Source organism: Streptomyces sp. NPDC059166, from assembly GCF_042755185.1.
Taxonomy (GTDB): Bacteria; Actinomycetota; Actinomycetes; order Streptomycetales; family Streptomycetaceae; genus Streptomyces.
The window spans coordinates 1-53,659 of record NZ_JBHZCI010000047.1; the positions used below are offsets into that span (position 1 = coordinate 1).

At 70.8% G+C, this 53,659-nt stretch carries 48 protein-coding genes, 4 pseudogenes and 2 riboswitches; of the genes and pseudogenes, 29 read left to right on the plus strand and 23 right to left on the minus strand.

Annotated elements, in window-relative coordinates; all coding sequences use genetic code 11:
* Positions 1 to 78: 78 nt before the first annotated feature.
* From fxlA to ACFXOA_RS27820, 6 genes are all read right to left on the minus strand, one after another.
* The gene (gene fxlA, locus ACFXOA_RS27795) at positions 79 to 276 is read right to left on the minus strand and encodes an FxLD family lanthipeptide (protein ID WP_047471421.1); all 198 of its coding nucleotides are present in this window, start codon (positions 274 to 276) and stop codon (positions 79 to 81) included.
* A gap of 51 nt (positions 277 to 327) precedes the next feature.
* Positions 328 to 1,566 (minus strand): methyltransferase, FxLD system, encoded by a 1,239-nt coding sequence (gene fxlM / locus ACFXOA_RS27800; protein ID WP_385034144.1) that lies wholly within the window; start codon positions 1,564 to 1,566, stop codon positions 328 to 330.
* Positions 1,567 to 1,771: 205 nt separating this feature from the next.
* Positions 1,772 to 2,431 carry a hypothetical protein gene (locus ACFXOA_RS27805; RefSeq protein WP_385034147.1) on the minus strand — a complete coding sequence of 220 codons (660 nt, stop codon included), beginning with the start codon at positions 2,429 to 2,431 and terminating at the stop codon, positions 1,772 to 1,774.
* A complete protein-coding gene (locus ACFXOA_RS27810; RefSeq protein WP_328902995.1) occupies positions 2,428 to 2,628 on the minus strand; it encodes a DUF5999 family protein in 201 nt (66 codons plus the stop codon). Before ACFXOA_RS27810 ends, ACFXOA_RS27805 begins: the two co-directional genes overlap by 4 nt.
* A gap of 74 nt (positions 2,629 to 2,702) precedes the next feature.
* Positions 2,703 to 3,122, minus strand: a complete 420-nt coding sequence (locus ACFXOA_RS27815) for a DUF6415 family natural product biosynthesis protein (protein WP_385034150.1) — start codon at positions 3,120 to 3,122, stop codon at positions 2,703 to 2,705.
* 90 nt (positions 3,123 to 3,212) lie between these two features.
* Entirely contained in the window at positions 3,213 to 3,608 is a 396-nt protein-coding gene (locus ACFXOA_RS27820) for an ATP-binding protein (RefSeq protein WP_385034153.1), read from the minus strand.
* Between the two features lie 253 nt (positions 3,609 to 3,861).
* Here ACFXOA_RS27820 and ACFXOA_RS27825 point away from each other — a divergent pair.
* The 11 genes and pseudogenes from ACFXOA_RS27825 to ACFXOA_RS27875 all read left to right on the plus strand — a co-directional run.
* Positions 3,862 to 4,011, plus strand: a pseudogene (locus tag ACFXOA_RS27825) (helix-turn-helix domain-containing protein); the annotation flags it as partial.
* Between the two features lie 228 nt (positions 4,012 to 4,239).
* Positions 4,240 to 5,253 (plus strand): XRE family transcriptional regulator, encoded by a 1,014-nt coding sequence (locus tag ACFXOA_RS27830; protein ID WP_385034250.1) that lies wholly within the window; start codon positions 4,240 to 4,242, stop codon positions 5,251 to 5,253.
* Entirely contained in the window at positions 5,250 to 6,137 is an 888-nt protein-coding gene (locus ACFXOA_RS27835) for an aminoglycoside phosphotransferase family protein (protein WP_385034156.1), read from the plus strand. The genes ACFXOA_RS27830 and ACFXOA_RS27835 overlap by 4 nt, the downstream gene beginning before the upstream one ends.
* A 376-nt stretch (positions 6,138 to 6,513) precedes the next feature.
* Positions 6,514 to 7,512 (plus strand): hypothetical protein, encoded by a 999-nt coding sequence (locus ACFXOA_RS27840; protein ID WP_385034158.1) that lies wholly within the window; start codon positions 6,514 to 6,516, stop codon positions 7,510 to 7,512.
* Positions 7,509 to 8,126: a hypothetical protein gene (locus ACFXOA_RS27845; protein ID WP_385034161.1), complete on the plus strand. Its 618-nt coding sequence runs from the start codon at positions 7,509 to 7,511 to the stop codon at positions 8,124 to 8,126. The genes ACFXOA_RS27840 and ACFXOA_RS27845 overlap by 4 nt, the downstream gene beginning before the upstream one ends.
* Complete coding sequence (locus tag ACFXOA_RS27850; RefSeq protein ID WP_385034164.1) at positions 8,120 to 9,397, plus strand: HesA/MoeB/ThiF family protein; 1,278 nt, start codon at positions 8,120 to 8,122, stop codon at positions 9,395 to 9,397. The genes ACFXOA_RS27845 and ACFXOA_RS27850 overlap by 7 nt, the downstream gene beginning before the upstream one ends.
* Positions 9,373 to 9,879 carry a Mov34/MPN/PAD-1 family protein gene (locus ACFXOA_RS27855; protein ID WP_385034167.1) on the plus strand — a complete coding sequence of 169 codons (507 nt, stop codon included), beginning with the start codon at positions 9,373 to 9,375 and terminating at the stop codon, positions 9,877 to 9,879. Before ACFXOA_RS27850 ends, ACFXOA_RS27855 begins: the two co-directional genes overlap by 25 nt.
* Positions 9,880 to 9,944: 65 nt before the next feature.
* A complete protein-coding gene (locus tag ACFXOA_RS27860; RefSeq protein ID WP_385034170.1) occupies positions 9,945 to 11,420 on the plus strand; it encodes an SAVED domain-containing protein in 1,476 nt (491 codons plus the stop codon).
* Positions 11,421 to 11,790: 370 nt separating this feature from the next.
* Positions 11,791 to 12,317: pseudogene (locus ACFXOA_RS27865) on the plus strand (transposase family protein); the annotation flags it as partial.
* Positions 12,318 to 12,438: 121 nt separating this feature from the next.
* A pseudogene (locus ACFXOA_RS27870) lies at positions 12,439 to 12,636 on the plus strand (transposase); the annotation flags it as partial.
* A 25-nt stretch (positions 12,637 to 12,661) separates the two neighbouring features.
* A pseudogene (locus ACFXOA_RS27875) lies at positions 12,662 to 12,850 on the plus strand (integrase core domain-containing protein); the annotation flags it as partial.
* Between the two features lie 127 nt (positions 12,851 to 12,977).
* Here ACFXOA_RS27875 and ACFXOA_RS27880 read toward each other — a convergent pair.
* From ACFXOA_RS27880 to ACFXOA_RS27890, 3 genes are all read right to left on the minus strand, one after another.
* Entirely contained in the window at positions 12,978 to 14,114 is a 1,137-nt protein-coding gene (locus ACFXOA_RS27880; RefSeq protein ID WP_385034172.1) for a tyrosine-type recombinase/integrase, read from the minus strand.
* A gap of 644 nt (positions 14,115 to 14,758) precedes the next feature.
* Positions 14,759 to 15,151 (minus strand): (2Fe-2S) ferredoxin domain-containing protein, encoded by a 393-nt coding sequence (locus tag ACFXOA_RS27885; RefSeq protein WP_385034175.1) that lies wholly within the window; start codon positions 15,149 to 15,151, stop codon positions 14,759 to 14,761.
* A gap of 61 nt (positions 15,152 to 15,212) precedes the next feature.
* Positions 15,213 to 15,338: riboswitch (cobalamin riboswitch) on the minus strand.
* A 100-nt stretch (positions 15,339 to 15,438) separates the two neighbouring features.
* Complete coding sequence (locus ACFXOA_RS27890) at positions 15,439 to 16,104, minus strand: deoxynucleoside kinase (RefSeq protein WP_385034178.1); 666 nt, start codon at positions 16,102 to 16,104, stop codon at positions 15,439 to 15,441.
* Positions 16,105 to 16,573: 469 nt separating this feature from the next.
* Here ACFXOA_RS27890 and ACFXOA_RS27895 point away from each other — a divergent pair, with 469 nt between their 5' ends.
* A complete protein-coding gene (locus ACFXOA_RS27895; protein WP_385034180.1) occupies positions 16,574 to 17,794 on the plus strand; it encodes a metallophosphoesterase in 1,221 nt (406 codons plus the stop codon).
* A 51-nt stretch (positions 17,795 to 17,845) separates the two neighbouring features.
* Here ACFXOA_RS27895 and ACFXOA_RS27900 read toward each other — a convergent pair whose 3' ends face one another.
* From ACFXOA_RS27900 to ACFXOA_RS27910, 3 genes are all read right to left on the minus strand, one after another.
* Positions 17,846 to 18,469 (minus strand): GPP34 family phosphoprotein, encoded by a 624-nt coding sequence (locus ACFXOA_RS27900; RefSeq protein ID WP_385034183.1) that lies wholly within the window; start codon positions 18,467 to 18,469, stop codon positions 17,846 to 17,848.
* Positions 18,470 to 18,647: 178 nt separating this feature from the next.
* Complete coding sequence (locus tag ACFXOA_RS27905) at positions 18,648 to 19,916, minus strand: MFS transporter (protein WP_385034186.1); 1,269 nt, start codon at positions 19,914 to 19,916, stop codon at positions 18,648 to 18,650.
* Positions 19,917 to 19,951: 35 nt separating this feature from the next.
* Positions 19,952 to 20,545: an ArsR/SmtB family transcription factor gene (locus ACFXOA_RS27910; RefSeq protein ID WP_385034189.1), complete on the minus strand. Its 594-nt coding sequence runs from the start codon at positions 20,543 to 20,545 to the stop codon at positions 19,952 to 19,954.
* 267 nt (positions 20,546 to 20,812) lie between these two features.
* On the opposite strand from ACFXOA_RS27910, the gene ACFXOA_RS27915 reads away from it, so the two are divergent.
* Positions 20,813 to 21,694 (plus strand): alpha/beta fold hydrolase, encoded by an 882-nt coding sequence (locus tag ACFXOA_RS27915; RefSeq protein ID WP_385034192.1) that lies wholly within the window; start codon positions 20,813 to 20,815, stop codon positions 21,692 to 21,694.
* Positions 21,695 to 22,030: 336 nt separating this feature from the next.
* Here the strand turns inward: ACFXOA_RS27915 and ACFXOA_RS27920 are convergent, their stop codons facing one another.
* Complete coding sequence (locus ACFXOA_RS27920) at positions 22,031 to 22,882, minus strand: phosphotransferase enzyme family protein (RefSeq protein ID WP_385034252.1); 852 nt, start codon at positions 22,880 to 22,882, stop codon at positions 22,031 to 22,033.
* Positions 22,883 to 23,114: 232 nt separating this feature from the next.
* Between ACFXOA_RS27920 and ACFXOA_RS27925 the strand changes: the two genes are divergently transcribed.
* The 9 genes from ACFXOA_RS27925 to ACFXOA_RS27965 all read left to right on the plus strand — a co-directional run bounded on the left by ACFXOA_RS27925 (position 23,115) and on the right by ACFXOA_RS27965 (position 33,945).
* Positions 23,115 to 23,732 carry a TOPRIM nucleotidyl transferase/hydrolase domain-containing protein gene (locus ACFXOA_RS27925; RefSeq protein WP_385034195.1) on the plus strand — a complete coding sequence of 206 codons (618 nt, stop codon included), beginning with the start codon at positions 23,115 to 23,117 and terminating at the stop codon, positions 23,730 to 23,732.
* A gap of 222 nt (positions 23,733 to 23,954) precedes the next feature.
* The gene (locus ACFXOA_RS27930) at positions 23,955 to 26,396 is read left to right on the plus strand and encodes a polysaccharide lyase 8 family protein (protein WP_385034198.1); all 2,442 of its coding nucleotides are present in this window, start codon (positions 23,955 to 23,957) and stop codon (positions 26,394 to 26,396) included.
* 153 nt (positions 26,397 to 26,549) lie between these two features.
* Positions 26,550 to 28,325 (plus strand): beta-galactosidase family protein, encoded by a 1,776-nt coding sequence (locus ACFXOA_RS27935; RefSeq protein WP_385034200.1) that lies wholly within the window; start codon positions 26,550 to 26,552, stop codon positions 28,323 to 28,325.
* Positions 28,326 to 28,589: 264 nt separating this feature from the next.
* Positions 28,590 to 28,775, plus strand: a riboswitch (cobalamin riboswitch).
* A 28-nt stretch (positions 28,776 to 28,803) separates the two neighbouring features.
* Complete coding sequence (locus ACFXOA_RS27940) at positions 28,804 to 29,514, plus strand: energy-coupling factor ABC transporter permease (protein ID WP_385034203.1); 711 nt, start codon at positions 28,804 to 28,806, stop codon at positions 29,512 to 29,514.
* Positions 29,514 to 29,882, plus strand: a complete 369-nt coding sequence (locus ACFXOA_RS27945; RefSeq protein WP_385034206.1) for an energy-coupling factor ABC transporter substrate-binding protein — start codon at positions 29,514 to 29,516, stop codon at positions 29,880 to 29,882. Before ACFXOA_RS27940 ends, ACFXOA_RS27945 begins: the two co-directional genes overlap by 1 nt.
* 6 nt (positions 29,883 to 29,888) lie before the next feature.
* Positions 29,889 to 30,638, plus strand: coding sequence for a cobalt ECF transporter T component CbiQ (cbiQ, locus tag ACFXOA_RS27950; protein ID WP_385034209.1), 750 nt, complete (start codon positions 29,889 to 29,891; stop codon positions 30,636 to 30,638).
* A complete protein-coding gene (locus ACFXOA_RS27955; RefSeq protein WP_385034212.1) occupies positions 30,635 to 31,498 on the plus strand; it encodes an energy-coupling factor ABC transporter ATP-binding protein in 864 nt (287 codons plus the stop codon). Before cbiQ ends, ACFXOA_RS27955 begins: the two co-directional genes overlap by 4 nt.
* Before the next feature lie 308 nt (positions 31,499 to 31,806).
* The gene (locus ACFXOA_RS27960) at positions 31,807 to 32,208 is read left to right on the plus strand and encodes a hypothetical protein (protein WP_385034215.1); all 402 of its coding nucleotides are present in this window, start codon (positions 31,807 to 31,809) and stop codon (positions 32,206 to 32,208) included.
* 252 nt (positions 32,209 to 32,460) lie between these two features.
* Positions 32,461 to 33,945: a SulP family inorganic anion transporter gene (locus ACFXOA_RS27965; protein ID WP_385034217.1), complete on the plus strand. Its 1,485-nt coding sequence runs from the start codon at positions 32,461 to 32,463 to the stop codon at positions 33,943 to 33,945.
* 93 nt (positions 33,946 to 34,038) lie between these two features.
* On the opposite strand, the gene ACFXOA_RS27970 is transcribed toward ACFXOA_RS27965, so the two are convergent.
* The 5 genes from ACFXOA_RS27970 to ACFXOA_RS27990 all read right to left on the minus strand — a co-directional run bounded on the left by ACFXOA_RS27970 (position 34,039) and on the right by ACFXOA_RS27990 (position 39,441).
* Entirely contained in the window at positions 34,039 to 35,079 is a 1,041-nt protein-coding gene (locus ACFXOA_RS27970; RefSeq protein ID WP_385034220.1) for an NAD(P)-dependent alcohol dehydrogenase, read from the minus strand.
* Positions 35,080 to 35,144: 65 nt separating this feature from the next.
* Positions 35,145 to 35,921: an SDR family NAD(P)-dependent oxidoreductase gene (locus ACFXOA_RS27975; protein ID WP_385034222.1), complete on the minus strand. Its 777-nt coding sequence runs from the start codon at positions 35,919 to 35,921 to the stop codon at positions 35,145 to 35,147.
* 47 nt (positions 35,922 to 35,968) lie between these two features.
* On the minus strand, positions 35,969 to 36,586 hold the full coding sequence (locus tag ACFXOA_RS27980) for a TetR family transcriptional regulator (RefSeq protein WP_385034224.1): 618 nt from the start codon (positions 36,584 to 36,586) through the stop codon (positions 35,969 to 35,971).
* Positions 36,587 to 36,730: 144 nt separating this feature from the next.
* Positions 36,731 to 38,851: an MMPL family transporter gene (locus ACFXOA_RS27985; protein ID WP_385034226.1), complete on the minus strand. Its 2,121-nt coding sequence runs from the start codon at positions 38,849 to 38,851 to the stop codon at positions 36,731 to 36,733.
* Positions 38,852 to 38,946: 95 nt separating this feature from the next.
* The gene (locus ACFXOA_RS27990) at positions 38,947 to 39,441 is read right to left on the minus strand and encodes a MarR family winged helix-turn-helix transcriptional regulator (RefSeq protein ID WP_385034227.1); all 495 of its coding nucleotides are present in this window, start codon (positions 39,439 to 39,441) and stop codon (positions 38,947 to 38,949) included.
* Positions 39,442 to 39,586: 145 nt separating this feature from the next.
* Between ACFXOA_RS27990 and ACFXOA_RS27995 the strand changes: the two genes are divergently transcribed.
* Together ACFXOA_RS27995 and ACFXOA_RS28000 are read left to right on the plus strand one after the other, a co-directional pair.
* The gene (locus ACFXOA_RS27995) at positions 39,587 to 41,098 is read left to right on the plus strand and encodes an SDR family oxidoreductase (RefSeq protein ID WP_385034229.1); all 1,512 of its coding nucleotides are present in this window, start codon (positions 39,587 to 39,589) and stop codon (positions 41,096 to 41,098) included.
* Complete coding sequence (locus ACFXOA_RS28000; RefSeq protein WP_385034231.1) at positions 41,095 to 42,474, plus strand: cryptochrome/photolyase family protein; 1,380 nt, start codon at positions 41,095 to 41,097, stop codon at positions 42,472 to 42,474. Before ACFXOA_RS27995 ends, ACFXOA_RS28000 begins: the two co-directional genes overlap by 4 nt.
* An 18-nt stretch (positions 42,475 to 42,492) precedes the next feature.
* Here the strand turns inward: ACFXOA_RS28000 and ACFXOA_RS28005 are convergent, their stop codons facing one another.
* Entirely contained in the window at positions 42,493 to 43,596 is a 1,104-nt protein-coding gene (locus tag ACFXOA_RS28005; protein WP_385034234.1) for an Lrp/AsnC family transcriptional regulator, read from the minus strand.
* A 157-nt stretch (positions 43,597 to 43,753) separates the two neighbouring features.
* On the opposite strand from ACFXOA_RS28005, the gene ACFXOA_RS28010 reads away from it, so the two are divergent.
* Together ACFXOA_RS28010 and ACFXOA_RS28015 are read left to right on the plus strand one after the other, a co-directional pair.
* Entirely contained in the window at positions 43,754 to 45,043 is a 1,290-nt protein-coding gene (locus ACFXOA_RS28010) for an MFS transporter (RefSeq protein ID WP_385034236.1), read from the plus strand.
* A 46-nt stretch (positions 45,044 to 45,089) separates the two neighbouring features.
* Complete coding sequence (locus ACFXOA_RS28015; protein WP_385034238.1) at positions 45,090 to 46,409, plus strand: amidohydrolase; 1,320 nt, start codon at positions 45,090 to 45,092, stop codon at positions 46,407 to 46,409.
* A gap of 86 nt (positions 46,410 to 46,495) precedes the next feature.
* On the opposite strand, the gene ACFXOA_RS28020 is transcribed toward ACFXOA_RS28015, so the two are convergent.
* Together ACFXOA_RS28020 and ACFXOA_RS28025 are read right to left on the minus strand one after the other, a co-directional pair.
* Entirely contained in the window at positions 46,496 to 47,338 is an 843-nt protein-coding gene (locus tag ACFXOA_RS28020; protein ID WP_385034240.1) for a DUF1206 domain-containing protein, read from the minus strand.
* 53 nt (positions 47,339 to 47,391) lie between these two features.
* On the minus strand, positions 47,392 to 47,931 hold the full coding sequence (locus ACFXOA_RS28025) for a DoxX family protein (protein WP_385034242.1): 540 nt from the start codon (positions 47,929 to 47,931) through the stop codon (positions 47,392 to 47,394).
* A gap of 203 nt (positions 47,932 to 48,134) precedes the next feature.
* On the opposite strand from ACFXOA_RS28025, the gene ACFXOA_RS28030 reads away from it, so the two are divergent.
* Positions 48,135 to 50,150: an FAD-dependent oxidoreductase gene (locus ACFXOA_RS28030; protein WP_385034253.1), complete on the plus strand. Its 2,016-nt coding sequence runs from the start codon at positions 48,135 to 48,137 to the stop codon at positions 50,148 to 50,150.
* 32 nt (positions 50,151 to 50,182) lie between these two features.
* The gene (locus tag ACFXOA_RS28035) at positions 50,183 to 50,722 is read left to right on the plus strand and encodes a PadR family transcriptional regulator (RefSeq protein WP_385034244.1); all 540 of its coding nucleotides are present in this window, start codon (positions 50,183 to 50,185) and stop codon (positions 50,720 to 50,722) included.
* Between the two features lie 120 nt (positions 50,723 to 50,842).
* Here ACFXOA_RS28035 and ACFXOA_RS28040 read toward each other — a convergent pair whose 3' ends face one another.
* Both ACFXOA_RS28040 and ACFXOA_RS28045 read right to left on the minus strand, forming a co-directional pair.
* Positions 50,843 to 51,853 carry a DMT family transporter gene (locus tag ACFXOA_RS28040; RefSeq protein WP_385034246.1) on the minus strand — a complete coding sequence of 337 codons (1,011 nt, stop codon included), beginning with the start codon at positions 51,851 to 51,853 and terminating at the stop codon, positions 50,843 to 50,845.
* On the minus strand, positions 51,850 to 52,665 hold the full coding sequence (locus ACFXOA_RS28045; protein WP_385034255.1) for a phosphatase PAP2 family protein: 816 nt from the start codon (positions 52,663 to 52,665) through the stop codon (positions 51,850 to 51,852). The genes ACFXOA_RS28040 and ACFXOA_RS28045 overlap by 4 nt, the downstream gene beginning before the upstream one ends.
* 165 nt (positions 52,666 to 52,830) lie before the next feature.
* On the opposite strand from ACFXOA_RS28045, the gene ACFXOA_RS28050 reads away from it, so the two are divergent.
* The gene (locus tag ACFXOA_RS28050; protein WP_385034248.1) at positions 52,831 to 53,475 is read left to right on the plus strand and encodes a TetR/AcrR family transcriptional regulator; all 645 of its coding nucleotides are present in this window, start codon (positions 52,831 to 52,833) and stop codon (positions 53,473 to 53,475) included.
* Positions 53,476 to 53,659: the final 184 nt, after the last annotated feature.

Here is a 53,659-nt window from a genome sequence, read left to right on the forward strand (position 1 = left end):
GGGGCGGGGGGTGGGGTGGGGGCCCGGTGGGCGGGGCGAAGCGCTTCGCCCGGCCCACGGGTGCGGGGTGGGCCTGGATCAGGCCGGGTCCTCGGTGAAGGAGCCGCAGGCGGAGGCACCGGTCGCGCAGGTGGTGCCGCAGCCGTCGCCCGTCTGGCACATGAGGTGGCCGTAGGAGTGCTCGGCGATGACGACCTTCACGTCCAGGGGCGCGAAGTCGTCGTCCAGGTCCGCCGACGGCGTGACCGGGGGCGGGGCGAGAGTGGCGCTCGTCATGATGTGTGCCTTCTTCCTGTTGGGTGGTGCGGGATGACCTGGCCTTCGGGCTTACGCCGAGGGCCAGGAGAGCGAGATCCGGCTGTGCACCTTGTCGATGACCCGGTCGGCCGGGATCCGCTCATCAGGGGTACCGGCCGGATAAGCCCGGATGACCGGGCTGGGGCCGCCGCGCCGGTCGGCCTCCCAGTCGCGGAGCACGCCGGCGATCTTGTCGGCGAACTGCTCCGCGTGCGGGCCGAGGGCGTGCACCCCGTACTCCAGGTGCTTGTTGTCCGCGGTGCGGCGGGTGACGAGGTAGGCGAAGGTGTCGTCCTCGACGGCCGCGAGCGCGAACCGCTTGTTCACGGGGTCGACCACGCCCGTGTCCGCGTTCTCGTCGACGGCCATCGTGCAGAAGCCCGGCAGGCTGATCGCCATCGCCATCTGGAGGGTGTCGATGAGCTCCTGGATGCGGACGGTGACCCCGGTCCACAGTTCGTGGCGCGGGTACGTGACGGCGTTGTCCAGCCGGTGCGGGTCGACGGGCAGTCCGTCATCGAACTTGAGCCCGATCTCCGGGGTGCCGTTGACGAGGAGGAGTTCCTCCCGGTGGGCGGTGGAGCCCTGCATCGGGACGAAGCCGCAGATCCTCGCCGACTCGCTCTCCAGGTAGGGACCGTGCTCGCCCTTGACCTGGACGAAGGCGATCGAGCGGGTCAGGCCGCGCATCCGCAGCGGAACGACGAGCCGGCCGCCCTCCTTGAGCTGGGCGGTCCAGGCCGGGGAAACGTCCCAGGCCCCGGCGGTCACCATCACTACGTCGACCTCGCCGAGATCCGGGACGGGTTCGGCGGCGTCCGCGGTGACGACGTGCACCCGTCCGTAGCCGTGCTCGTCCAGGAGCCGGCGCGCACGACCGGTCACGACGGGGTCGATGTCCACGGTGACGACTTCACCGCCCTCACCGACGAGCTCGGCGAGGTAGGCCGCGTTCAGCCCGCCCGAGCCGATCTCCAGCACCCGCATCCCGGGCTCCACCCGGGCCTGCTCCAGCATCATGGCCTGGATCTGCGGCGCGGAGACGGAGCTGAGCTGCACACCGTGCTCGTCGGTCTTGGTGATCACGGCGGCGTACGTGTCGTACGCCTTGTCCAGCGGCGTGTCCGCGGGGGTGAACTCGTGCCGGGGCACCTTGCGCATCACCGCTTCGATCTCCGGAGAGGAGATGTTGCCGTCCGCGCACAGCTCGTCCACCACCTGGTTCCGCAGGCGGGTCGCCTCGTCGGGCTCGACGGTCGTGTTCGTCATGGACTTCCTTCGGTCGTTCGTGTTCAGGGGGTTGAACCGGTGGCGCGTGCCGGCGGGCCGGGAGGCTGTCGGCGCACACACTCTGTTCCGGGCTGGACCGCCGCAGTTCGGCGGTTTCGTGCTGGCCGGCGCACAAGGTCTCTGGCGCCGGTGGTGAGCCGCCCGGCGGTCCTGTCCGTACCGCTCAGGACCGCCGGGCGGCCGTCTAGGCGGCGGACACGAGATCGTCCAGATCGACGACCTCGTAGTCCCCGAGTTCGCGTATGAGTTGGCTCGCCAGGAACCAGCCCAGTTGGGGGTGCCCGTAGGCCATGGGTGTATCGTCGGCGGGTAGCGGTGCCAGGCCCGTAGCGGTGAGGTGGTACCGGGTGCCGATGACTCCCCACGGCGAGGTCGTCCGTGCGCGGAAGGCGACGTGCCCCTTCCGCAGGTGCGGGCAGAGCTCCACGGCCGACCTCAGGTGCTTCAGGCACACCGGCGGCTGGGCCGTCCTCACCGGTTCTCCGACACCGTGGGACGCGTCTTCCGCTCGCCCGGAGAGGAAGACGTATCCCTGGTCGGTCTCGGCCGGGCAGAAGCCGACCTGGCACCGGAGCTGCTCCATCGCCTCCCGCTGCCTGCTGGAGTTGACCAAGCGCCACTGCGGCCTGCCCGCCGGCCTCCCGGCGGTGTTCAGCGACTGGGAGCATCGCGCCCACAGTTCACCGCGCGGCCCACGGTCGGCAGCGGTCTCCTCCCGGTAGGCGAGCCGTACGGCGCCGAAGGCGTTCACGCTCAGCGCGAGTTCCGACTCCAACCCGCCGTATTCACCCTCTCGCTGGGTGATGTACGGGACGAGCCGAGGCGCGGCGCTGGTCCGCTTCATGCGGCTGCCCTCGCCAGGCCGACGGCCCGCAGCGGGGCGACGACCCGGCCGTCGGGGAGGAGTTCGCCGGTGTCCTCAAAGAGAAGCACGCCGTTGCACAGCAGGCTCCAGCCCTGCTCGGGCCGATGCGCGCGGAGCCGCGCGGCCTCCCTGTCGGGAGCCTCAGCCGTGGGGCACGGCGGGTTGTGCGCACACATGGTGCTCGTCCTCTCGGGTGGGATGTTGGGCCCTCTTCGGCTGGCCCGGTGCCGAACGGAGCTGGGGTTGTGCGTCACTCCGCCTCTTTGATGTAGCGGGCCTCGATCAACTCTTCGACGAGGTCGGAGGCGACGAAGGCCAGACGACGAGCGAGGCCGACGGCTTGTCGGTAGTCGGCCGGTGTCCGCTCTTCCCGCAGGGGGACCCCACGGGAAACGAGCCGGACCATCTCCACGGTGGGCGGGTACTGATCGTCCGCGAGGGCGATGTCGCTGAGCTGCTTCAGGTGGCCGCGGAGTCGGTCGACCAGGGCGCCGGTCGTCGCGACGGGCGGCGGCTGGTCGCCGATCGCCGTGTCGAGGTCGTCGAAGACCTCCTCCACATCGAACGGCTTCCAGTCCTTCATCCGTTCCAGGACGAACCGCAAGCACTCCGCGTCGAGCGGAGGTATCCACTGCGGGGTGCGGGACGCGTCGGCTGACGGAGGAACCACGTCGTCTCCGGAACAAGAACGGTGAGGGACATCGGAACTCCGTAAGTTGTTGGGTGGCCCGGGAGGGCCGCGTGCCGACCGCAGAGGGGGCTAGAAATGCTCGGTGGGTTCCGGGGTCCCCATGAAGACCCATACGTCCTTGCCCACGGGGGTGACGGATACGGACGTGTCGTCGGCCAGGGCGCGCAGCAGCATCAGGCCGCGTCCCTCTTCGGCCAAGAGGTCCGCAGAGGCGTGCACAGGCGGGCGAGGGTCCTGGTCGCGGACGACGGCGGTGACGCCGTCCGGCACCTTCTGGAGAAGCAGGCCGGCCATCCGGCACCCGCTGGCGTCCGCGGTGGTGTGCTGCAGGACGTTGGTGAGCAGCTCGTTGACCACGGTCAGCATGCGGAACGCGGTGCCGACGTCGATGCGCCACCAGCGCAGGTGCACCGCGACGATGTCCCGCACGGTTCCCAGGTCTTCCGCCCGGACATTGAAACTCATATCGAGCTGACCGTCCACACTCCTGGACATGGCCCGCGCAGGAGCATCACGCTCGCGGGTGTCGACGAGTAGTCCCATCGCTGCTGCCTCCGTTCTGCCAGAACCCCTTCGACAAGGGTCGGTTGCGGTGTGTACTGGAATGGAACCGATCAGCAACCATTTAGACAGAGCACACCGCGAACGAGCAGAGCCTGATGCCGAGAGGTGAAGAGTTCGGCATCAACGACGTCAGGGGCAGAACATGCCGCAGCCAATGAAGAAGCTCGACCCAGGGGCTTCTCCTCAAGAGTGGTTCGGGAACGAGCTGCGCGGACTGCGCCTGGAACAAGGGCTATCGGCCAAGGAGCTGGGCCGGTTAGTGCAGGTCAGCGACGACATGATCTTGGCGATCGAGAAGGGAAAGTACCCGAGCTGTCGTCGCGACGTGGCTCAGCGGCTCGATGACGTCCTCCGCACGGGAGGGCTCCTCGACCGGGCGTGGCCGATGGTCTTCGGCAACCGTGATGCCGATAAAAAGCAGGCTGATGCCGATAGGGCCTCCAGGCGCGGAGGGGAGAAACCGCTTCAGGAGCCGGCGGGCCGCATCCTGGGTAGCGACGAACCAACTCTTCGCTCTGGGAGCCATGAGTCCGTGATCCGACGCTCGTTCCTCCAGATCGGTGGCCTCGCCGCCATAGCCCCTCTCGACTTCACCGACGTCTTCGCACCCGCCGAACTGTCTCTCCCCGCACGCGTCAACCCGGCCCACATCGACCAGGTCCTGGCCGTGGCCACCGCCATCAGCGGCATGGACAACGAGCTGGGCGGCGGTGGCGTGGTGCGTGACGTGGCCGCACGCGCCATGCAGTGGTCAGCCGGCCTGCTGCAAGCCCAGTTCCCCGAGCACCTGCGAACCGACCTGTTCGCCGCCGTATCGCGACTCGGCATCGTGGTCGGTGCCTCCGCCTTCGACGCCTACCACCACAATGAGGCCACCCACACGTTCCGGTTCGCAGCGGACTGCGCGGAGGAGGCCGGCGACTGGCATCTGCGGGCCAAGACGTACTCCTTCCTCGCCCGGCAAGCTGTGTGGATCGGATCCCCCGACGACGGCCTCACCTACGCCGAGAAGGGGCTGGTGCGCTCCGACCGCCTGACGGCGACCGAGCAGGCGATGCTTCACACGGCAAGGGCCAGGGCCTTCGGGAAGATGGGCAACGTACGGGACACCATGGCCGCCGTCGGCGCCGCGGACGAAGCGTTCACCCGGGCCCGGCCCGCCGGAGAGCCGCCATGGATGGCCTACTACGACGAGGCACAGCACAACGGCGACACAGCACACGCCCTGTTCGACCTCGCCATCCTCGCCGGACAGGACCCGGGCCGGGCAGCACGCCGATTCCACACAGCGGTGAACGGACACACGGACGCCTACAAACGGTCCCGTGCGATCTCACGGACCAAGCTGGCCTCCCTGCTCATGGCCAAGGGTGACCCCCGCCAGGCCGCCGCGCTCGGCCACGAAGCCCTGAATGAGGTAGGCCGACTCACCTCCCGGCGAGCAGCCGACGACTTGCGGCAGCTCGGCGGTTTCGCCTCGAAGCATGGGACCGTCCAAGAGGCTTCGGCGCTCCGAGACCGGATCGCAGCTACGGTCACCGTATGAGTTCATCGGCAGCCGCACCTGCGCACCACGTCCTGAAGCAGGCATGTTCTGCGGTGGGGTTGAACGCCGACGGAGCAGAACCTCTACGGCTGGCCGAGAACCAGATATGGCGGCTGCCGGGCAGGCGGGTGATCGTACGGATATCACGGGCGGGCCAGAGCGACGCGGCGGCCCGCGAGGTCCGCGTTGCGCACTGGCTCGCTCAGGAGAACTTCGCGGCTGTTCGGCTGGTCGACGTGGAGCAGCCGGTCGAGATCGACGGCAGACCCGTGACCTTCTGGGTGGAACTGCCGCCTCAACAGCACGGATCCGTTGAGGACGTCGCTCAACTTCTCTCCCAACTACACTCCTTGCCTGCGCCGACGATCGATCTGGGGTACGTCGACCCCTTCGTCCGGGTCGACGAACGGCTGCACGCGGCCACCACGATTCCCGACGACGACAAGCAGTGGTTGCACGCTCTTCACCGCGACCTCATGGCGGCCTGGGCCGACCTGCCGGCCGGTCTCCCCGTTCGGGCCGTGCACGGCGACGCCTGGCCCGGCAACATCGTCCGCACGGCCGACGGAGTCCTGATGATGGACCTGGAGCGCTTTTCTGTCGGACCCCCGGAGTGGGACCTCGTCTCCACCGCCGTACGCGCGAAGACCACGGGCGCCATCACCATCCGCGAATACGACCGCTTCTGCGCGGCCTACGGGCATGACGTGACGGCGTGGGAGGGCTATCCCGTCCTCGCGCGCGCCCGCGAGCTGCGCATGGTGACGTACGCGGCACAGCACGCAGCCACTCACACGGAGTGGAAGAGCCAGGCGCAGCACCGAATCGACTGTCTCCGCGGTCGATCCGGCCCGCGGCCGTGGTCGTGGACGGGGATCCTCTGACCCCTGATTTACCCACGGGAATCTCCACCCAACTCAACTGCGAACGTCACGATCCCCGGGAGCATTCGCAGGCAGTCGACGGATCCGACGGCTCAAATCAGACGCACATCTCCCGCCAAGATCAGCTAGACCACTCCGCAGGACGCCATCAAGGGCGGCCTCTTCCTCGCCCGTGTGACTTTCCGTGTGATGGATATCCCGCACACCCCGAGGACGTCACCTCCCGCGAGAGCTTCTCCGCGGGGTGCTGTCAGTGGCGGCGTCTACGCTGGCTGACAGCTGCCCGATGCCTCCCGAACACGGACGAAGCCTGCCCCACCAGGCGGCCGAACTCGGTGTGGAATCAGGGCCAAACACGCAAGATCGAGGAGGCAGCATGCGGATCGACGAAGCGTTTGACGAGTTCCAGAGAAGTGTCAACGAGGACGTGGGCCAGACCCGGCTCGCCCGGGAACGGCGCGATCTGTTCAAGAGGGCGCTGATCAGCGAACCCGATGTCACCGAGGCGCTCGGCTCGGGTTCGCTCCGCCGCAGCACTCAGCTCAAGCCCATCAACGACGTCGACATCATCGCCGTCTATGACTCCGCCCAGCACCCCGACTGGGGCACTGCCGGTCTCAGCGCCGAGGACGCCCTGGACCACGCCCGTGGTCAGGTCAACCGGCTGCTGGGCAAGACCAACGGCAGCCACGGCAACGAAGTCTGGCGAGCGCTGCCAAGGAACCACGCGGTCAAGTGCTTCCTTGACGACCCCGACGACGAGAACGGTTTCACCGTCGACGTGATGCCAGCTCTCCGCCAGGCCGACGGCACCCTGCTCATCCCCGAGAAACTCGCCCAGAACTGGGTGCCCGCCGATCCCGAGCACCTGATCAACCTCGTGGCCGACCGCCAGCGAGACTGGGAGCACTTCCGCCCGCTGGTCCGCGTCCTGAAGCAGTGGCGCCACGGCGTCCCCGTCACGGGACGGATCAAGTCGCTCGTCATCGAAGTCCTCGCTCTCGACTGCATTCCATCATCCGGTAACCGGCCCAGCGCACTGTGCGCCTTCTTCACCGCCGCAGCAGCACGCGTGAACGAGGGCGTGAAGGACCCGGCCGAGCTGTGCGGTGAGATCCAACCCGGCCTCGACTACGACGGTCTGCAGGCCGCCCTTGCCGACGCCGCCGAGCTCGCCGACCGGGCGTGCGCGGCCGCCGCAGCTGGCGAGACGGATCAGGCCCTGCGACTGTGGCAGGAGATTCTGGGCGATTCCTTCCCCGCTCCCGCCACGCCGACCAAGCCCGCGAACCCGGTGACCGGGGCCCCGGCCCTGATCACCGGCACGCCCGCGCTCATCACTCCTCGGCCGATCAAAGACGCCCCCCAGGGATGACGACCGCCCCCGGCCCTCAGCGGTCCTCTCTGCCGGCCCCCCTCACGTGGTGGGCTTGTGAACCACACCGTTTCGAGCTGGACCAGCGCGAGATCACCACCGCCTTCCCCGACCTGGTCTACGACGGCGATGGTGCTGGGAGCTGGCACGGCACGCTGCCTCTGTGGCCGTTCAACCGGCCCCAGCCCGCACACCTCACGGAGTGGACAGGAAGCACAGGGCTCCATGTAGTGATGGCCTACGGGCAGGCTTATCCCATGGTGCCCCCTCAGATCTGGCCTCTCGACCCGGTTCCCGAGCCAGCCGAGTGGACGCAGTCTCGCTGGCATGTCAACGGTGACCGCACCCTGTGTCTCCTGCGCGCTGACGCACTGTGGACAGGCCGCGAGTCCGTCGTCGATCTCCTCCTGAAGGCCGCAGGGTGGAAAGTGGAGTACGCGCTGATGAAGCACGAGGCCATCACGCAGATGTCCGACTGCGGCATCGTCGAGGACGACCGCTTCGACCACCTCCTCACCCGGCCCCCCGCCGCTGGGCGCGCCCCCGCCAGCCTGACGGCCCCGCCTGACAGAGCACAGGACCACTCGGACGCCGGGGGTGAACCCTCGTGCTGATCCTTGTACCTCACCACGCCGCAGCGACCATCGGCCAGGCCGGCCCCTGGGGCGGGATGACGCTGCGCGGCAACCACGAGGACCTGGCCGTCATCCGGGGAGTCTCCACTCGCGACGGCGCGATCCTCCCCGTCAACACCTCGCCAGGCCAGAACCTGATCGCGGCCACCGGCGACGTACGCGCTTCCGGATACTGGTACCGCGTGGCACCTGTACTGCATGTCTACTGGCGCCAGCTGAGCGGTCGACTCGGTACAGGGATACCTCTGTCCGCATTCCAGAAGCACCTCACCAGCGGCTACAAGAGGCCCGGCCCCATCCCGTACCTCGCTCTGACCTACGCGCCCAACCTCACAGAGGCCTTTCCCGACCACGACGTGCCCAACATCGTCGCCTGGCGTGTCGGGCACGACGGCGCGTACCCCCTCAACTGTCTCGTCGAGCCATCGGCCACCGGCATCAGCCAGATCCAGGACCACTGGCCCGTCAAGGACCTCCAGACAGCACATGTCGTGCTCGTTGGCGCCGGCAGTATTGGATCCGCCACCGCGCACGCTCTCGCCGGCTACGGCATCGGACACCTCACCCTCGTCGACCCCGACCGGCTTTCCTGGCACAACCTCGTGCGCCACACCACCAGCCGCCGCCACGTCGGCCGCCCCAAGGCCACAGCTCTCGCCGAGGAACTCACCGAACTTCGCCCGGACACCACAGCCACCCCTTTGGTCCTCGACGTCGTCAACGAAGCCGACAGGGTCAGAACGCTGCTTCCCCAAAGCGACCTTGTTCTGTGCACAGCCGACGGCGTCGCCGCCCGCCGTGTCACCGGACACCTCGCACGCCGCGCAGGAATACCCGCTGTCATGGCCTGCGTCCTGCAGGACGGCGCCTTGGGCGAAGTCCTGCGGCTGAGGCCGTGGCCCCAACACGGATGCCTCACTTGCAGGCGCCAGGCACTCGCCGAGCACGGCGGCATCGACCCCGAACCCGCTCTCGACGCCGGATACGGCACGGGCACACGACACCGGCCGATGACCGCGGTCGGTCCCGACCTCCACCTCGTCGCCCATCTAGCAGCCAAAACCGCCATCGCCACGCTCCTGGAACGCCTCGGGCACCCCGACCAGCGGCTGCCCGGCGAACTCGGCCTCATCAGCCTGCGTCGGCAGCCCGACTGCGCACCACCCTTCGACCTCAACCGAACCGGCGAAACCCGATGGCTCCCCGCCACACCACCACGCCCCGGATGCCCCACCTGCGAAACCCCGTGACACCGCGCCCCGTCACCGCTGTGCACCTCACCCAGGAGGCCCTGCGCGTCATCACCGACGAACTTCGAACCGCCGACAGAAACAGGGAAACCGGAGGCATCCTGCTGGGACACCACGTCCACGACACGGTGACCGTCCAGCATGCCGGAACCCCCGGACCCGAAGCGATTCAAACCCCCACCTACTTCCTTCGCGACCTGGCCCACGCCCAGACCCTGGCCGACGAGGCATACGTCCAGGACCACAGCGTCTGGATCGGCGAATGGCACACCCACCCCACCAGCCGCCCCGTCCCCAGCCCTCGCGACGCAACTACCTACCACCAACTCCTCAACGACCCTGAACTTGCCTTCCACAGCTTCATCGCCGTCATCCTCGGCCCCCGCGCACCGCATCAGGACATGGCCGCCTGGACCTGCCACAACAACACGATCACCCAGGTCCCCGTGCACGACCTGCCGCATCAGCCGCGGCATCGGTAACGGCCGAACGACAGCGGCCCGATTCTCAGAGCAGCCTCCACACCCCTCGCTCCCGGAGAGTGACCATGAAACCCCTGCCCGCGCCGAGCCCCACCAGCGTCAGAATCACCGGCGACCACTACCAGTGGCTCATCGCCTGGACCGGCTGCCTCACTCTCCTGCGCGAAAACGCCATTCACACCGCCAACCCCGTCGTCTCCGTCGGCGTCGAAGCCGACGACGCAGGCAACCTCGACGACGTCGTCCTGCTACGCCGTACCCCGCCCCACACATACGCCCAGGTCAAATACACCGTCAGCAGCACCACACCCGTCAACGAGGACTACCTCACTAAACCGAGCCCCACCGGAGGCCCATCGATCCTGAAGAAGATCACCACGACATGGCGCACTCTCACCGCCGAAGGCACCGATGCCGACCTTGCGATCATCACCAATCGGGCCCCAGACCCCAACGACCCCCTCATCGCCGTGCGGGACGCCCGCACTCAGCTCCTCCTGCCCAAGGCGGCTCAAGGAACCGCACGCGCGGAAACCGGCAAGGCACGAACTCGCTGGGCCAAGAACGCCGGCCTGAGCGAGAGCGAACTCCACGATCTCCTCTCTCGGCTACGCTTCGACCTGTCCCGAGAACTACAGCACGTACACGAGCAGTTGCAGCTCCTGATGGCCGTCTGCGGTCTCCGCAACGACACCCACGCCGTCGACGAGGGCGCCAACTGGGTCGCCCAGCAGGTCCGCGACGGCCACCGCACCCTCACCCTCGACATGGTCAAGACAGCCGTAGAAAGTCTCGCCCTCAGGACGGGGCCCGCTTACGCGATCCTCTCGATCGCCACCCTCAAACCCGACCCGATCGCAGCCGAAGCCGACCACACCATCAACTGGATCGACCGGTTCGAAACCGACTCCGCATACACCAAACGCCGCCCGCTCGCACCAGCCACCTGGGCACAACTTCAGGACGACATCGAGGCAGCCCCCGCTCGCCTGCCCGGCCGCACCAACATCTCCGTGTCAGGAAGCCTCCGCCTCGCCCCCGCCTTCCTGACCGGCACGGCCTTCCGCATGGTCACCGGAGCAGACCTCGCCGTTCTCCAGCGCGGAGACCTATGGTCCACTCGGGACACCTACGACACCGAATGCGACCCCGCCGTCAAGGAATACGACATTGGCCAAGGCGAAGACCTCGCCGTCGGCATCAATGTCACGGTCAAAGAACAACACTTCAGCCAGGACGTCCTCGAATACCTCGAAGGACAGAACATCCCCGCATCCAGACTTCTCATCCTCACACCACCAGCCGGACCCAAGGACCGCTCGGTCCTCGATAGCCCAGCCGCCAACGCCCTCGCTGTCGGAGTCCGCGATGCCCTGCGCCGCCCCAGCCACGCAACTTCCCGGATCCACCTCTTCCTTGCCTGCCCCATGGGACTCGCTCTCCTCCTCGGCCACCGCTGGAACCGGCTGCGCCCCACCGTGGTGTACGAAGACGTCAGCACGGCACAGGTATATGAGCCAGCCTTCTTCATTCAAGCCTGACTGCACGATGGGGCAGCAAGGCGGCACCAGCCCCACTGCCGGACGCCCGGGTGTTGATCATCGGTAGTTACAGCAGTTCATGACGTCGTCGGGGCTCGGTGTCCTGGCAACTGTTCCTGCCTGATGGCTGGGACGGACCAAAGCCGCCGACAGTCGGGCCCGGTGCCGCGGCTCCGATCAATGGCATCACCGGTCGAAGTAGCAGCTCACGCTGGACATGCTCGACGAACTCGGGGCGGGCGGCCTGCGGCACACGGAGCCCTTTCCAACCTGACGGCGTGGCCTGGCGGTTGGCGGGCTGTACGAACCGACGAAGCTCCTGGTAGACGGGTTCACGACCAAGATCACCCGTGCCGACCAGGAGCTTCGTGTGCTTGTCTATCCATCGGCGATCGATCTGTCCAGTGCCCACCTGCGCCGCCTCGCGGGGCATCTCACGGTTCGCCGCCGCCAGATCGGCACCCGGTGGCGCCGTGTCACGCCGGGCCGTCAGGCTTTGCTGGTCCTGGCCCATCTGCGGTGCGGCGACACCTATGCCCAGCTCGCCGCCGGGTTCGGCATCGGGATCGCGACGGTCTACCGCTACGTCCGCGAGGCGATAGAGGTCCTGGCCGCGCTGGCTCCCAGCCTGGCCGAGGCGATGCGGACCGCGAGCCGCCTGGCCTTCGTGATCCTCGACGGGACGCTGCTGCCGATCGACCGGATCGCCGCCGACACCCGTACTACTCCGGCAAACACAAGCGGCACGGCATGAACGTCCAGGTCCTCACCGATCCCTTCGGGCGGCTGCTGTGGGCCTCGCCCGCGCTGCCCGGCTCAACCCATGACCTGACCGCCGCCCGCACCCACGGCATCGTCGACGCGCTCGCCGAAGCCGGCCTCAAGTGCTGGGCCGACAGTGATGATGGCTGATGGCGTCACCGACAGATCTGTCCCTTGGGCTGACGGGCCTTGACCCCTGATGTTGGACACACGAGACACTGGATCCTGAGGATCTGAGAACGGACATCTCGTGGTCATGAAGAACTATCCGCCGCAGTTCAAGGTGGACGCGGTCGCGCTGTACGAGTCGCGGCCGGAAGCGACGATCAGGTCGGTCGCAGCCGATCTGGGGATCAACCCGGAGACGCTGCGGAACTGGGTTCGGGCAGCCGGGGTGAGCCGTCCCCGGGGACGGCGGACGCAGGAACCACCAGCCCTGCCGCCGGCCCCGCTGGAGGCGGAGAACGTCCTTCAACGCGACCTTCAAACGCGAGACCCTGCAAGGACGAAAGAGCTGGTCGACCGAGCGCGAGGCCCGCCTCGACGCCTTCCGATGGCTCCACCGCTACAACACCCGACGCCGACACTCCCACCTCGGACAACGATCACCGATCACCTTCGAGAACGCCCTCCACCGCACACCAACTACGCTGGCGCAAGCCGCATAACCCGTGTTCAGGATTCGGGGTCAAGGCCCCTGAGTCTGGACTTTCAACCGCATGTTCGTGCCGGTCAGAGTCGTGTGGGAAGGTGTACCACCAGCAGACGATGAATCTGCTGTCAGCCGCAGTCCTTTCAGGCGGCTTCCCACAGACCGGCATCCAGGATGCGGGCGGCCTTGGTGATGCTGCCCGGCATCAGATGCCGGTACGTGCGATATGTCTCCTCGATCGACTTGTGGCCCATCCACTCGGCCACGTCCGTGATCGGAATGCCCCGGCCGAGGGCGTTGGACGCGAAGTAGTGTCGGAAGCCGTACATGCCGAGTCCGTCGACCGGAGGAAGGCTCGCGAAGAGGCTTCGAATCCGCCGACGCTCCATAGGTTCCGTGTAGTAGCCGCTGGGACCGCGCAGCAAGTAGCCCTCGCGCGTCGAGCCGTACTTCTTCTCGTGTCGCTCGATAGCCTCACGTACCGAGCGGGGCATCGGCACCTCGCGGAACTCCCCCGCCCTGCGGTGCTTTAGCTTGGCGGGGCGGTGCGTACTGGAATGGATCTGGTCGTGCACGCGGTACACGTCGTCGGCTACGCAGTTGTTGACGTTCACCGCTCGTGCTTCGCCGTTGCGGAGGCCGCATCCGGCCATCATGACGATCTCCAGTGCCAGGTCGTCACCCGCAGCATCGAGGGCTTTCCTCATATAGGCGAGAGTCGGGACTACGACCTTCTGCCGAACGTACTCCGGCTCCTGGACGCCCTTGACCGGGTCGTGCGCCATCGCGCCCTTGTCGAAGGAATCCCTGAGGATGGCCTTCAGGGTGCGGAAAATGTTGGCCTGGTTCCCGCGGCCGACACCATCAGCCTCCAACTCGACCAGGAAGCGCTCCACCACCATCGGCGTGACAGTGGCCATCTTTCGGGATCCGAGACGCGGGACTATATGAGCGTTGATGGAGCTGTTGACGTGCTCACCGGTCGAGTACTCCGTCAGCCTCCGCTGCCGCGTTCGCCACTCCTGCGCGTACTCGGCGACCGTCTTCTGACCAAGCTCGCGGCGAGCTTCCGCGATGGACGGCGCGGTGGTCCTCTTCTCCGCGTAGATGCGTGTCAGGCGCTCGATTGCGTCGTCCTGGGTGCGAAAGCCCGCCTCCTGGCGCTGCCTTCCCGTCGCGTCCCGGAAGCGGACAGCGTACGGATGAGGGCAGCGGGTCGGCTTCGCGCAGCCGCACTCCTTGAAGAACGAGCCCATACCGTGAGCGAGCCGACGAGCCATGAAACGAACCTTCCGAGGAACCGGGCATCTGCACCCAAGAACCGGGCGTGGCGGTCACCATGCCAGGGAATCACGGCCGCGCTTCGGGCAATGCTGACCGATTGCTGACCTAGGGAGCCCCGACATGCCGCTGACCTGCGCCGATACTCAAGCGCGAGATCTTGGACTTGAACATGGTGCGTATCATCAGGACACTCCCACAGTAGGCTCCCCGCCTGCGTTATTGCAGGTCAAGTGCTGTTTCCATACTTTACAACGATCCGCACGTCCGGGCAGCTGTCCCCAGGTGTTTCAGGACTCACGCTGACCGGTCGCCGACTCTGCTGACGCATCGTCGGGCACCGAGGATGCCTCGGCCCCGGCCGTCCACAGGCCTGCGGCTCGACGCTCCTCAGGGACCTGAGACGCCGCTCCCCCTGCCCTCGCGGTGACGCTTCTCGGTGTTGTCCGGGGCGTCCTCTCGATCTTCTGGGAGGGCGCCGCCGCTCCTCCGTGCCCGGGCGGCGTTCCCTCGTGGTTGCCGGGCCTCATCCCCGTCCCGGAACTCCGAGAGACCGGCCCGGGCACTTCGCGGCTTCGGCCGGAGGCGGACGACCAGGGCCCGCGGCACGGCGTACGGGAAGCAACACCCGGGCAAGCACCGGTCACAAGGCCGCAGTCCCCACCCGGCGCGGGGGATCGATCACGTAGAGGTCGAGGATCTCGGGACGGTCCGCGACACCAGGCCCGCCTGCCCGCACCCAGGCCGATATGTCCTCGGTGGCGTCCGGGTCGTTGACGAGGCCGAGCCAGACCGGCCGGGCCCCGGCAGCCCTTCCGGCGGCCGAGGGTTGTACGACGATGACGTTGGCCTGCTCGCAGACGTCCAGGCATCCGGAGATCCGTACCGGGGCGATCTCCCGCAACCGTGCGGTCTGCGCCGCATGGTCGCCCCGCACCTTGACCGTGCCGCAGCAGCAGTCGCGGCACACCACCACCCGGCACGGGACCGCCCGGTCCGCTGTCGTCACGTCCTCGTCGGCGAGCCGCTCAGGCATGCCTCATCCTTCCTCCGGCCGGGGAGTTCCGCCCCGGGCTGCTTCGAGGAGGCGACAGCGTGAGTCTCCTGGCTCTCGGGTCCTTGCTCGCCCCGGCCTTCCCAACCCCTGGCGGGGCAGTGGCTCGTCGGGATCCGCTCTCCGATCACAGTGGCGGTACCGCACCGGATTCACACCGGTTTCCTCTGGCCGCCGTCGCCCGTTTCCGCGGACCATCATGTCACCCGTGCCGCGGCGGCTGGGCCGGGGACGGTCCACGTCCCCCGGCTTCCGGCCGCCGGGAGGAATCAGCCGCGCCGTGACCGCGCCACGGCCAGGGCGTCCGCGACCTCTCGGACCACGCGCTCCGCGTCCTCGGGGCGGTTGACCACGTCGGTGTCGTTCATGTCGACCACCAGGACGTCACTGGCGGAGTAGTGCTCGCCGACCCAGTCGTCGTATCCCGACCACAGCTCTCGGTAGTACTCGACGAGGCTCCGGTCCTGCTCGAATGCGCGGCCTCGCAGCCCGATCCGGTGCAGCACCGTCTCGAAGTCCGCTCTGAGGTACACCATGAGATCAGGGGCCTTGCGGTACGGCAGGCCGTCGATCTCGCGCATCATCTCCGCCAGCAGCCCCTCGTAGATCCGCATCTCCAGGGAGCTGATCCTGCCGAGGTCGTGGTTGACCTTCGCGAAGTACCAGTCCTCGTAGATCGACCGGTCGAGGACGTTGTCGTTCTCCTTGTAGGCCTCCTTGATCGCGGCGAAACGCGTCTGCAGGAAGTAGAGCTGGAGAAGGAAGGGGTAGCGCCTCGCCTCTATCTCCTCGGGACCGGCCGTGTAGAAGAGGGGCAGGATCGGGTTGTCGTCCACGCTCTCGTAGAAGACCTTGCTCCCCAGTTCCTTGGCGATCAGCTCGGCCACGCTCGTCTTGCCGATCCCGATCATGCCGCCGACGCAGATCACTGCCATACCTCGCTTCTTTCCCAGAACAGTTCTCGGGGCGTGAATCCCACGGCCCTCTCGTGTCGGGCGACCGGACGGAAATCATATCGGCAGGTGGCAGCCGCCGAATCCACGCTTCCTTCCCCGGTCAGGGGCTGTGGACAGGCGTGTTCGGGCCTGTACGCACGGTTGGCCTCGCGACGGCGGCGGCCGGTCGACCGCACGGGCACCGCACAGCCGCTCCCGGGTCCGGCCCGTGACGAGCGGCCTGAACGGAACGAGGAAGTTCCGGCATCGGCGGAGCCAGGTCCTGTCGGCGTCGTGTCCGTGGACGGTCTCGGCCCACCTCTCCTTCCTGGTCCCGACGACGGAGCTGCCCGGCGTAGCGTGGAGCCGGGACATCAGGGGAAGCCGAGGCCCGCGCAGGGAGGGCCGTCGGGACAGCCCTGCCGGGACGGAGTGAGTGGCGGCCATCGGCCGCCCGAGGAGGCGAAGCGTGACCGACACCAGCGAGACCCGATCCACGGACGGTGCGGAGGGGCGGGCCGAACCGACCGTGCTTCACCGGGTGATGCGTTTCCTCCCCCTGGTCGCGCCGGTCCTGCTGTGGGCCCTGCCCTGCTGGGTCCTCCTGCACACCGGTCAGCGCTGGCCGGAACCCGTCGCGTGGGGCGGTACCGCACTGTTCGCCCTCGGTCTGGTCGGTATGCCGCTCGCGATGGCGCGCGGTCACGGCCGTCGCCAGCAGGACCGGGCGGCCGTGGTCGGTGACTCGCTTCTCGGCGCCGTCTGGGTCCTGTTCACCTGGTCCGTCCTGCTGGGAGCGCTGCTGCGCCTCGCGCTGTTCGCCGCCGGCGTGGGCGACGGGCAGACCCGGGCGCGCATCGTCACCTGGGCCGTTCTCGGCGTCAGCGCCGTGCTGCTCGCGTGGGGGTACGCGGAGGCCCGCCGTCTGCCGCGGGTGCGCCGCCTCGACGTACGGCTCCCGCGGCTGGGAGCCGGGCTGGACGGCACGCGGGTCGTCCTGATCACCGACACCCACTACGGACCGCTCGACCGGGCGGACTGGTCGGCCCGGGTCTGCGAGACGGTCAACACGCTTGAGGCGGATCTGGTCTGCCACACCGGCGACATCGCGGACGGCACGGCCGAGCGCCGCCGTGCCCAGGCGGCCCCTCTCGGCACCGTGCAGGCGACCCGGGCCCGTGTCTACGTGACGGGCAACCACGAGTACTACAGCGAGGCCCAGGGCTGGGTGGACCTGATGGACGAGCTGGGCTGGGAGCCGCTGCGCAACCGTCATGTGCTGCTCGAACGCGGGGGTGACACCCTCGTGGTGGCCGGTGTGGACGATGTCACCGCCGAGTCCTCCGGTCTGGCCGGCCACCGTGCCCACCTCGCCGGCGCCCTGGAGGGAGCCGACCCCGACCTGCCGGTCCTGCTCCTCGCCCACCAGCCCAAGTTCGTCGACCGTGCGGCGGCCGGCGGTGTCGACCTCCAGCTGTCGGGCCACACCCACGGCGGGCAGATCTGGCCGTTCCACCACCTGGTCAAGCTGGATCAGCCCGCCCTCGCCGGCCTGAGCCGCCACGGCGAGCGCACCCTTCTCTACACCAGCCGTGGGACGGGTTTCTGGGGCCCGCCGTTCCGCGTCTTCGCGCCCAGCGAGATCACCCTGCTCGTGCTCCGCTCGCCGGAGCGGTCCACGTCGCCGTGACAGAGGTGCCCGGGCGACCGGGCGGCCTGCGGCAGGGGCCTTCCGTACGGATCAGTACCCGCGCCAGATGTTGTCGAAGGCGGCCCCCTCGATGGACCTGCGCTGCCGTTCGGCCGCCAGCTCGGTGATGGCCTGGTGGACTGCGGTCAGCACGACGGCGTGGTCGTCGGCGAGACCGGTGAGCGTCGTCTCCGGGACCTCTCCGATACCGGCCGCGGCCGCGAGCGCGGTGAGCAGGGGGTCGCCCGTGTCCTGGCGCTCCCGCGCCCTCGCGACCGTGGAGGCGTCGGCCGTCGGCGAGTCGGCCTGAGCCGGCACGGCGGCGGCCCGGCGGAAGGGGCGCGGGCGGGAGCGCTCGGGCGTGACGAGCCCAGCGGATTCGAGGGCGGCGCGGTACCGTGCGGCCAGCTCTGACCCCCGTCGCCACAGCCAGTCCTCGACCGTGTCGTAGGGCGGCTCGGGGGTGATGGCCGATCCGGCCTCCCCGAGCAGGGCGTCGTCGGTGCGCGGTTCGGCGCGGGGCACGATGCGGTCCTCGTCGAGGCCGGCGACTCCCGCGTCGAGGAGGTCGACCAGCTCGGCTCCCGCCAGGGCGAGCGACAGGTCGCCACGTTCGACACCGCTGTCTGCGTCCGGGACGAACGCGAGGATCGACAGGTCCTGGGCTGTGGTCATGCGGGACTCCCATTGACGGTGGGCAGGGCAGGGGTTCGGGACCGAGGCGGCGTACGCGGATGATTATCTCCGCCCGCGGCGCGGCCACACACCGCCCGCCGAAGACCGGAGTGCGCCGGACGGCGGACACGGCGCGGTTCCGCAGGCGGAGCTGACGCGACCTCAGCTGATGCGCTCCTCATGTCCTGGGGAGTTCGGCGCTTCGCACCGGGCCGGAGAACAGGGCGAGTGCCACTCCGAGAGCGGCGAAGGCACCGCACCCCAGGAAGACAGGGGCGGCGCCCCAGGCTCCGATGGCGGTGCCGACCAGCGGATAGGTGAGCGGGGCGATGCCGACCATGGTGAACATGATCACGGAGGTGACACGGCCGAGGTAGGCGGGGTCCGCCGCGGTCTGGATCAGGCTGTGGTTCAGGCTGCCGAAGACACCCGCGTTGAGTCCGATGAGCACGGCGATCGCGACAGCGGCCCACAACACAGGTACGAGGGCGATGGTGGCGGCCCCCAGGCAACCGGCCAGGAGCGTCCCCGCGAGTGTCAGACCGGCACGTGGCAGCCATCCGACGACTGCCAGCAGTGCGGCTCCGGCGGCGGCTCCCGCCCCGAATCCGCCGATGATCCAGCCGTAGCCCGAAGGGCCCCAACCGCGTTCGGCGTTGAGGAGCACCATGCCGACGTTGAGGGTGCCGGTGAGTCCGGTCTCGAAGACGGCACCGGCTGCGGCCAGTGGGCCGATGAGGCGGTGCCGGCGTATGTAACGCAGACCGTCGAGCAGTTCCTCGCGCGCCCTGCCGGCGCCGGGACGCTCCCGGTCCACGGTGGCACCGGTCCCGGAGGGACGCATCCGTACGGCAGCCAGCAGAGGCAGGGAGAGCGCGATGAGCAGTCCGGCGGCGGCGAAGGTGGCCGCCGGGCCGCCGAGTCCCATCGACACGCCACCGATCGGCGGGCCGGCGATCTGACTGAGGCGCATGGCCAGGGAGCGCATGCCGGTGACCCGGGTCAGCTGGTCGGGCGTGGTGATCCGCGGTGGGAGTGCTCCTACCGCGGGGACGAACAGGGCGTCGACGACTCCGAAGACGAGAGCCACCGCGACCAGGATCCACAGGGTGGGTGACGTGATCGCGATGCCGGCCGCCGCGGTCAGGACGAGCAGGCAGCGCACTGCGTCGCTGCCGAGGATCAGCCGGCGCGGGTCGAACCGGTCGGCGGCCACGCCTCCGGCGAGCATCAGTAACGCCCGCGGCAGCGCACCCGCGGCCATGACGAATCCGACCTGGGTGGCGTCGCCGCTCTTCTGGGCGGCCCAGCCGAGGGCGACGAAGTACACACCGTCACCGACGAGGGAAACGGTGTAGGCCGCAAGCCAGCGCAGCACGTTGCCGTCGCGGTGGGCGGGCGTGGTGGATGCCACCGGTATGGCTGTGTGCGTGTCCTCGGCGGTCATGGGGTCTCCGTTCCGGGCAGGGTCGGCCGCCCTCGTCAGGGCCGGAAGGGGAAGCCGTAGAGGTGAACGGCCACGTGTTCGCGGCCTGCGGTGTCCCCTGATGCCTTCGCGGCGGCCACCCTCTCCCGCCAGCGCCGGGAGAGGGCCTGGAGTTCCTCCTCCATCTCGGCGAGTTCCGCCGGCGTCATGTCGAGCAGCCACTCGGAGCTGAAGGCCGCGTCGGTCCAGGTCCGGCCCCAGGCCGACCTGTCGTCGAGGTACGTGCGGAGCTGGGTGATGCGGGTGTCGAAGATGCTGCGGGCCACCGCGCCCACGGCTGCGGCCCCCTCCGGCGAACCCTCGAAATCGGACTCACGAAATCCCCAGCCCTCCTCGGACGAGACCTGCCACCAGCGCTCCCGGCCGTCTTCCCCCCGGTCGTCCGCCTCGGTGACGAAACCGTGGTCGGCCAGTCTCCTCAGGTGGTAACTGGCCAGGGACGGGGTCTTCCCGAGGCGTTCGGCCAGTTGGGACGCGGTGGCCGACCCGGAGGCGTACAGCAGCCTGTAGAGCTGTATGCGCAGCGGGTTCATGAACGCCCTCAGGCGTTCCACGTCGGTTATCCGATCCGGATGGTGCTTCTCAGGCATGCACTCAACGTAATCATGAAGGGAAATTTTCGCAATATCCCCTTCATGGTTTGGCCGGATCCTGAGCGTCACACCCCTGGCCCCGGGCGGCCCGGCCTCACGCCCCTGACGGAGGCGCGGACTGCCGGGCGCGGACTGCCGGGCGCGGACCGCCGGGCACGGACCGCCGGGCACGGACCGCCGGGCGCGGACCGCCGGGCATGAGAACGCGCACGTCAAGGGCCAAATACGGGTGCGCCGAAGGGCGGGCCGTGACACCCTCCACACATGCCGATCACCGCCGTGTCACCCGATGTGTCCATCGCCTACCAGACATTCGGGGACGACGGTGACCCGCCGGTCCTGCTCGTCACGGGCTTCGGTGCGCAGATGCTCGCCTGGCACGAGGACTTCTGCCGGGCACTCGCGGACCGCGGCCGTTATGTGATCCGCTACGACAACCGTGACTGCGGCCTGTCCACCGGATTCGACGACCACCCCGTGGATACGGGTGAGTTCATCGCCGCCGTGAGCTCGGGTGACCTCGCCTCGGCCCTCGCGATGGTTCCCTACCGTCTCGTCGACATGGCCGAGGACGGCCTGGGTCTGCTCACGGCACTCGGTATCGAACGCGCCCACGTGGTCGGCACCTCGATGGGTGGGATGATCGCGCAGACCATGGCCGTCCACTCCCCCGATCGTGTGCTGTCCCTGACCTCGATGATGTCCTCGACCGGGGAGGGTGAGTACGGGCGGTCGAGCCCGGAGGCCCAGGCCGCGCTCTTCGCCCCGAAGCCGGCGGACCGTGAGGGGTACGTCGCCGCCGCGGAGAGGGAACTGATCTGGTCGTCGAAGCGGTACGGCGACACGGAGGCCCTGCGGGAACTCGCCGCCGAGAGCTACGACCGCGCCTACCGCCCCGCCGGAATCGGCCGGCAGCTCGGCGCGATGATCCTCAGTGGGTCACGCGCGGACGCGCTCCGTGAACTCCGGGTGCCGACGCTGGTGATCCACGGCCTGGACGACACGCTCATCGACCCCAGCGGCGGGAGGCGCACGGCCGAGCTCGTCCCGGGCGCCGAGCTCCTGCTGGTCCCCGACATGGGCCACGACCGGCCGCGCGAGCTGTGGCCGGTCCTGCTCGACGCGCTGGTGGCTCATACCGGATGACCGGCAGGCACCGGCCAGGGCCGGGTGACCTCGCCTTCCGCCGACGGGACCGCGAGCTGGGCTCGTAGGGCCGAGGTACCCGAGCGCATACGCGTCCACGCCGACCTGTGTCCGCCGGAGTTCCTTCGATACCCCGACGGCGTGGAGTGAGCCGAGCCGGACCGGCTGGACGTACCACCGCAGCCGTCATCCACCCCGTGAAGCGCGCTGCGGGTGATCTCGCCGCCGGGAGGCCGGCCTGCTCGTGGCACGGCGATGCCCGGGAGCGCATCAGCTCCCGGCCGGGCCGCCGCCGGGGAGACGGGCCGGCTGAGCCGCGGCCCACCGCGGAGACGGTCAGCGCGGGAGGCCGAAGCCGTGGCGCTCGTGCTCCGCACGCACCCGGCGCAGCCACCGGATGCCGAGGCGGCGGCCGTCCGGGAATCTGTCGTCCCGGTCCCAGCGCCATGTGGTGATCATCGCCAGTACGAGGGCGCGGCAGGCACGCAGCACGTCCGGATCGGCCTCCGGGCAGTGTTCTCCCACGTCGGCAGGGGTGTGGGCGATGTCGAACTCGACCGGTCCACGGCAGCATGTCTCGAAGTCGATGAAAAGAGGGCCGTGTTCCGTGTCGAGCACATTGCCCGGGTGGGGCTCACCGTGCAGCAACTGCTCGGCGCCGCCGCGCTCGGCGACCAGCCGGCTCGCCCCGAGCAACACCTCGTCGAGAAGCCGGCGGTCCGGGCCGGTGAGCGCCGGGGTGCGGTCCCGGTCGGCCAGGAGACGCCGTGCCCGCTCGACCCTGTCGCTGAAATGCGGCACCGGGACATCGAGGGTGCGCATGCCGGTGTGCAGCCGCCCGAGCGCCCGGGCGTAGTCGGCGGAGGGGAGCTGTCGCGGTGTCATGGAGTCGTAGTAGGTCCACAGCGTGACGACGAATCCGTCACGCTCGAGAACGCGTGGCCCCACGCGGGGGTCGGGCAGCGCAACCGGCGCGCCGGTTCGGGCGAGTCGGCGGGCGACATCGACCTCGAAGTGGGCGACGTGGTCCGACTCGGGGGCGACCCGGGCGAGGACGTCACAGGGCAGCAGACGCAGGGTGAGCTTGTTCGAGTCCTGGAGGACGGTCGTGTCCTTGACGGGCAGGCCCAGTGAGGTGGCGGCCGCCACAGCCGCGGCAGCCGCACGCGATCGGTCCGGATCCTGCATCGTTCTCACCTGCCGCCTCTCCTGGACCTCATGGGCTCGCTCGTGTCACCGGTCGCCGGTCACCCGTAGCCCGTAGCCCGTAGCCCGTAGCCGGCGGACAACCGCGCACGTTAGCCCCGGGACGCGGCTGGCGGCCACCGGATATGAGGGGTCGCCGGCCCTCGGTGCCCGTGTGCCGGCACCGTTGAGCTGTTCCATGGCTTTGCGGCTCGAAACCGGGGAGACTCGACCTGTGACCGACATGCGTATCTTCCGGCAGGCGGTCGGCTCGTGGGCGGCCGGAGGCCCGGGTGACGACCCGCTCGAGCTGGCGGCGCGGCTGCCGGTACACACGGTGGTCCTGGTCGAAGGGCCGAGTGATGTGGCCGCCGTCGAGGCCGTGGCCGCGGCATGTGGCCGGGATCTGGCAGCCGAAGGGATCTGCGTGCTGTCGATGGACGGTGCGATGAACATCGGCCGCTACGCCCGGCTCCTCGGGCCCCCCGGTCTGGGGCTCGGTCTGGCCGGCCTCTGCGACGAGCGCGAACAGGACTGGTTCACCCGTGGCCTGGAACGGGCGGGCGTGCGGTCCCGCGGGTTCTTCGTCTGCTCGGCGGATCTGGAGGACGAACTGATCCGAGCGCTGGGGGTGGCGCGGGTCAGGGAACTCGTCGAGCGGGAGGGCGAACTGCGCCCCCTGCAGACCTTCCTCGGCCAGCCCGCGCAACGGGAGCGCTCGCCGGAGGATCAGTTGCGGCGATTCCTCGGCACCAGGAAGGGGCGCAAGATCCGGTACGGCCACGTCCTGGGTGAAGCGCTCGGGGCGGACCGGGTTCCCGCACCACTCGCCGGGCTGCTGGCCTCTCTCTGAGCCGTCCCGCCCCGGTGCCCGTACGAGACGCGGAGCGGGGGCCGTGGGCACGGGCAGGAGCGTGTGCCGCTTCTGGTCACTTGGCCACGGAAGCCATCATCCGTTGTCCGTTCGGATTGATCATGCTAGAAACATGTTCGTTCTTGAGCGTTCATGTCGCTCTCGCGTACGACCGCATGCTCGAGGACCCCACCCTCGGATCGTCCGGGCACCGGAGGCACCATGCCGTCCTCACTCTCCCGTCGCACGTTCGTGCAGATCACAGGTGCCGCCGCGTCAGGTCTCGCCGGCGTGGGCAGCGCCCCTGCCCTCGCTGCCGGAGCCCCGTCCGCCGGATCCCCCTTCGACTCGCTCCGCGAGACCTGGCGGGCGCTTCTTCTGGGTGAGGACTTCAGGCCGACGGCCGAGCCCTTCAGAAGCAGACTCGCCGCCCTGGGAGCGCAGGCGTCCGCCTACGCGGACCTGATGGACCCGTCGGACGGCTCCCTCTTCCCCGACGCCGTCTGGGCGGATCCGGGTCCCGGCCCGGGCACCGATTCGTTCGCCCGCTCCGCCATGGTCCGGAGCAGCTTCCAGCGGCTGTACGCCATGGCGGAGGCCTGGTCGCAGCCGGGCACCGGCCTGACCGGCAGCCCCGCTCTCGCGGAGAAGATCGTGGCCGGCCTGGATCACATGTGCGCCCGGGTCTACCACGAGGGACAGTCCCCGTACGGCAACTGGTACGACTGGCAGATCGGCGGCCCGCAGGCCCTGCTGGACACCGCCCTGCTCATGCGCGGCCGGCTCACCGCGGACCGCACGGCCGCCTACTGCCGTGCCGTCGACGCGTTCGTCCCCGACAGTGTGGTGGCTTCCTACACCGGCACGTCCACGGGCGCCAACCGCGTCGATCTCTGCCGGGTCCTGGCGATCCGGGGCACCCTCGGTGAGGACTCCGGCAGGATCGAGCTCGCCTCGAGAGCGCTCGCCCCGGTCTTCCCCCATGTCACCGGCGGCGACGGCTTGTACGCCGACGGCTCGGTGATCCAGCACACCCGCGTGCCCTACACGGGGTCCTACGGGGCCGTCCTGCTGGACGGGTTGAGCAAGCTGTTCGCCCTCCTCGGCGGTTCGGCCTGGGAGGTGACCGACAGCGGCCGCCAGAACGTCTTCGACGCGGTCGAGGCGGCCTACGCGCCGTTCCTGCACAACGGGCTGCTCATGGACGGCGTGTCCGGCCGGGCCATCGCCCGAGGCCTGCCCCCGGGGCCGCCCGGTGGACAGAACGACGACCAGTTGCGCGGACATGTCGTCATGGCGTCCGTCGTCGCCCTGGGCAAGGCCGCGAGCACGCAGGAGAACCGGCGCTGGCGGGGTCTGGTGCGCGGGTGGATCCAACGCGGCACGTACCGCCCACCGGTCACCGACCCCATGCTCTCGGTGGCGAGACTCGCGCTGCTCAACTCCGTCCTGGACGACGACACCGCCACGCCGACCGCACAGCCGGAGGGCAGCCTGATCTTCCCCGCGATGGACCGCGCGGTCCACCGCCGGGACGACTGGGTGGCCTCGGTCTCGATGGCGTCGCGCCGGATCACCTACTACGAGAACGGCAACGGGGAGAACCTCCGGGGCTGGAACACGGGATCGGGAATGCTCTACTGGTGGGGCGGTGACTACGCCGCCGACCAGTACTCCGACCGTTTCTGGCCCACGGTCGACCCCTACCGCCTGCCGGGTACCACCGCGTCGGCGAAGCGTCTGACGGACGGCGAGGGCGGGGCATGGGGCGCGCCATTCCCCGAGGTGGACTTCGTCGGCGGGGTGAGCGACGGGACCTACTCCATGCTCGGCCAGCAGTTGGAAGGGCTGTCCTCCAGCATGCGGGCCCGGAAGTCGTGGTTCCTCGGGGACGACTCCGTCATCTGCCTGGGATCCGGCATCAGTTCCACCGACGGAGCCGCCGTCGAGACCGTCGTGGAGAACAGGCACCTCGGGGTGGAGGGCACCAACGTTCTCACGGTCGACGGTCACCGGCAGCCGTCCGGATTCCCCTGGGCCGCCGAGTTCGCGCACGCGGGCTGGGCGCACATCGCCGGGCACGGAGGGTACGTCTTTCCCGAACGCGGCCCTCTGCGCGCACTGCGGGAGGAGCGGGCCGGTGCCTGGCGCGACATCAACAGCGCTTCGGGCTCGCCGGTCTCCTTCTCCAGCCGTTACACCACTCTCCTCTTCGACCACGGCACCGATCCGGTGGAGGAGGGCTACGCCTACGTCCTGCTGCCGGGCGCCTCGATCCCCTTCACCGCCCTGCGGGCGGGAGCGCTCGGGCGCTTGCTGACCACGTACACGCGCGGCCCGGACGTGCACGGCGTCAGGGTCCCCGGGCTCGGTGTCACCGCGGCCAACTTCTGGGCTGCGGGCGGCTTCGGGCGGCTGTGGGCGAGCGCCCCGGTCTCGGTGCTGATCAGGGAACGCCGTGACGGCACGGCGGCGGTGTGCGTGAGCGACCCGACAAGGCTGGGGGACGAGGTACGGATCCGCTGGGAACGCCCGGTCCGCTCCGTCGTCTCCAGGCCGGCGTCCGTGACACGGGTCTCCACCGGCCCGGCGCTGGAGCTCGGCCTCGGCGGCCTCTCCGCGACGGCCGGCCGTACCCAGACGACCGTGGTGCGGCTCCTGTAGTGCCGGACATCCTGTCCCCTTGTCGCCTCACGGCCCGCGCCCGGGCCGACGTCCCGCATCCCCGGCACCTGGTGCCGATCCCGCCTGAACCGCACGTCCGCACGTCCGTTCGTCCGACTGACCCTTCACGGGTATGCCCACCGGAGAGCCCTCATGTTCCGTACATCGCCCGAGGGGTTCTCCCTCGACGGCCGTCCGCTGCGCGTCCTGTCCGGCGCGCTGCACTACTTCCGGGTCCTGCCCGAGCAGTGGCCGCACCGGCTGCGGATGCTGCGCGCGCTGGGCCTCAACACCGTGGAGACGTACGTCCCCTGGAATCTCCACGAACCGCGGCCCGGGGAGTACGACTTCGACGGCATCGCCGATCTGGACGGGTTCCTGCGCGCGACACGCGAGGCCGGACTGTACGCCGTCGTCAGGCCGTCGCCCTACATCTGCGCGGAGTGGGAGAACGGCGGACTGCCGTGGTGGCTGCTCTCCGACCCCGCCGTACGGGCGCTGCGGTGCCAGGACCCCGGATATCTGGCCCATGTCGACCGCTGGCTGGACCGGGTCGTCCCGCTCGTGGCGGAACACCAGGTCACCAGGGGCGGGAACGTCCTGATGGCGCAGATCGAGAACGAGTACGGCTCCTACGGCACGGACCGCGGGTACCTGGAGCACCTGGCCGGCGGAATGCGGGCGCGCGGCATCGACGTACCGCTGTTCACCTCCGACGGACCGGACGACTTCTTCCTCACCGGCGGGACGGCTCCCGGACACCTGGCCACGGTGAACTTCGGCAGCCGTGCCGACGAGGCGTTCGCGAGCCTGAAGCGTCTTCGTCCGCTGGACCCGCCCATGTGCATGGAGTTCTGGTGCGGCTGGTTCGACCACTGGGGCACCGGGCACGTCGTACGGGAGCCCGCGGACGCCGCGGCGACACTCGAGGAGATCCTGGAGTCCGGGGCGTCGGTGAACCTCTACATGGCGCACGGCGGGACGAACTTCTCGACGTGGGCGGGGGCCAACTCACGGGATCCGGCCACGGGTGAGGGGTACCTGCCGACGGTGACCTCCTACGACTACGACGCGCCGATCGACGAACGGGGCGGTGTGACGGAGAAGTTCAGCGCGTTCCGTGAGGTACTCGCACGATACGCGGACGGTCCACTGCCCGAACCGGAGTCCCCCGGACCACTGTTGCCACCCGCGTCCCTGGAACTCAAGTCCGCTGTGGCGCTGTTCGACGTCCTGGATGATCTTTCGGGCGATGAGGTGCGCGCCGCCGTGCCGCCTTCCTTCGAGGAACTCGGCATCAGCCACGGGCTGGTGCTCTACTCGTCCGGGATCCCCGGTCCGCGCGGGCCCTACGCGCTCTCGGTCCAGGGGCTCGCCGACCGGGCCCACGTCTTCGTCGACGGCCGGCCCGCGGGCGTGGTGGAGCGCGGCGGCACCGAGTCGGTCGAGGGCGTACGGGTGGACGGCGGACGGGCGCGTGTGGAGCTCCTGGTGGAGTCCATGGGCAGGGTCAACTACGGCGTGGGGCTGGGAGACCGCAAGGGGGTGCGTAACGTCCTGCACACCCAGCAGCTGCTGCACGGCTGGTCCGCGCGCGCGATCGAGCTGGGGCACGGAACCCCCGGAAAGGTGTCCTGGGACACGGCTCCGGAGGATTCGGGTGGTTCCAGGGGTCCGGTGTTCCACCGGGGCTTCCTCGAGGTGGAACAGCCGGGTGACACGTATCTCGCACTGCCCGGCTGGGGCAAGGGGTACGTCTGGGTCAACGGATTCTGCCTGGGCCGCTACTGGCAGGCGCGGGGGCCTCAGCGGACGCTCTACGTCCCGTGGCCGCTGCTGCGCGCGGGGCGCAACGAGTTCGTGGTGCTCGAACTCGACGGACGGGAGCGTCCGGTCGTCGAACTGCGTGAGAGTCCGGACCTGGGCTGAGCGCTCTCACGGCGCACCGTGCGGCCGCCGCCCGGGTGAGCGTCCGGCGCCCGCCCCCGCCCTCGCACCGGCACACTCCGCCGGCGCCGGCGGAGTGTGCGGGTCCAGCCGGGCGGGCGGGGCCGGCGTGCACCGATCCCCTGCGGGGACGCTCCGGTCCGCACCGCGTGGAAGCTGCGCGGGAGCGCGCCCAGGGGCCCCGTGGGGGTACGTGTTCGCAGGTGCGGGCGGGTGGGCCCGCTTGTCATCGCCCCCTCACTGCCACTACTGTCGCCACGCCTTGGTGAACGGGAAATCCGGTGTGATGCCGGTGCGGCCCTCGCCACTGTGATCGGGAAGTCCGGCTCCGGCCCTCGCGGGCAGCCACTGGGTCCTTGTGACCCGGGAAGGCGGAGATCCGGGCGGTGTCACCCGTAAGCCAGGAGACCGGCCAAGGCACTTCAACCATCCACGAGGTGCTGGAGAGGGTCTCTGAGTCATGCACATAGCCGAGGGTTTCCTGCCTCCGGCGCACGCGATCGCCTGGGGTGTCGCGTCCGCGCCGTTCGTCGTCCACGGAGTACGTTCACTCACCCGTGAGGTCCGGGAGAACCCCGAGAGCACACTGCTCCTCGGGGCCTCCGGAGCCTTCACCTTCGTACTGTCCGCGCTGAAGATCCCGTCGGTGACGGGCAGTTGTTCGCATCCCACCGGTACCGGGCTGGGAGCGATCCTCTTCCGTCCACCGATCATGGTGGTCCTGGGGACCATCACCCTGCTGTTCCAGGCCCTGCTGCTGGCCCATGGGGGGCTGACCACGCTGGGCGCCAACGTCTTCTCCATGGCGATCGCCGGCCCCTGGGCGGGTTACGCCGTCTACAGGCTGCTGCGCCGGCTCGGGGTGTCGCTGATGGTCGCGGTCTTCTTCGCCGCGTTCGTCGCCGACCTCTCCACCTACTGCGTCACCAGCGCGCAGCTCGCCCTGGCCTTCCCGGACCCGGGCACCGGGTTCCTCGGAGCGCTCGGGAAGTTCGGTTCCATCTTCGCCGTCACCCAGATCCCGCTCGCGGTGAGCGAAGGCCTTCTGACCGTGCTGGTCATGCGTCTCCTGGTGCAGTCCAGCAGGGGTGATCTGACCCGGCTCGGCGTGCTCCTCAGCGGCGGGGCCCGCACCAGGACGGACGAGAAGAAGACGGAAGCGGTGGCGTGATGAACCGGAACACGAAGATCAACGGCCTGCTGCTCCTGCTCGTGGCCGCCCTGGCGGTCCTGCCCCTGGCACTGGGCTCGGGGGACGGCAAGGAGGAGCCCTTCTCGGGGGCGGACGCCCAGGCCGAGACGGCGATCACCGAGATCGACCCCGGGTACGAGCCCTGGTTCGCCCCGCTGTACGAGCCTCCGTCCGGGGAGATCGAATCGGCGCTGTTCGCCCTGCAGGCCGCTCTGGGCGCCGGGGTGCTCGCCTACTACTTCGGTGTGCGGCGCGGCCGGCGGCAGGGCGAGCGGCTGGCCCTGGCCCGGCGGGACGGCATCGCCGCGACCGGGCAGCCCGGGGAGTCCGCGACGCGGGAGGCCTGAGCCCCTGTGCTGCCGATCGACGCGGCGGCGCACAGCAGTCGCTGGCGCCGCCGCCATCCCGTCGACAAGGCGGTGCTCGGGCTGGGACTCACGGTGCTGGCGATCTCGCTGCCGCCTTGGCCGGGTGCCGCCCTGGTTCTCGTCACCGCGGTCGCGGCACTGCTGGGGCCGGCGGGGGTGAGCCCCCGTCAGCTGTGGCGCGCGTACCGGATCCCGCTGGGGTTCTGCGTGACCGGTGCGGGGACTCTGCTGGTGCAGGTCGCCGGACCCGGAGGGCTCGTCGCCCTTGCTCCGGGCGGGGCGTTCCGGGCCGCCGAGCTGCTGTTGCGGACGTCCGCCGCTTCCCTGGGAGTCCTTCTCCTCGCGTTCACCACACCGATGTCCGACCTGCTGCCGAGGCTGGTACGGGCGGGTGTGCCCGCTGCGGTGGTGGATGTCGCCCTGGTGACCTACCGCATGAGCTTCCTCCTGCTGGACGCGATGCGCAGGGTCCGTGAGGCGCAGGCCGCGCGGCTCGGTCACACCGCGCGGGCAGCGACCTGGAGATCGCTGGGCGGCCTCGGAGCGACCGCGTTCGTCCGGGCCTTCGACCGGGCCGCTCGTCTCCAGTCGGGACTGGCCGGGCGCGGATACGACGGCACCCTGCGCGTCCTGGTGCCCGAGGCCCGCGTCTCCCTCCGTTTCGTGGCGGCGAGCGCCACCCTTCTCGCGGCGGTCGCCGCCCTGACCCTCTGCCTGGAAAGGCTGCTCCCATGAGTGCTTCCGTGCTGCTTTCGCTGCGGGGGGCGTCGTTCTCCTACGAGGACGGCCCGCCCGTGCTCAGCGGCCTCGACTTCGACGCCCGTGAGGGACGCGCGCTCGCGCTGCTGGGCAGGAACGGCAGCGGCAAGACCACCCTGATGAGGCTGCTCAGCGGCGGGCTGCGCCCGGGCGCGGGAGCTCTGACGGTCGAGGGGCGCCCGGTCACCTACGACCGCAAGGGCCTGACACGGCTGCGGACGACCGTCCAGCTGGTGGTGCAGGACCCGGACGACCAGCTGTTCGCGGCGTCCGTCTTCCAGGACGTCTCGTTCGGTCCGCTGAACCTCGGTCTGACGGACGCCGAGGTGCGGGGCCGGGTGGAGGAGGCGCTGACCGCGCTCGGTATCCGCGCGCTGGCGGACCGGCCGACGCACCTCCTCTCCTACGGGCAGCGGAAACGGGCCGCGATCGCGGGGGCGGTGGCGATGCGGCCGCGTGTGCTGATCCTCGACGAGCCCACCGCGGGGCTGGATCCGGACGGTCAGGAACGACTGCTGGCGACCCTCGGCTCCCTCCGTGCGGGCGGCACGACGGTCATGATGGCCACACACGACGTCGACCTCGCCTTGCGCTGGGCGGACGACGTGGCACTGCTGACCCCGGCAGGGGTCCGCGCCGGGCCGGCACCGGCGATGCTGGCCCGTATCGATCTCCTGCGGGAGGCGGGGCTCAGGCTGCCCTGGGGGGTGGCGACCGCCCAGCTGCTGCGCGAGCGAGGGCTGCTGGAGCCGGGCGAGCCCGGCCCGCGTACACCGGCGGAACTCGCCGAGGGCTATCTCTCCGCCGCGGTGCCCCTCCCCGACGCGGGGAAATGACAGACGTGCATCGGCACCGCGAATTCCACCCGGAATGCGGGTCGCACCGACGTGTCGAACCGTTGACCGGCCACACAACTGACGTTCCAACGGCATATGCAGAAGCCACGCAGCTGAGGGTCATCTCGAAATACGAGAGTCCATCGGCAGACGCTTCCGCAGGCCAAAGCTGTCGAACGCTGGAATCCACTCGTTCGGGATCGACTTTCGGACTCTTCACATCGGGTTAACTTCATAAGCACTCCGGCCTGTTAGCGTCCGATGAGAGGCGTGCGGTGAGAGGCGTGAAATCCAGGAGGAGGTGGAGGGTGCGGACGACGGCTGTCCGGTTCGTGCTCGCGTTCCTCCTGGCTTTTCTGCTCGCCCCTCACTCCCCTGATTCCGCCGCCGATGCCACCGCGCACGGGCACGTGTTCTCGATGCGGGCGGACGGGACTCCCGAGGCGGCCGCGGGTGAGGCGCTCAGCGAGTACGGCGGCACCTGCGGCACGCTCCGTCCGGGCTCCGACCCCAACGGACTCCTGCGCCCGCGCGACCGGCACCGCTCCGCCGGGGTGCCCGTCCCGGAGGCGCCGTCACGCGCCGCCCTGGCCGGGTCCGCCGTCCACACGTCCGCTCCGGCCTCCGGTGCGAGAACGGGCGGCGCCGGTCACGCCTCCGGGGCCTCGGCGTCCCACTCCGCCTCGTTGCTCCAGGTGTTCCGCTGCTGAGCTGACCGGGCCCACGGTGACCCACCCCCGGTCCCGCCGGACCGGTGGGCCGTCTCCGGGTGCCTCTTCCAGGTTCCGGCTCCCGTACGCACCGACGCGCCGTCCTTTCGGCGCGCCAGGAGGAATCACTGGCATGCACACTCTTGTCGATCCCCACACGACAGATGTCCCGCACGGCAGCGGCTCCGCCGGCTGGGCTCCCCGGCCCGCCGGCGCCCGCCCGGCCCTCTTCCGCACGGGATGAGGGCCGTCATGGGACGCGTCGGCGCCCTTCCTCATCTGCGGCAGGACTTCGCCGCCTCACTCGTCGTCTTCCTGGTCGCCCTTCCGCTGTGCGTGGGCGTGGCGGTGGCCTCCGGCGTCCCCGCCGAACTGGGCCTGATCACCGGCATCGTGGGTGGTCTGGTCACCGGTTCCATGCGCGGCAGCAGTCTCCAGGTCTCGGGTCCGGCCGCCGGTCTGACCGTGCTCGTCTTCGAGGCCGTGCAGACCTTCGGACTGCCCGCCCTCGGTGTGATCGTGCTTGTCTCGGGTCTGCTCCAGCTGGCCATGGGCGCTCTGCGCCTGGGCCGCTGGTTCCGGGCCATCTCGGTCTCGGTCGTCGAGGGCATGCTCGCCGGTATCGGTCTCGTGCTCATCGCCGGTCAGCTGTACGCGGCCGCCGGTGTGGAGGCACCCGCGTCCGGTACCGAGAAGGTGACCGGGATTCCCGGACTCCTGGCCGACGCCGTGTCCAGCCGTGAGGCACTGGTGTCACTCGCGATCGGCACCGCGACCATCGTCCTGGTGGTGACGTGGGACAGGATGCCGAAGCGGGTGCGGGCGGTTCCGGGCGCGCTCGCCGCGGTCGCGCTCGCCACGCTCGTCACCGTGGCCTTCGACCTGCCCGTCGGAACCGTCCGGGTGCAGGGGCTGCTGGACGCGGTGCAGATCCCCCCGCTGTCGGAGTTCGGCGGGCTGGCGACCCTGAGCCTGCTCGGGACGGTGGCCGCCTTCACGCTGATCGCCTCCGCGGAGAGCCTGTTCAGCGCGGCCGCCGTGGACCGCCTGCACGACGGGCCGCGCACCCGGTACGACAAGGAGCTGATGGCCCAGGGCACGGGCAACACCGTGTGCGGGATCCTCGGCGCGCTCCCGATGACCGCGGTGATCGTGCGCAGCTCCGCGAACGTGCGGGCCGGCGCCCGCACCCGGGCCTCCCGGGTGCTGCACGGTGTGTGGCTCCTGCTGTTCGCGGCGCTCCTCCCCTCGGCGCTGGAGCTCATCCCGCTCCCGGCACTCGCCGGGATCCTGATCCACGCCGGATGGAAGCTGATTCCGTTGCGCTCCCTGGTGGCGCTGTGGCGTGAGCACCGGGGTGAGGCGCTGATCCTGGCCGTGACCGCCGTGTCCATCGTGACGGTCAACATGTTCGAGGGAGTGCTGACCGGCCTCGCGCTGTCCGTCGCCAAGGCCGCCTGGGACGCTTCGCACATCAGGCTGGAGGTCGTCGAGACGCGTGACGACCTGGTGAGGGCCCGGCTCTCGGGCAACGCGACGTTCCTGCGGCTGCCGAAGATACTGGACAGCCTGGAGGCCCTCCCCACGGACCGGCCCGTCGCGCTCGACCTGTCGGGCCTGCACCATCTGGACCACGCCTGCCGAACCGCGCTGGAGAGCTGGGCCGAGCGGCACAGTGCCTCCGGGACCGAGCCGGTGCGCCTGACCCGTGAGGACGTGGTGACGGCGGCTCCCTGAGCGCACACCGTCGGGGAGCCCTGCCGGCTCCCCGACGGCATGACGATTCGCCGGGCTCCGTCGACTGGGGGCCCGGCGAGTCGTCACAGGTGGTCAGCCGTTCGGCAGGATGACCGCCCGGCCGTTGATCTTCCCCGCGTGCAGCCGCTCGTAGGCGAGCGGTGCCTCGTCGATGGAGAACGTCTCGACGTGGACGTCCACGGCGCCGGCGTGGGCGAGTTCGATGACCTCGGCGAGTTCCCTGCGGGTGCCCCAGTACGGCGCGGTGACCGAGGTGGAGAACGGCAGGACTCCGAAGCCGACGGGCAGCAGGCCGCCGCCGATACCGACGATCGTGATGTCGCTGTCGACCGAGGCGACGGCTCCCGCTGTCTTCACGGTGGGTTCCGCGCCGACGAAGTCGAGGACGACCTGGGCTCCGATGCCGCCGGTGAGCGCGCGGACCTCGGCGGCTGCGTTCGCGTCGGACAGGACGGCCTCGTGGGCGCCGACGGTCTTGGCGAGCGCGAGCTTCTCCTCGGTGACGTCGAGGGCGATGACCCGTGCGGCGGTCATGGCGCGCAGCAGCTGGATCGCGACGTGCCCCAGCCCGCCGGTGCCGATGACCACCGCGGTGGCGCCGGGCCGCAGCTTCGGCAGCGAGCGCTTGATGGCGTGGTAGGGCGTGAGGCCCGCGTCGGTCAGGGAGACCGTCTTGACCGGGTCGAGGCCGCCGATCGGCGTCAGATGACGGGTGTCGTCGACGATCATGTACTCGGCCATGGCACCGGGGTTGCCCAGTCCGGGCGGGTTGATGCCGAGGTCCGCGGCGCGCAGGCAGTAGTTCTCCCGGCCCTCCGCGCAGTTGACGCAGGTGCCGCAGCCCCATGGCCCGTAGACGGCGACCGAGTCGCCGACCGAGACGCCCTCGGCGCCGTCACCGAGCGCCGCGACGGTGCCGACGCCTTCGTGGCCGAGCGTCAGCGGGAGCTCGTAGGGGAAGCCCTCGGCGGGCCAGCTCATCACCGCGATGTCCGAGTGGCAGACACCCGCCGCGGTGACCTTCAGCAGGACCTGGCCGGGGCCTGGTACGGGCTCGGGAATGTCCACGACCTCGGGGGCGGCGCCGATGGTGCGGTACTGGACGGCTTTCATGGTTCTCCTTCGTTTCTCCGTGTTTCCTTTGTGACCCCCGTGATGGCGCTCCGCCACTCGGGGGATCAGGAGGCGGAGTAGCCGCCGTCCACCAGGTGGTAGCTGCCGTGGATGAACGAGGCGCGGTCGGAGAGGAGGAAGGCGACGAGTTCGGCGACCTCCTCGGAGGTGCCGAGGCGCCCGGCGGGGTGCAGCGATATCAGGTGGTCGCGGGCCGGTCCGTCGGTGTCGCGGAGCAGCGGGGTGTCGATGAAGCCGAGGCCGACCGCGTTGACTCGGATGTTCTGGTTCGCGTATTCGAGTGCGGCGGTCTTGGTGAGGCCGACGACGCCGTGCTTGGCGGCCACGTAGGCCGGGGAGTTCGCGAACCCGTTGGTCCCGAGGATGGAGGAGACGTTGACGACGGCGCCGCCGCCGGCGGCCAGGATGGCCGGGAGTTCGTGACGCATCGAGTAGAAGACGCCGCTGAGGTCGGTCGCGACGACCCGGTTCCAGTCCTCGATCCCGTACTCGCCGGTGGGACGTGACGGGCCGCCTATGCCGGCGTTGTTCACCGCGAGGTGCAGGGCGCCGAAGGTGTCGACGGCGAAGCGGACCCCGGCCTCGACGGAGGCGGGGTCGGTGACGTCGAGTGCGACGGCGGCGGCCGTGGCGCCGGTGGCGCGCAGCTCTTCGGCGGCCCGACGGGCGCCCGCCTCGTCGTAGTCGGCGACGACGACGCTCGCGCCGCTCGCGGCGAGCCGGCGGGAAAGGGCGAGGCCGATGCCGGACGCTCCGCCGGTGACGAGGGCGACCTTGCCGGCGAACTCCGCCTCGGGGGCGGTGGGGAGGGTGGTGCTCATGGTGTGCTTCCTTGCGTGGTGCTGTGGGGCGCCGGCCCGTCCTGCTGTCAGTCCAGCAGGTGTGCGGAGAGGGCGTCGAAGGCGTGTACGACGAGCTCGGGCAGGGCGGCGGGACGGCCGCCCCTGACCCAGGCCGCCTGGGCCGCGAGGAGCGCTCCGGCTCCCGCGGCCACGGCCACGGCAGGACGGAGGTCCTGCCGTGGATCGACGCCGAGCCGTTCCGCGAGAATCGCCACCGACTCCTCCTGTGCGTCCACCCTGATGTGGTGGTACGCGGCGTAGAGGGTCGGTTCCTCCTCGGCCATGACGAGCAGGTCGAAGATGCGTGGCCGCAGGTGCCAGGGCTCCGCCTCGGGGTCCTCGAGCCAGTCGAGGACGGCCCGGCGGTAGGCGGTGAGCGGTGGTTCGGCCTCGGGGCGCTCGCGGAGCGCTCGGTTGATGCGGTCGCCGTCGCCTCGTACCGCGTCGAGGACGGCGGCCTCCTTGCTCGGGAAGTACCGGCTGAAGGTGCGCCGGTCGACGTCGGCGGCCTGGGCGATCTCCTCGACCGTCACATCCCGCGGGCCGCGCTCGAGCACGAGGTCGAACGCCGACCGCGCCAGTGCGTCCCGGGTCCTGCGCGCCTTGCGGGCGCGCCGTTCCGGGGCCTTCCCTGAGTCCTGCATAACTGCACCATACACCTTTAAATGTCCCGGTGGGACATGAGTCCCTCTGGGACACCAGTACTGTGGGGACACGCACGACGGGGCCGAGGCGACCAACGGTCACCCCGGCCCCGTACAGGACTCGGCTCAGGCGTGCGCCGCCCCTCAGGTGCGGGACTCGGGCTCCTCCTCAGGGCCCCGGCTGAGCGCGCCCGGCCACCAGGCGACGCGTCCGATGTCCCGGACCAGCGCGGGCACGAGCAGGGAGCGCACCACGAGGGTGTCGAGCAGCACCCCGAACGCCACGATGAAGGCGATCTGCACCAGGAAGGCGAGCGGGATGACTCCCAGCGCCGCGAAGGTGGCGGCCAGCACGACGCCCGCGGAGGTGATAACGCCGCCCGTGGTGGTGAGTCCGCGCAGGACTCCCTGACGGGTGCCGTGGATCAGGGACTCCTCGCGGACACGGGACATCAGGAAGATGTTGTAGTCCACGCCCAGGGCGACGAGGAAGACGAACCCGTACAGGGGCACCGAGGCGTCCGTACCGCTGAATCCGAAGACGTGCTCGAAGACCAGCGAGGCGATGCCGAGCGTGGCGAGGAAGTTGAGCGCCACGGTAGCCACCAGCAGCAGCGGCATCAGCAGCGAGCGGAGCAGGCCGATCAGGATGACCAGGATGATGACCAGCACCACCGGCACGATGATGTTGCGGTCGTGCTCGGCCGTCTGCTGGGTGTCGTACTGCTGGGCGGTGTAACCGCCGACGAGCGCGTCGGCTCCGGGGACCGCGTGCACGGCCTTCCGCAGGTCGACCACGGTCGCCTTGGCAGCGTCACTGTCCGCCGCGGCCTCGGGGGTGGCATCGATCCGCACGCGCCCGTCCACGACCAGCGGTTCCCCGGCGCCCGGCCGGCCCGATTCCGTCAGGACGGAGACGTTCGCGACCCCGGGGACGTCCTGCGCCGCGGCGACGACCTCCTGCGAGCGGTCGGCGGCGGCGATCACGACGACGGGGTTGCCCGATCCCCCGGGGAAGTGCTGGGAGAGGGTCTCCTGCGCGGCGACGGAGGGCGCGTCGTTGACGAAGATCTCCTCGAGGGGGACACCCTTGGAGTTCAGCGTCGGCATGAAGGCGGCGCACACCAGGAGCCCCGCCAGGGTGACGGCCCACACCTTGCGCGGGGCGCGGTCGACCAGCCGGGCGACCTTCGACCAGATCCCGGTCGATCCCGCCTCGGGCTCGGTCCGGCCCTTCCTGGGGCCGGACGGCCAGTAGGCCACCCTGCCGAGGAGGACCAGGACGGCGGGCAGGAAGGTGAGGGCGCTCAGGACGGAACACACGATCCCGATGGCCCCCACCGGGCCGAGCGCCCGGTTGTTGGTCAGGTCGCTGAGCAGCAGGGCGAGCAGGCCGAGGGCCACGGTGGCGGCGCTGGCCACGATCGGTCCGGCGGACTCTCGGAGTGCCGCACGCATGGCGGTCCACCGGTCGGGCTGCCGCGCGAGCTCCTCGCGGAACCGGGCGGTGAGCAGCAGGGCGTAGTCGGTGGCCGCCCCGATGACCAGGATCGACAGGATGCCCTGGACCTGCCCGTCGACCCTGACGATGTCGTGGTCGGCCAGGACGTAGACGACGGCGCAGGACACACCGAGCGCGAACACGGCGCCGATGATGATGATCAGGGGCAGCAGGACGCTGCGGTAGACCAGGAGCAGGATGACGAGCACGGTCACCAGGGCGACGCCGAGCAGCAGGCCGTCGATGCCGGCGAAGGCGTCCGAGAGGTCGGCCTGCGAGGCCGCGGGCCCGGCGAGCTGGACCGTGGTGCCCGGGACCTTCTCGGCTGCCTCACGGATGTGGGCCAGCGAGTCCGGGAGTTCGTCCCCCAGGTCCGGCCTCAGCTGTACGACGCCCTCGAGGGCCTCGCCGTCCTCGGACGGCAGAGCGGGGCTCACCTTGCCCGTCACGCCGGGCCCGTCCTGTGCGGAGGCGAGGGCGGCGGTGGCGGCCCGCTGCTGCTCGGGCCGGAGCTTCTCGCCGTTCCCGTCGGACGTCCAGACCACGATGGCGGGCACGGTCTCCTGGCGGCTGAAGTCCTTCTGCGCCTCGACGACCTTGGTGGACTCGGCGCTCTGCGGCAGGAACGCGGCCTGGTCGTTGGTGGCCACCTCCCCGAGTTTTCCGGCGTAGGGGCCGAAGGCGCCGCCGACGACCAGCCAGGCGAGGACGAGGAACACGGGGAGAACGATCAGCCGACGGGTCGGCTTCGATGCGGTGGACATAGCACTCCTGGGTCGGCCGCGATCTCTCAATCATGATGTATCTCAATGATTGAGATTACATGCCACGGCGCGTACCTCCGTACCGGGAGGGTGGTTCAGCGCCGGGGAACCTGCATTCGACCGAGTTCCCCGTTCATACGTCCCAGAAAACGGAGGGCGGCCTCGAGTTCGCCGGGCCCCGACGCCGAGCGGGCACCGGCCGCCGCCTCCGCCAGGGGCATGAAGAAGGAGCGGGCCGCCGCCTGGGCGCCGGGCTCGTAGTAGAGGTGGACCACCCGGCGGTCGGCGCTCTCCCGCGCCCGCCTGATGTGCCCGGAGCGTTCGAGCCGGTCCAGACAGGCGGTGACCGCGCCGGACGTCAGGCCGAGGTGCTCGCGGAGCCGACCGGGAGTGAGCGGCACGTCCGAGTCGAGGATCGCGCCGAGCGCCTGCACATCCGTCGCGTGGAGGCCCTGCGTATGGGCGAACGCGTGGACCAGACGGTTGATCTCACCGTTCATGCGGCGGAGCTCGACGGCGAGAGCCTGGAGATCGGACATCCCCGCACCGTCCCCGTCCGGTCCGACGCGAGAGTCGTCTGCACTGTCCACCGCCCCATCCTAGGACCCCGGGACCGGCCGGACCGCTCGGTCCCCGGCCTCGGACCGGCACCCGGGCACCGGCGTGTCCGTCCTGCGGAATTCCTCGCACGGGGACACGGTGGTCCAGGAAGAAGAGAGCCTGAGCGGAGGGGTCATGGTGAGCACGGACGACAGCGCCGGACTGCGGTGCCTGGTGACGGGTGCGAGCGGCTACATCGGAGGGCGGCTCGTGCCCGAACTCCTGGAGGCCGGCCACCGGGTGCGCTGTCTGGCGCGTACCCCGGAGAAGCTGCGGGACCACCCGTGGGCCGGTGAGGCCGAGGTGGTCAAGGGTGACGTGACGGACGCGGAGTCCCTGGACGCCGCCATGCGGGACATCGACATCGCCTACTACCTGGTGCACGCGCTGGGCTCCGGGCGGGACTTCGAGAAGACCGACCGCGAGGCGGCACGCGTCTTCGGCGAGCGGGCGAAGGCGGCAGGCGTCCGGCGGATCGTCTACCTCGGCGGGCTCACCCCGCCCGACGTGCCCGATTCGGAACTCTCCCCGCACCTGCGTTCGCGCGCCGAGGTCGGACGCATCCTGCTCGATTCGGGTGTGCCGACCACGGCGTTGCGCGCGGCCGTCATCATCGGTTCCGGTTCGGCGTCGTTCGAGATGCTGCGCTACCTCACGGAGCGGCTGCCGGTCATGGTCACCCCCAGCTGGGTCTCCACCCGGATCCAGCCGATCGCGGTGCGGGACGTGCTGCGCTACCTGGTGGGCAGTGCGCACATGCCCGCCGACGTGAACCGCGGCTTCGACATCGGCGGGCCGGACATCATGACGTACCGCGACATGATGCAGAAGTACGCCGAGGTCGCCAGGCTCCGGCAACGGCTGATCCTCCCGGTGCCGATGCTCTCACCGGGCCTGTCGAGCCACTGGGTGGGCCTCGTCACGCCCGTTCCCGCGTCGATCGCGCGGCCTCTCGCGGAGTCCCTGCGGTACGAGGTGGTGTGCCAGGAACACGACATCGCCGAGCACGTGCCGGACGGGCCCGGCCGGCCCTTCACCTTCGCCACCGCTCTCTCGCTCGCCCTGCAGCGGGTGCGTGAGGCGCGGGTGACGACACGCTGGTCCTCCGCGTCCACCCCCGGCATCCCCAGCGATCCGCTGCCCACCGACCCCGACTGGGCGGGCGGAAGCCTGTACACCGACGTCCGGGAACTCGACGTCGACGCCTCGCCGGAAGCCCTGTGGCGGGTCATCGAGGGGATCGGGGGTGACAACGGCTGGTACTCCTTCCCCCTGGCCTGGGCGGTCAGGGGCTGGCTTGACCGGCTCACCGGCGGCGTGGGACTGCGCCGGGGCAGGCGGGACGCCCAGCGGCTCAGGGTCGGTGACTCCCTGGACTTCTGGCGGGTCGAGGAGATCGAGCGCGGCAGTCTCCTCAGGCTCCGCGCCGAGATGCGGATGCCGGGCCTGGGCTGGCTGGAGATGTACGCGCAGGAGGGCGAGGACGGCCGGTCGCACTACTGCCAGCGCGCCGTGTTCCACCCTGCGGGGCTGCTCGGCCACGCCTACTGGTGGGGCGTCTCCCCCTTCCACGCACTGGTCTTCGGCGGGATGGCACGCAACATCGCCCGGGCCGCGGTGCGGGGCACGGAAGGCGGGACGAAATGACCGTGGCCGTGGTGCTGTTCACCTCCGACCTGCGACTGCACGACCATCCCCCGCTGCACGCCGCCCTGGCCTCCGCCGACGAGGTCGTGCCCCTGTTCGTACGGGACGAGGCCGTGGAGGCCGCCGGGTTCGGCGTCCCCAACCGGCTGGCGTTCCTGGCGGACTGCCTGCGGGACCTGGACGCGGGACTGCGCGAGCGCGGCGGCCGTCTGGTCGTCCGTGAGGGGGACGCCGTCGAGGAGACCTGCCGGATCGTCACGGAGACCGGGGCCGGCACGGTGCACACGGCGGCCGGTGTCAGTTCCTTCGCCCACCGCCGGGAGGAGCGGCTGCGCGAGGCCCTCGGGTCGCAGGGGTGCGGTCTGCGGGTGCACGACGCGGTGGTCACCGTCGTCGCGCCCGGGGCGGTGGTCCCGTCCGGTCCGGACCGGGACCACTTCGCCGTCTTCACCCCGTACTTCCGGCGCTGGTCGGAGGAGGGGCTGCGCCAGGTGTTCCGGGCGCCCCGCACCGTCGCCGTTCCGGAGGGCCCGGCATCCGCGGCGCTGCCGTCGAGGGACGGTGTGCGCGAGGTGTCCCCGGGGCTCGCGGAGGGTGGTGAGGAGGCGGGGCGCAGGCTTCTCACCGCGTGGCGGCGTGACGGTCTGGCCGCCTACGAGGAGCGTCACGACGACCTGGCGGGCGACGCGACCTCGCGGCTCTCGCCGCACCTGCACTTCGGCACGCTCTCCCCCACCGAGGTGGTGAGCCGGGCTCGCGAGGCGGGCGGCCCGGGTGGGGAGGCATTCGTGCGGCAGGTGTGCTGGCGGGACTTCCATCACCAGGTCCTGGCCGCCCGTCCCGCCGCCTCCCGTACGGACTACCGTGCGCGGAACGACCGCTGGCGCACCGGGCGGGCGGCCGAGAAGGACACCACCGCCTGGAAGGAGGGACGCACCGGCTATCCGGTGGTGGACGCGGCGATGCGTCAGCTGCTCCACGAGGGATGGATGCACAACCGGGGACGGCTGCTCGCCGCGAGCTTCCTCACCAAGTCGCTGTACGTGGACTGGCGGGTGGGGGCGCGTCACTTCCTGGATCTGCTGGTGGACGGCGACGTCGCCAACAACCAGCTGAACTGGCAGTGGGTGGCCGGGACGGGCACGGACACCCGGCCCAACCGGGTGCTCAATCCCGTCACCCAGGCGAAGCGCTACGACCCGGACGGCGCCTATGTGCGCCGTTGGATCCCCGAACTCTCCGAGGTCGCGGGGCCGGCGGTGCACGAGCCCTGGAAGCTGCCGGAGTCCCGGCGCTCCCGTCTCGACTACCCGGAGCCGGTGGTCGGGCTGTCCGAGGGACTCGCCCGGTTCAAGGAGGCCAGAGGGCTGGACTGAGCCCTCGCCGGGTCGCTGTCACGGGTGCGGGTTCAGCGGGATGTGTCCCTGGGCCCGCCCCTGGTCGTCGAGGAGGCGCCCCATCCGTTTGGGCGTCAGCAGCGTGATGTCACGGCGGCGGACCTGTGCGGAGGGAAGCCGCTTGCCCAGACCGGTCTCGAAGCCCGCCGCCTCGCTCAGCGAGCGGGCCCAGGTCGAGACGAGCAGATTCGTCTCACCGGTCACCGCCATGCACAGCCGCACCCCGGGCAACCGGGCCGCCAGACGCCCGGCGGAGTCGAGTTCGGCGGACGGGACGGAGAGACGGTAGGTGCTGATTACCGGCCGTCCGGCCGCCAGGTGGGAGACGTCGCAGCGGATCCTGACCTGCCCGGAGTCCAGCATCCGGGTCAGGCGGCGGCGTACGGTCGCCTCACTGGTGCCGGTGTCCCGGGCCAGTTCGCTGTAGGGCCGGCGCGCGTCGGCGGCGAGTGCCCGCAGCAGCGTCCGGTCGGCGTCGCCGTGGTGCCCGGTCGCCGTACCGCCGGTCGCGGCGGATTCGAGCCGGGAGCGCTGGACGCGGTCGAGGGCGTGCACCTTCCAGTCGGCGCCTTCCCGGTAGCTGCGCAGCATCACGGCGAAGCCGATGTCGCGCACGCCAGGCAGCCGGGCGAGCGGTCCGTCGGTGAAACGCGTCAGGGCGGCGGTCCCGTAGCAGAACAGGGTGAGGAAGAGAGTGCCGTCGGTGCCGGACGCGGTGCTGCCGGTGGTGCGTTCGACGCTGGCGACCCGTGGGTCGGCGCACGCGGCACGTGCGGCGGCGGCCAGGCTGCCGGCGGCCACGGACACGTCGGCGAAGGCGACGCACAGGCCCTCCGCGTGTCCGGGAGGCCCCCAGGTCTCGTACGCGGTGCTCCAGGCCAGGCCGGCGGAGTTCAGCCGGTCCCAGCGGCGGGCCGCGGTGGTCGCGTCGACGCCGAGCACCGCGCCGATGCGCGACCAGGGCGCGCGCGGACTGGTCTGCAGCGCGTCGACGAGCGCCATGTCGGCTTCGTCGAGGTCGCGTACGCCGGTCGTCGGTGAGACGGAATCCTGCGCCCCGGGTGCGACGGATTCCGGCATCCGCGCGGGGGTGGGTGCCATAGCCACCATTGTGGGGCCACTCGCATCCGCCGATGCGACGGGCCCCTGACAGAGGGACGTCCGCCGCACGTATGTGTGCGCCTGCCCGAGGGCGGATCCGGCCCGGGGGCCCAGGCGCGCGCCCTCCCCCAGCCGCGTCAGACATCGTGGAGCCGCCGTGAGCACCACCTCGACACCCTCTCCGTCACCCGCGCCGCCACCGCCGTACGGCACGAGCGCCACCCCGGCGCGGGGACGGGTCCGGCTCGACCGGGCCGCGAAGACGACCGTGGGTCTGCTGTTCCTGGCCTGGATCGTCGACTACATCGACCGGCTCGTGATCAACCTGGCGCTGCCGCACATCGGGACCGAGTTCGGCGTCGACCGCACCCAGCAGGGCATGATCCTCTCGGCCTTCTTCCTGGCGTACGCGGCCTGCCAGATCCCCGGTGGCCTGCTGGCCGACCGGTTCGGGTCCAAGCGGATCCTGCTGTGGGCGATGCTGGTCTGGTCGGTGTTCACCGCGCTGACCGGTACCGCCTGGTCGTTCGCCGCGCTCGTGGTGATCAGGGTGCTGTTCGGCGCCGGGCAGGGCATCTTCCCCGCGGCAGCCATGAAGGCGGTCGCCGAACGGACGGGACCGGCCGAGCGGATGACCGCGAGCGGGTGGATATCGTCGTCCAACGCGTTCGGCGCGGTGGTCGCGCCGCTGATCGCCGGTCCCGTCATCGCCCTGTGGGGCTGGCGCATGTCCTTCTTCGCCGTGGCGGGACTCGGCGTGGCGACCTTCGTGCTGGTGCAGCTGCTGCTGCCGCCCGCCCGGCCCGCCGCCGTGCCGGAGAACACCGGGGGCGGCGGGACGCGCGCGCTGCTGGCCACCCCGCCGATGTGGCTGTACGTGGGGATGCTGTTCGGATACGGCATGCTCGCCTGGGGGCTGAACTCCTGGATCCCCTCCTACCTGCAGACCGAGCGAGGGCTCTCGCTGGAGAGTTCGGGGCTGCTCAGCGCGCTGCCCGCGCTCTTCGGCGGCATCGCCATGATCCTCAGCGGCCGGTGCGCGGACAGGCTGAAGGGCCGCCCCGCCCTGCTCGTCGCACCCTCCATGGCCGTGGCCGGGGCGGCCGTCCTGGCGATGACCCAGGCGCGGAACCTGGTCGCTTTCGAGGCCCTGCTCTGCCTCGCGTACGCGGCCTGCACCTTCTGTTTCACACCGATCTTCGCCGTGCCGCTGCGGACCCTTTCGACCAGGCTGAGCGGGGCCGCCTCTGGCATGATCAACTTCGGTGGCCAGTCCGCGGGCATCCTGGTGCCCATCCTCATGGGCTACCTCGCGGACACGTACTCGTTCACCGTCGCCTTCGCCGTCCTGGGCCTCGGGGCGGCGCTGACGGCCGTTCTCGCCCTGATCGCCCCGCAGACCTCCGCGTCGCTCCACTCCCGGATCGGGCCCTCCCTCCGGGACTGACCGCGCGCCCCCACCCCGTCCTCACCATTCAGCGAAGGAGTCCCGTGTGACCGCCTCCCCCTCCCCCGTGCCCGCCTGCCCGGTCGCCCCCGCCCTGCTCGCGCTGCCCGCGGGCACCCCGGCCGACGAGGGCCTGACCCGGCTGCTGCCGGTTCTGGGCGATCTCTACCGGGACCTGCACGCCCACCCCGAGCTGTCGATGAACGAGACCCGCACCGCGGCGATCGTCGCGGCCGTACTGCGCGCCCAGGGATGGGAGGTCACGGAGCACGTCGGGACCACCGGCGTGGTCGGCACGCTGACCAACGGCGAGGGCCCCACGGTGCTGCTCCGCGCCGACACCGACGGGCTGCCGCTGGCCGAGGACACGGGCCTGCCGTACGCGTCGACCGACACCGCGATCGGGCCCGACGGCGGCGAGGTGCCGCTGATGCACGGGTGCGGTCATGACCATCACGTCACCGCGCTGCTCGGCGCCACCGCCCTGTACGCCGCGGACCGCACCGGCTGGCGGGGCACGCTGCTCGCCGTCTTCCAGCCCGGCGAGGAGATCGCGGCCGGCGCCCGTGCCATGGTCGACGACGGCTTCGCGGAGCGCTTCCCCCGGCCGGACGTCTGCCTCGGCCAGCATGTCAGCCCGCTGCCCACCGGCACGGTGGCGCTGCGCCCGGGGACGGCCATGTCGGCCGCCGACAGCTTCCGCATCCGCCTGTACGGAGCCGGCGGGCACGGTTCCCAGCCGGAGCTGGCGATCGATCCGATCCTGCTCGGCGCCCATGTGGTGACGCGGCTGCAGTCGGTGGTCTCCCGCGAGATCGCCGCGCAGGACGCCGCGGTGGTGACGGTCGGCTCGTTCCAGGCCGGTCACAAGGAGAACATCATCCCGGACAGCGCCGAGCTCAAGGTCAACGTCCGTACCTTCGACCCCGAGGTGCGGACCCGGGTCCTCGCCGCGATCGAGCGGATCGTACGAGGTGAGGCCCAGGCGGCGGGCGCGCCGCGTGAGCCGGAGTTCGAGCCGCTGAACGCCTTCCCCCTCACCGTCAACGACTCGGACGCCACCGAGCGCGTACGGGCCGCCCTGGTGACCGTCTACGGTGAGCAGGGGGTGCAGCACATGGAGCGCCCGCTGCCGGGCAGCGAGGACTTCGGTGTGTTCGGCACGACGTTCACCTGCCCCTCGGTGTTCTGGATGTGGGGCGGCTTCGACCCCGCGCTCTACGAGGGCCAGGACCCGTCGCAGGTGCGTCCGGGAACCCCGGGCAACCACTCGCCGCGCTTCGCGCCGCAGGCGGAGCCGGTCATCGGGTACGGGGTGCGGGGGCTACTCGCGGCCGCGGCGGCGTTCCACGGTCCTGAGGCCTGACCGTCCCGGCATCGCGGTGCCCCCTTGCGTCCTGGAGCGCGGTCCGTGTCCAGGGGCTCGGGGGCGCCGCCGTGCGGCCGCGCCGGTCAGGTCCGGCGGTAGCGGGCGTTGGCCCAGGAGAAGAGGCCGAAGGCCGCGAGGCCCACGGCGATGAACGCGAGCAGCCAGGGCCCCGCGGGCGTCTCGGTGAAGGAGCGCAGGGTGTCGTCCATGCCCTTGGCCTTGCCCGGTTCGTGCTGCACGGCCGCGGCTACGGCGAATCCGCCCGCCGTGGCGAACACGGCGCCGCGGACCGCACCGCCGAACACGCCGGTCACGTCGACGGCCTGACGGACCCTCCGGCTCATCTCCCCCGTCTTCAGGTGCTTGTGGTACTTGCGGGCGATCGCCCGGAAGGCGATCCACAGGCCGGCGCAGAGGACGGCGACCCCGGCGGCGCCGACGATCCACTGGCCCCCGGGCCACTCCAGGGCCCGCGCCGTGACGTCGTCGGTCTGCTTGTCGCTCGAGCCGCTGCCGCTGCTCTTGTCGCCGGCGGCGTAGGAGAGCACGGAGTAGGAGACGAAGGAGTAGAAGACGAATCGGCCGGCGGCCATGGCGCGCTTGGTCGCCTTGTCCCCGTCGGGTCCCGCCTGTCCCAACACCGCCTCGGACAGACGCCACAGGGCCATCCCCGCCAGTGCCACGCCGAGCGCCCACAGGAGGAAGCTTCCGAAGGGCTTCTCGGCGATCTCCGCGATGGCGCCGCCACGGTCGGCCTGCTTGCCGCCACCGTCGGAGAAGGCTATGCGCAGGGCCAGCACACCCACGAGAAGGTAGATGACCCCGCGCGCCACGAAGCCGGCCCTTGCTCCCACGTCCAGGGCGCGGCTGCGCGCGGCTCTTCGTGCCTGACCTCGTGCGTTCATCGACAGCGCGTTCGCATTCATGCACTGCCTGGTGCCCCTGAATCGGCGATCAATGCGGGCGGGTGCGGCAGCGGCTACGCGGTCTCGTCCTCCGGCGTGGCGTCGGCCGACGCCTGGCCCTTGGCACGCCGGCCGACGACCGCGGCGGCCGCGAGGGCGCTGCCCGCGAAGGCGAGCGCGACGACCCACGGCTGGTCCAGCACATGTCCGGTGGCGTGGTCGAGGGAGTAGCGTCCGGCGCCGGTGACGCCGATGGCCGCGGCGGTGAACCCAAGGAAGGCGGGGTACTCGTATCCGCCGCCCATCGCGAAGAAGCCGGCCGGGGCGTGTACGGCGACGGCACCGGCCATGGTTCCGGCGGCCGCCGCGCCCGCCGCGGGGGTGGCGAGGCCGAGGGCGAGCAGGACCCCTCCCCCGGCCTCACCGATACCGGCGGCCAGGGCGCTGTGCTTCGGCGGGTGGAATCCCATGGCCTCCATCGCCGCGGTGGTCCCCTCGATGCCTCCGCCACCGAACCAGTGGGTCAGTTTCTGGCAGCCGTGGACCGCGAGCACGGCCCCGGTGCCGGCCCTCAGCACGAGAAGCCCGAGGTCACGTCGGTTGATACACGTCATGAGGGTCTCCTGTCGGCGGGACGGGCGGCATCTGGCCGTACGGATTCCACTGTCGGCCGCCCGGGTCCCCGGAGCCCGGTGCTGTTGGGCCATTCGTGTGCCGGGCCTTGCGGCGACTGCGACACAGGTCATTGTGCAACTTGTTGCATAACGAGGTGCGGGTGGTCTACAACTGGCTCGACGACACCTGCGAGGAGCCTCGGATGAGCCCGTACCCCACCCTGCTGAGCCCGCTGGACCTCGGTTTCACGACCCTGCCCAACCGGGTGCTGATGGGTTCGATGCACGTCGGTCTCGAGGAGGTGGAGCGCGGCTTCGAACGGATGGCGGCGTTCTACGCCGCCCGCGCGCGAGGCGGTGTCGGCCTCATGGTCACGGGCGGAATCGCACCGAGCGAGCGAGGCTGCTCCTTCCCCGGCGGCGCGAAGATGACGACCGAGGCGGAGGCGGAGCAGCACCGGGAGGTGACATCCGCCGTCCATGCCGCGGGCGGCAGGATCGCGATGCAGATCCTGCACTTCGGGCGTTACGCCCATCACCCGGATCTCGTCGCCCCGAGCGCGCTCAAAGCTCCCATCAGCGGATTCACCCCGCACGCGCTGACGGACGAGGAGGTCGAGGCGACGATCGAGGACTTCGTGCGGGCGGCGGCGCTCGCGCGCCGGGCCGGTTACGACGGAGTCGAGATCATGGGCTCCGAGGGCTACCTCATCAACGAGTTCATCGCCGGGGAGACCAACCACCGGGAGGACCGGTGGGGTGGTTCGTACGAGAACCGCATCCGCTTCCCCGTCGAGATCGTGCGGCGCGTGCGGGAGCGGGTCGGCCCGGACTTCATCCTCGTCTACCGGCTGTCCATGCTGGACCTCGTGCCGGGCGGTTCGACGCTGGAGGAGGTCGTCCATCTGGCCCGCGCGGTCGAGGAGGCGGGCGCGACCATCATCAACACCGGCATCGGCTGGCACGAGGCGCGCATCCCGACCATCGCGACGTCGGTGCCGCGCGGCGCCTTCACCTGGGTCACGGAGAAGGTGCGGGGCGCGGTCTCCGTGCCGCTGGTCACCAGCAACCGCATCAACACCCCCGAACTGGCCGAGGAGATTCTCGCCTCCGGCCGGGCGGACATGGTGTCGATGGCACGGCCCTTCCTCTCCGACCCCGACTTCGTCGCCAAGGCGGCGGCCGGCCGCGCCGACGCCATCAACACGTGCATCGGCTGCAACCAGGCCTGCCTCGACCACATCTTCAGTCTGAAGATCACCTCGTGCCTGGTGAATCCGCGCGCCTGCCACGAGACGGAGCTGGTGCTGTCGCCGACGCGTACCCGCAGGCGCGTGGCCGTGGTGGGCGCCGGGCCTGCGGGGCTCGCCTGCGCGGTCACGGCCGCCGAACGCGGGCACACGGTGACGCTGTTCGACGCCGCGGACGAGATCGGCGGGCAGCTGAACGTGGCACGCCGGGTACCGGGCAAGGAGGAGTTCGACGAGACCCTGCGCTACTTCCGTACCCGGCTCGCCGAGGAGGGCGTCGACGTACGGCTCGGTACTCCGGCCACGGCGGCGGCCCTCGACGGGTACGACGAGGTCGTCCTGGCCACCGGTGTGGAGCCGCGCACCCCGGCGATCGAGGGGGTCGGCCACCCCAGCGTGGTGAGCTATCTCGACGTGCTGCGCGGCGTGGCGCCGGTCGGTGACCGGGTGGCGGTCGTCGGGGCGGGCGGCATCGGCTTCGACGTCGCGGAGTTCCTGACCGACGACGGGGACGCGCGGAGCCGGGGCGCCGCCGCCTTCTTCCGTCAGTGGGGCGTGGACACCGACTACACGGGCCGTGGCGGGCTGGGGCTGCCCGAGCGTCCGAAGCCCTCGCGCACCGTGTATCTGATCCAGCGCAAGGCGACCAAGGTGGGTGCGGGGCTGGGGAGGACGACGGGCTGGATCCACCGCACGGAGCTGCGCCACCGCGGGGTGACGATGGTGGCGGGTGCCTCGTACGACCTGATCGACGACGAAGGGCTGCACCTGACCGTCGACGGCGAACAGCGCCTGCTCCCGGTCGACACCGTGGTGCTCTGCGCGGGGCAGGAGCCCCGCCGCGAGCTGTACGACGAGCTGCGGGCCGCGGGCCGTACGGTGCGCCTGATCGGCGGAGCCGACGTGGCCGCGGAGCTCGACGCCAAGCGGGCGATCCGCCAGGGCACCGAGCTGGCCGCCGAGCTGTGAAAGAGCGTCCGCGGCGTCCCTAGGATGCACCCATGTCACTCCCCCACGCGATCCTGACCGCCCTGATCGAGAAGCCGTCCTCAGGTCTCGAACTGACGCGCAGGTTCGACCGGTCGATCGGCTACTTCTGGCCTTCCACGCACCAGCAGATCTACCGCGAGCTGGGCAAGCTGGAGCAGGCGGGGCACATCCGGGTCCTGCCGGCGGCCCAGCCGGCCCGGGGGCAGAAGAAGGAGTACGAGGTGCTTCCCGAGGGCCGGGCGGAGCTGGCGGCCTGGGTGTCGCTGGCGGAGGACCCCCGCCCGGTCCGCGATCCGCTGCTGCTGCGGATGCGCGCGGCGGCGGTCGTCGGGGCGCCCGGCCTCGTCGGGGAACTGCGCCGGCACCTGGCGCTGCACCAGGAGCAGCTGGCGGAGTACCTGGAGATCGAGGAACGCGACTTCCCTCCGGAACGAACGGCCCAGGAGGACCGGCTGCGGCGGCTGGTCCTCCGCGGAGGCATCGACCTGGAGACGTTCTGGACGGGCTGGCTGAGCAGGGCGATCGAGGATCTGGACCCTTCGGCCCCTTGACGGGCAGGACCGCCCGGCGCCTGTGGCCTCGTCGCCGGTGCTCCGCCCCACCGCTTCCGGTGGCACTCCCGAACCGCCTCCCGGGCCCCGGAGCGCCGCGGCGTCACGGCTCGGCACCGCTCAGCCGGAGCTCCCGGGCGGCGCCGCGTGGAGGACGAGCGGCTCGGCGGGGAGAGGCACCGAGGGCGCGGGGGCGGAGATGACGACGCGTGACGGCCGCCTCGGCGGAACCGGGACGGTGGCAGGGGCTGCGTCGGCGGGGACGGTGGCGACGCCGGACGGGGTCGGCGCACCGGACGGGGTCGGGGCGCCGGCCTGCGCACGGCTGAGCAGGATCACGCCCTCGACGGCGGCGACGGCGCCGAGGAGGGCCGGAAGCAGGCCGAGCAGTCCGCCCTGGAGACGTTCGCCGAGGAGGAACAGGCCGATCAGGGCCGCGGCGACCGGGTTGGCGAGGGTGACCACGGCGAGTGGTGCGCCGAGGCCGCCCCGGTAGGCCGTCTGGGACAGCAGCAGGCCGCCCAGGGCCAGGAACGAGACCAGCAGCGCCACCGTGACGAGCCGCCAGTCGAGCAGAGGCCCCGAGTGGTCGGTCGCCGCCACGGTCAGGGTCTGGGTGAGCGCGGACGCGACACCCGAGGTGAGGCCGGACGCCGCCGCGTGCCGGAGCCCGGGCCGGGCGCCGGGCCGGCTGAGCCCCGCGACGAGCGTCATGGTCACGGCCGCGACGCACAGCGCCTCGGGAAGGCTGAGGGTGTCGTGGGGCGCCGCGCCGCCCGCGGCGAGGAGCAGTGCCGCGAGGCCCACGAGGGTCATGAGGGTGCCACGCCATTCCGTACGGCTGACCCGGCGGCCGGCCGAGCGGGCTCCGAGCGGGACCGCGGCGACGAGGGTCAGCGCGCCGAGAGGCTGGACGAGGGTGAGCGGCCCGTACTTCAGGGCGGCGACATGGAGGACGGCACCTGCGGCGTTGAGACCGACCGCGGCCCACCAGGCTCCGCGGCCCATCAGGCGCAGCGTCCCGGTCGCGGGGTCGGTCCGGCCGGCCAGCCTCGCCTGGGCCACGGCGGCGGCCGCGTAGGCGACGGCGGAGACGAGGGAGAGGGCGACGGCTATGAGCGTGGCGTTCATCGCCGCCCCCCTGACGGTGCGTACGCGGGAGTCGTGCGGAGCTGGGCGGGGACGGCTGCCTGCCACCGCGGGACCGCGGCCACCCGGGCGGCCGGCAGCGGGAGCGCGGCGAAGGCCAGGGCGAGCAGCGCCGCGGCCACGACCGCGTCGAGCCAGTAGTGGTTGGCGGTGCCCACGACGACCAGCAGGGTGAGCGCCGGGTGCAGCAGCCACAGCAGCCGCCATCGGGAGCGGGTGGCGACGATCAGACCGACGGCGACCACGAGGGACCAGCCGAAGTGGAGCGAGGGCATGGCGGCGAACTGGTTGGCCATGGAGTCGGTCGTGGGGGTGCCGGCGTAGACCGAGGGCCCGTAGACCCGGGCGGTGTCGACGAGGCCGGTCGCGTGCAGCAGTCTCGGGGGCGCCAGGGGGAAGAGCAGGTGCAGGGCGAGCGCCGCTCCCGTGACCGCGGTGAGGATCCTTCGCGCCCAGACGTAGTGGCCGGGGCGGCGCAGGTACAGCCAGACCAGGAACGCCACGGTCGCCGGGAAGTGCACCGCCGCGTAGTAGGTGTTGGCCGCCTCGACGAGGGTGTGGCTGTGCAGCAGGACCGCCTGGACGTCTCCCTCGCCGGGGAGACCGGCGGCCCTCTCGAAGCCCCAGATCTGACGGGCGTTCCGGAACGCTTCCTCCACGTGTCCGTTCGCGGCCTGCCGGCCGAGTTTGTAGACGAGGAAGAGTCCGGCCACGAGTAGCAGTTCGCGGACGAGGGGCGGTCGGGCAGTGGTGTCCGGCTCCCGCTCCGCAGGCTCACTGCGGGTGTGCATCACCCGTGCCCCTTTGCTGACGGTGCGCTGATACGTCGTACGGCGTGGCGAGTCCACGCCGTATCGATACGCCAGTGTACCGATACGAAGTCGTATCGGTACACTGGCGTATCGGTACACTGACGTATCGAGGGATCCTCAGCCGCAGTGCCGCAGGGAGGGAAGCAGATGCCGTCACCCGTGTCCGCCCAGGAATCCGCGCCCGCGTCACGCCGGTCGAAGATCACGCCCGAGCGGGCACAGGAGCTCTACACCGCCGTACTGGACCTGCTCCGGGAGAGCGGATACGACTCCCTCACCATGGAGGGCGTGGCGGCCCGGACCCGGTGCGGGAAATCGACGCTCTACCGGCAGTGGGGGAACAAGCCGGAACTGGTGGTGGCCGCCCTGCACAGCACCCGCCGGCCGCTGTTCTCCGGCATCGACACGGGCACCCTCCGCGGCGACCTCCGCGAGGCGGCGCGGGCCGTCGAGTCCGCGTCCGGCCAGGACACCGCCCTCATGCACGCCCTCAGCCACGCGGCGCTCCAGAACCCCGACCTGCTCTGCGCCATGCGCTCCACCCTGATCACGCCCGCCATCGCCGCCATCGACACGATGGTCGAACGCGCCGTCGAGCGCGGCGAGGTCGAGGCCGGCAATCCCGCACTGGAGTTCGTGGCCGCACAGGTGATGGGCGTCATGCGCGCACGCCCGCTGCTGGAGGAGCGCTACACCGACGGCCAGTTCCTGACCCGCTTCATCGAGTGCGCCGTTCTGCCCGCCCTCGGCCTCCCTCCCTCCCCGCCGGCCCCTTCGGGCGGCGAGGACTGAAGAACGTGGGCTGCCGTCCGAGCGGATGACGACAGCCCACCCGCGCGCCGCACCGTGGGGACGGGGGCGGTGTCGCCGACCGGTCGGGGGGGGGGGGGGGGGGGGGCGCCCCCCCCCCCCCCCCCCGCGCCGACCCCCCCCCCCCCCCCCCAACCGGGGGGGAGGTGACGCGGCGCCGTGGTAA

Bases quoted from the DNA above. Each gene is read 5' to 3' on its own strand.
- fxlA (WP_047471421.1), bottom strand. From the start codon at position 276: ATGACGAGCGCCACTCTCGCCCCGCCCCCGGTCACGCCGTCGGCGGAC.
- ACFXOA_RS27935 (WP_385034200.1), top strand. From the start codon at position 26,550: ATGTTCCGTACATCGCCCGAGGGGTTCTCCCTCGACGGCCGTCCGCTG.
- ACFXOA_RS27835 (WP_385034156.1), top strand. From the start codon at position 5,250: ATGAGTTCATCGGCAGCCGCACCTGCGCACCACGTCCTGAAGCAGGCA.
- ACFXOA_RS27900 (WP_385034183.1), bottom strand. From the start codon at position 18,469: ATGACCACAGCCCAGGACCTGTCGATCCTCGCGTTCGTCCCGGACGCA.
- ACFXOA_RS27860 (WP_385034170.1), top strand. From the start codon at position 9,945: ATGAAACCCCTGCCCGCGCCGAGCCCCACCAGCGTCAGAATCACCGGC.
- fxlM (WP_385034144.1), bottom strand. From the start codon at position 1,566: ATGACGAACACGACCGTCGAGCCCGACGAGGCGACCCGCCTGCGGAAC.
- ACFXOA_RS27955 (WP_385034212.1), top strand. From the start codon at position 30,635: ATGAGTGCTTCCGTGCTGCTTTCGCTGCGGGGGGCGTCGTTCTCCTAC.
- ACFXOA_RS28005 (WP_385034234.1), bottom strand. From the start codon at position 43,596: ATGGCACCCACCCCCGCGCGGATGCCGGAATCCGTCGCACCCGGGGCG.
- ACFXOA_RS28020 (WP_385034240.1), bottom strand. From the start codon at position 47,338: ATGAATGCGAACGCGCTGTCGATGAACGCACGAGGTCAGGCACGAAGA.
- ACFXOA_RS28030 (WP_385034253.1), top strand. From the start codon at position 48,135: ATGAGCCCGTACCCCACCCTGCTGAGCCCGCTGGACCTCGGTTTCACG.
- ACFXOA_RS28025 (WP_385034242.1), bottom strand. From the start codon at position 47,931: ATGACGTGTATCAACCGACGTGACCTCGGGCTTCTCGTGCTGAGGGCC.
- ACFXOA_RS27915 (WP_385034192.1), top strand. From the start codon at position 20,813: ATGCCGATCACCGCCGTGTCACCCGATGTGTCCATCGCCTACCAGACA.
- ACFXOA_RS27910 (WP_385034189.1), bottom strand. From the start codon at position 20,545: ATGCCTGAGAAGCACCATCCGGATCGGATAACCGACGTGGAACGCCTG.
- ACFXOA_RS27995 (WP_385034229.1), top strand. From the start codon at position 39,587: ATGGTGAGCACGGACGACAGCGCCGGACTGCGGTGCCTGGTGACGGGT.
- ACFXOA_RS27810 (WP_328902995.1), bottom strand. From the start codon at position 2,628: ATGTGTGCGCACAACCCGCCGTGCCCCACGGCTGAGGCTCCCGACAGG.
- ACFXOA_RS27920 (WP_385034252.1), bottom strand. From the start codon at position 22,882: ATGCAGGATCCGGACCGATCGCGTGCGGCTGCCGCGGCTGTGGCGGCC.
- ACFXOA_RS28000 (WP_385034231.1), top strand. From the start codon at position 41,095: ATGACCGTGGCCGTGGTGCTGTTCACCTCCGACCTGCGACTGCACGAC.
- ACFXOA_RS28035 (WP_385034244.1), top strand. From the start codon at position 50,183: ATGTCACTCCCCCACGCGATCCTGACCGCCCTGATCGAGAAGCCGTCC.
- ACFXOA_RS27840 (WP_385034158.1), top strand. From the start codon at position 6,514: ATGCGGATCGACGAAGCGTTTGACGAGTTCCAGAGAAGTGTCAACGAG.
- ACFXOA_RS27945 (WP_385034206.1), top strand. From the start codon at position 29,514: ATGAACCGGAACACGAAGATCAACGGCCTGCTGCTCCTGCTCGTGGCC.
- ACFXOA_RS27975 (WP_385034222.1), bottom strand. From the start codon at position 35,921: ATGAGCACCACCCTCCCCACCGCCCCCGAGGCGGAGTTCGCCGGCAAG.
- ACFXOA_RS27985 (WP_385034226.1), bottom strand. From the start codon at position 38,851: ATGTCCACCGCATCGAAGCCGACCCGTCGGCTGATCGTTCTCCCCGTG.
- ACFXOA_RS27805 (WP_385034147.1), bottom strand. From the start codon at position 2,431: ATGAAGCGGACCAGCGCCGCGCCTCGGCTCGTCCCGTACATCACCCAG.
- ACFXOA_RS27970 (WP_385034220.1), bottom strand. From the start codon at position 35,079: ATGAAAGCCGTCCAGTACCGCACCATCGGCGCCGCCCCCGAGGTCGTG.
- ACFXOA_RS27890 (WP_385034178.1), bottom strand. From the start codon at position 16,104: ATGGCAGTGATCTGCGTCGGCGGCATGATCGGGATCGGCAAGACGAGC.
- ACFXOA_RS27880 (WP_385034172.1), bottom strand. From the start codon at position 14,114: ATGGCTCGTCGGCTCGCTCACGGTATGGGCTCGTTCTTCAAGGAGTGC.
- ACFXOA_RS28040 (WP_385034246.1), bottom strand. From the start codon at position 51,853: ATGAACGCCACGCTCATAGCCGTCGCCCTCTCCCTCGTCTCCGCCGTC.
- ACFXOA_RS27965 (WP_385034217.1), top strand. From the start codon at position 32,461: ATGGGACGCGTCGGCGCCCTTCCTCATCTGCGGCAGGACTTCGCCGCC.
- ACFXOA_RS27980 (WP_385034224.1), bottom strand. From the start codon at position 36,586: ATGCAGGACTCAGGGAAGGCCCCGGAACGGCGCGCCCGCAAGGCGCGC.
- ACFXOA_RS27940 (WP_385034203.1), top strand. From the start codon at position 28,804: ATGCACATAGCCGAGGGTTTCCTGCCTCCGGCGCACGCGATCGCCTGG.
- ACFXOA_RS27855 (WP_385034167.1), top strand. From the start codon at position 9,373: ATGCCCCACCTGCGAAACCCCGTGACACCGCGCCCCGTCACCGCTGTG.
- ACFXOA_RS28050 (WP_385034248.1), top strand. From the start codon at position 52,831: ATGCCGTCACCCGTGTCCGCCCAGGAATCCGCGCCCGCGTCACGCCGG.
- ACFXOA_RS27820 (WP_385034153.1), bottom strand. From the start codon at position 3,608: ATGAGTTTCAATGTCCGGGCGGAAGACCTGGGAACCGTGCGGGACATC.
- ACFXOA_RS27905 (WP_385034186.1), bottom strand. From the start codon at position 19,916: ATGACCGCCGAGGACACGCACACAGCCATACCGGTGGCATCCACCACG.
- ACFXOA_RS27930 (WP_385034198.1), top strand. From the start codon at position 23,955: ATGCCGTCCTCACTCTCCCGTCGCACGTTCGTGCAGATCACAGGTGCC.
- ACFXOA_RS27885 (WP_385034175.1), bottom strand. From the start codon at position 15,151: ATGCCTGAGCGGCTCGCCGACGAGGACGTGACGACAGCGGACCGGGCG.
- ACFXOA_RS27845 (WP_385034161.1), top strand. From the start codon at position 7,509: ATGACGACCGCCCCCGGCCCTCAGCGGTCCTCTCTGCCGGCCCCCCTC.